The 57,671-nt window shown below is 71.2% G+C and carries 46 protein-coding genes and 1 pseudogene (2 of these 47 only partly in view); 20 read left to right on the forward strand and 27 right to left on the reverse strand.

All coding sequences use genetic code 11. The features are described from left to right. Together MTES_RS00580 and MTES_RS00585 are read right to left on the reverse strand one after the other, a co-directional pair. Positions 1 to 616, reverse strand: the 5' portion of a protein-coding gene (locus MTES_RS00580; RefSeq protein ID WP_013583209.1) for a lysophospholipid acyltransferase family protein. Its footprint begins 98 nt before the window's first position; only the first 616 of its 714 coding nucleotides appear in the window; it begins with the start codon at positions 614 to 616; its stop codon lies beyond the left edge, outside the window. A 2-nt stretch (positions 617 to 618) separates the two neighbouring features. Then, positions 619 to 1,554 (reverse strand): ROK family glucokinase, encoded by a 936-nt coding sequence (locus MTES_RS00585; RefSeq protein ID WP_013583210.1) that lies wholly within the window; start codon positions 1,552 to 1,554, stop codon positions 619 to 621. A 155-nt stretch (positions 1,555 to 1,709) separates the two neighbouring features. Between MTES_RS00585 and MTES_RS00590 the strand changes: the two genes are divergently transcribed. Next, the gene (locus MTES_RS00590) at positions 1,710 to 3,536 is read left to right on the forward strand and encodes an AMP-dependent synthetase/ligase (RefSeq protein ID WP_013583211.1); all 1,827 of its coding nucleotides are present in this window, start codon (positions 1,710 to 1,712) and stop codon (positions 3,534 to 3,536) included. A gap of 145 nt (positions 3,537 to 3,681) precedes the next feature. Here the strand turns inward: MTES_RS00590 and MTES_RS00595 are convergent, their stop codons facing one another. The 3 genes from MTES_RS00595 to MTES_RS00605 are packed head-to-tail and all read right to left on the reverse strand — an operon-like array spanning position 3,682 to position 10,287. Continuing rightward, positions 3,682 to 4,173, reverse strand: a complete 492-nt coding sequence (locus tag MTES_RS00595) for a peptide deformylase (protein WP_013583212.1) — start codon at positions 4,171 to 4,173, stop codon at positions 3,682 to 3,684. Next, positions 4,170 to 6,833 carry a MinD/ParA family ATP-binding protein gene (locus MTES_RS19765; RefSeq protein WP_013583213.1) on the reverse strand — a complete coding sequence of 888 codons (2,664 nt, stop codon included), beginning with the start codon at positions 6,831 to 6,833 and terminating at the stop codon, positions 4,170 to 4,172. Before MTES_RS19765 ends, MTES_RS00595 begins: the two co-directional genes overlap by 4 nt. A 46-nt stretch (positions 6,834 to 6,879) precedes the next feature. Then, complete coding sequence (locus MTES_RS00605; RefSeq protein ID WP_013583214.1) at positions 6,880 to 10,287, reverse strand: pyruvate carboxylase; 3,408 nt, start codon at positions 10,285 to 10,287, stop codon at positions 6,880 to 6,882. 68 nt (positions 10,288 to 10,355) lie between these two features. On the opposite strand from MTES_RS00605, the gene MTES_RS00610 reads away from it, so the two are divergent. Beyond that, a complete protein-coding gene (locus MTES_RS00610) occupies positions 10,356 to 11,168 on the forward strand; it encodes a ParA family protein (RefSeq protein WP_013583215.1) in 813 nt (270 codons plus the stop codon). A 319-nt stretch (positions 11,169 to 11,487) separates the two neighbouring features. Here MTES_RS00610 and MTES_RS00615 read toward each other — a convergent pair whose 3' ends face one another. The 3 genes from MTES_RS00615 to MTES_RS00625 form a co-directional block, all read right to left on the reverse strand. Then, entirely contained in the window at positions 11,488 to 12,033 is a 546-nt protein-coding gene (locus MTES_RS00615) for a MerR family transcriptional regulator (RefSeq protein ID WP_013583216.1), read from the reverse strand. Positions 12,034 to 12,129: 96 nt separating this feature from the next. Next, positions 12,130 to 12,816 (reverse strand): MerR family transcriptional regulator, encoded by a 687-nt coding sequence (locus MTES_RS00620; RefSeq protein ID WP_013583217.1) that lies wholly within the window; start codon positions 12,814 to 12,816, stop codon positions 12,130 to 12,132. Continuing rightward, positions 12,816 to 13,310: an FHA domain-containing protein gene (locus MTES_RS00625; RefSeq protein WP_013583218.1), complete on the reverse strand. Its 495-nt coding sequence runs from the start codon at positions 13,308 to 13,310 to the stop codon at positions 12,816 to 12,818. The genes MTES_RS00620 and MTES_RS00625 overlap by 1 nt, the downstream gene beginning before the upstream one ends. Before the next feature lie 381 nt (positions 13,311 to 13,691). Between MTES_RS00625 and MTES_RS00630 the strand changes: the two genes are divergently transcribed. Both MTES_RS00630 and lpdA read left to right on the forward strand, forming a co-directional pair. Further along, a complete protein-coding gene (locus MTES_RS00630; protein ID WP_013583219.1) occupies positions 13,692 to 14,339 on the forward strand; it encodes a copper resistance CopC family protein in 648 nt (215 codons plus the stop codon). 9 nt (positions 14,340 to 14,348) lie between these two features. Continuing rightward, the gene (lpdA, locus tag MTES_RS00635; protein WP_013583220.1) at positions 14,349 to 15,746 is read left to right on the forward strand and encodes a dihydrolipoyl dehydrogenase; all 1,398 of its coding nucleotides are present in this window, start codon (positions 14,349 to 14,351) and stop codon (positions 15,744 to 15,746) included. A gap of 73 nt (positions 15,747 to 15,819) precedes the next feature. On the opposite strand, the gene MTES_RS00640 is transcribed toward lpdA, so the two are convergent. Together MTES_RS00640 and MTES_RS00645 are read right to left on the reverse strand one after the other, a co-directional pair. Further along, positions 15,820 to 16,464, reverse strand: a complete 645-nt coding sequence (locus MTES_RS00640) for a CYTH domain-containing protein (protein ID WP_013583221.1) — start codon at positions 16,462 to 16,464, stop codon at positions 15,820 to 15,822. Next, the gene (locus MTES_RS00645) at positions 16,461 to 16,688 is read right to left on the reverse strand and encodes a hypothetical protein (protein WP_043360824.1); all 228 of its coding nucleotides are present in this window, start codon (positions 16,686 to 16,688) and stop codon (positions 16,461 to 16,463) included. Before MTES_RS00645 ends, MTES_RS00640 begins: the two co-directional genes overlap by 4 nt. A gap of 68 nt (positions 16,689 to 16,756) precedes the next feature. Between MTES_RS00645 and MTES_RS00650 the strand changes: the two genes are divergently transcribed. Continuing rightward, on the forward strand, positions 16,757 to 17,512 hold the full coding sequence (locus MTES_RS00650; protein ID WP_013583223.1) for a glutamine amidotransferase: 756 nt from the start codon (positions 16,757 to 16,759) through the stop codon (positions 17,510 to 17,512). On the opposite strand, the gene MTES_RS00655 is transcribed toward MTES_RS00650, so the two are convergent. The 6 genes from MTES_RS00655 to MTES_RS00680 form a co-directional block, all read right to left on the reverse strand. Then, positions 17,500 to 18,270, reverse strand: a complete 771-nt coding sequence (locus tag MTES_RS00655; RefSeq protein WP_013583224.1) for an NAD(P)H-hydrate epimerase — start codon at positions 18,268 to 18,270, stop codon at positions 17,500 to 17,502. The genes MTES_RS00650 and MTES_RS00655 overlap by 13 nt on opposite strands. Further along, entirely contained in the window at positions 18,263 to 19,327 is a 1,065-nt protein-coding gene (locus tag MTES_RS00660) for a YihY/virulence factor BrkB family protein (RefSeq protein ID WP_013583225.1), read from the reverse strand. Before MTES_RS00660 ends, MTES_RS00655 begins: the two co-directional genes overlap by 8 nt. 63 nt (positions 19,328 to 19,390) lie before the next feature. Continuing rightward, the gene (locus MTES_RS00665) at positions 19,391 to 19,849 is read right to left on the reverse strand and encodes a prepilin peptidase (protein WP_013583226.1); all 459 of its coding nucleotides are present in this window, start codon (positions 19,847 to 19,849) and stop codon (positions 19,391 to 19,393) included. A gap of 8 nt (positions 19,850 to 19,857) precedes the next feature. Further along, complete coding sequence (locus tag MTES_RS00670; RefSeq protein WP_013583227.1) at positions 19,858 to 20,154, reverse strand: DUF1905 domain-containing protein; 297 nt, start codon at positions 20,152 to 20,154, stop codon at positions 19,858 to 19,860. 27 nt (positions 20,155 to 20,181) lie between these two features. Beyond that, positions 20,182 to 20,604, reverse strand: coding sequence for a DUF2809 domain-containing protein (locus MTES_RS00675; protein ID WP_013583228.1), 423 nt, complete (start codon positions 20,602 to 20,604; stop codon positions 20,182 to 20,184). Further along, on the reverse strand, positions 20,601 to 21,167 hold the full coding sequence (locus MTES_RS00680; RefSeq protein ID WP_013583229.1) for a mismatch-specific DNA-glycosylase: 567 nt from the start codon (positions 21,165 to 21,167) through the stop codon (positions 20,601 to 20,603). Before MTES_RS00680 ends, MTES_RS00675 begins: the two co-directional genes overlap by 4 nt. 57 nt (positions 21,168 to 21,224) lie before the next feature. Between MTES_RS00680 and MTES_RS00685 the strand changes: the two genes are divergently transcribed. Further along, on the forward strand, positions 21,225 to 22,022 hold the full coding sequence (locus tag MTES_RS00685; protein WP_013583230.1) for an alpha/beta fold hydrolase: 798 nt from the start codon (positions 21,225 to 21,227) through the stop codon (positions 22,020 to 22,022). A 121-nt stretch (positions 22,023 to 22,143) separates the two neighbouring features. On the opposite strand, the gene MTES_RS00690 is transcribed toward MTES_RS00685, so the two are convergent. The 3 genes from MTES_RS00690 to MTES_RS00700 form a co-directional block, all read right to left on the reverse strand. Next, positions 22,144 to 24,198: a glycosyltransferase family 39 protein gene (locus MTES_RS00690; RefSeq protein ID WP_013583231.1), complete on the reverse strand. Its 2,055-nt coding sequence runs from the start codon at positions 24,196 to 24,198 to the stop codon at positions 22,144 to 22,146. Positions 24,199 to 24,343: 145 nt separating this feature from the next. Next, positions 24,344 to 26,038, reverse strand: a complete 1,695-nt coding sequence (locus MTES_RS00695; RefSeq protein ID WP_013583232.1) for a cellulase family glycosylhydrolase — start codon at positions 26,036 to 26,038, stop codon at positions 24,344 to 24,346. Between the two features lie 42 nt (positions 26,039 to 26,080). Then, complete coding sequence (locus tag MTES_RS00700) at positions 26,081 to 27,742, reverse strand: PucR family transcriptional regulator (protein ID WP_231848115.1); 1,662 nt, start codon at positions 27,740 to 27,742, stop codon at positions 26,081 to 26,083. A gap of 97 nt (positions 27,743 to 27,839) precedes the next feature. Between MTES_RS00700 and MTES_RS00705 the strand changes: the two genes are divergently transcribed. The 6 genes and pseudogenes from MTES_RS00705 to MTES_RS00730 all read left to right on the forward strand — a co-directional run. Then, entirely contained in the window at positions 27,840 to 29,327 is a 1,488-nt protein-coding gene (locus tag MTES_RS00705) for a CoA-acylating methylmalonate-semialdehyde dehydrogenase (protein WP_013583234.1), read from the forward strand. A 26-nt stretch (positions 29,328 to 29,353) separates the two neighbouring features. Beyond that, on the forward strand, positions 29,354 to 30,706 hold the full coding sequence (locus tag MTES_RS00710; RefSeq protein ID WP_013583235.1) for an aspartate aminotransferase family protein: 1,353 nt from the start codon (positions 29,354 to 29,356) through the stop codon (positions 30,704 to 30,706). Beyond that, a complete protein-coding gene (locus tag MTES_RS00715) occupies positions 30,703 to 32,127 on the forward strand; it encodes an aminobutyraldehyde dehydrogenase (RefSeq protein ID WP_013583236.1) in 1,425 nt (474 codons plus the stop codon). Before MTES_RS00710 ends, MTES_RS00715 begins: the two co-directional genes overlap by 4 nt. Positions 32,128 to 32,277: 150 nt before the next feature. Beyond that, entirely contained in the window at positions 32,278 to 32,748 is a 471-nt protein-coding gene (locus tag MTES_RS00720; RefSeq protein WP_013583237.1) for an Lrp/AsnC family transcriptional regulator, read from the forward strand. Beyond that, on the forward strand, positions 32,745 to 34,139 hold the full coding sequence (locus MTES_RS00725; RefSeq protein WP_013583238.1) for an aspartate aminotransferase family protein: 1,395 nt from the start codon (positions 32,745 to 32,747) through the stop codon (positions 34,137 to 34,139). The genes MTES_RS00720 and MTES_RS00725 overlap by 4 nt, the downstream gene beginning before the upstream one ends. A gap of 280 nt (positions 34,140 to 34,419) precedes the next feature. Then, a pseudogene (locus tag MTES_RS00730) lies at positions 34,420 to 35,775 on the forward strand (APC family permease); the annotation flags it as partial. Positions 35,776 to 36,152: 377 nt separating this feature from the next. Here the strand turns inward: MTES_RS00730 and MTES_RS00735 are convergent. The 5 genes from MTES_RS00735 to MTES_RS00755 form a co-directional block, all read right to left on the reverse strand. Continuing rightward, the gene (locus MTES_RS00735) at positions 36,153 to 36,746 is read right to left on the reverse strand and encodes a helix-turn-helix domain-containing protein (RefSeq protein WP_013583241.1); all 594 of its coding nucleotides are present in this window, start codon (positions 36,744 to 36,746) and stop codon (positions 36,153 to 36,155) included. A gap of 61 nt (positions 36,747 to 36,807) precedes the next feature. Next, positions 36,808 to 38,433, reverse strand: a complete 1,626-nt coding sequence (locus tag MTES_RS00740; RefSeq protein ID WP_013583242.1) for a dipeptide ABC transporter ATP-binding protein — start codon at positions 38,431 to 38,433, stop codon at positions 36,808 to 36,810. Positions 38,434 to 38,500: 67 nt separating this feature from the next. Beyond that, a complete protein-coding gene (locus MTES_RS00745) occupies positions 38,501 to 39,499 on the reverse strand; it encodes an ABC transporter permease (protein ID WP_013583243.1) in 999 nt (332 codons plus the stop codon). After that, positions 39,496 to 40,461 carry an ABC transporter permease gene (locus tag MTES_RS00750; RefSeq protein ID WP_013583244.1) on the reverse strand — a complete coding sequence of 322 codons (966 nt, stop codon included), beginning with the start codon at positions 40,459 to 40,461 and terminating at the stop codon, positions 39,496 to 39,498. The genes MTES_RS00745 and MTES_RS00750 overlap by 4 nt, the downstream gene beginning before the upstream one ends. 88 nt (positions 40,462 to 40,549) lie before the next feature. Beyond that, positions 40,550 to 42,079 (reverse strand): ABC transporter substrate-binding protein, encoded by a 1,530-nt coding sequence (locus tag MTES_RS00755; protein ID WP_013583245.1) that lies wholly within the window; start codon positions 42,077 to 42,079, stop codon positions 40,550 to 40,552. 161 nt (positions 42,080 to 42,240) lie between these two features. On the opposite strand from MTES_RS00755, the gene MTES_RS00760 reads away from it, so the two are divergent. The 5 genes from MTES_RS00760 (at position 42,241) to MTES_RS00780 (ending at position 50,688) form a co-directional block, all read left to right on the forward strand. Next, complete coding sequence (locus MTES_RS00760; RefSeq protein ID WP_013583246.1) at positions 42,241 to 42,864, forward strand: DUF1028 domain-containing protein; 624 nt, start codon at positions 42,241 to 42,243, stop codon at positions 42,862 to 42,864. A gap of 263 nt (positions 42,865 to 43,127) precedes the next feature. Then, positions 43,128 to 45,089: a glycosyltransferase family 39 protein gene (locus MTES_RS00765; protein WP_013583247.1), complete on the forward strand. Its 1,962-nt coding sequence runs from the start codon at positions 43,128 to 43,130 to the stop codon at positions 45,087 to 45,089. Positions 45,090 to 45,171: 82 nt separating this feature from the next. Beyond that, positions 45,172 to 46,647: a DUF3375 domain-containing protein gene (locus MTES_RS00770; protein WP_013583248.1), complete on the forward strand. Its 1,476-nt coding sequence runs from the start codon at positions 45,172 to 45,174 to the stop codon at positions 46,645 to 46,647. Continuing rightward, positions 46,640 to 47,338, forward strand: coding sequence for a DUF4194 domain-containing protein (locus MTES_RS00775; RefSeq protein WP_013583249.1), 699 nt, complete (start codon positions 46,640 to 46,642; stop codon positions 47,336 to 47,338). The genes MTES_RS00770 and MTES_RS00775 overlap by 8 nt, the downstream gene beginning before the upstream one ends. Beyond that, positions 47,335 to 50,688, forward strand: a complete 3,354-nt coding sequence (locus tag MTES_RS00780) for an ATP-binding protein (protein WP_013583250.1) — start codon at positions 47,335 to 47,337, stop codon at positions 50,686 to 50,688. The genes MTES_RS00775 and MTES_RS00780 overlap by 4 nt, the downstream gene beginning before the upstream one ends. 93 nt (positions 50,689 to 50,781) lie before the next feature. On the opposite strand, the gene MTES_RS19015 is transcribed toward MTES_RS00780, so the two are convergent. Beyond that, entirely contained in the window at positions 50,782 to 51,111 is a 330-nt protein-coding gene (locus tag MTES_RS19015) for a hypothetical protein (protein ID WP_013583251.1), read from the reverse strand. 1,010 nt (positions 51,112 to 52,121) lie between these two features. After that, positions 52,122 to 54,077 carry an HNH endonuclease signature motif containing protein gene (locus tag MTES_RS18265; protein WP_013583252.1) on the reverse strand — a complete coding sequence of 652 codons (1,956 nt, stop codon included), beginning with the start codon at positions 54,075 to 54,077 and terminating at the stop codon, positions 52,122 to 52,124. A 271-nt stretch (positions 54,078 to 54,348) separates the two neighbouring features. On the opposite strand from MTES_RS18265, the gene MTES_RS00800 reads away from it, so the two are divergent. Further along, positions 54,349 to 54,741: a DUF3021 domain-containing protein gene (locus MTES_RS00800; protein ID WP_013583254.1), complete on the forward strand. Its 393-nt coding sequence runs from the start codon at positions 54,349 to 54,351 to the stop codon at positions 54,739 to 54,741. Between the two features lie 30 nt (positions 54,742 to 54,771). Here MTES_RS00800 and MTES_RS00805 read toward each other — a convergent pair whose 3' ends face one another. Next, a complete protein-coding gene (locus MTES_RS00805; protein WP_013583255.1) occupies positions 54,772 to 55,095 on the reverse strand; it encodes a hypothetical protein in 324 nt (107 codons plus the stop codon). Positions 55,096 to 55,114: 19 nt separating this feature from the next. Here MTES_RS00805 and MTES_RS00810 point away from each other — a divergent pair, with 19 nt between their 5' ends. Continuing rightward, on the forward strand, positions 55,115 to 56,563 hold the full coding sequence (locus tag MTES_RS00810; RefSeq protein ID WP_013583256.1) for a PLP-dependent aminotransferase family protein: 1,449 nt from the start codon (positions 55,115 to 55,117) through the stop codon (positions 56,561 to 56,563). A gap of 132 nt (positions 56,564 to 56,695) precedes the next feature. Next, a protein-coding gene (locus MTES_RS19680) for a S8 family serine peptidase (RefSeq protein ID WP_013583257.1) crosses the window boundary here: on the forward strand, positions 56,696 to 57,671 show its start. It continues 1,268 nt past the right edge of the window; the window shows 976 of its 2,244 coding nt (coding positions 1-976); it begins with the start codon at positions 56,696 to 56,698; its stop codon lies off the right edge, out of view.

Raw genomic sequence — 57,671 nt, forward strand, 5'->3', positions numbered from 1 at the left:
GCTGCAGGGCGACCATGATCTCGTCGGTGACCGATCGGAGGATGTACCGATCGCCCTCCATCCCCTCGAAGCGCGAGAAGTCGAGCGGTTCGCCGACGACGATTCCCACGCGCCCCACGCGCGGCAGCCGCTGGCCGATCGGCATGACGGCGCCGGTGTCGACCATGACCACGGGGATCACGGGGACACGGGCCTCGATCGCCATGCGCGCGATGCCGGTGCGGCCGCGGTACAGCGTGCCGTCGGGGCTGCGGGTGCCCTCGGGATAGATGCCGAGCAACTCGCCGCGCCCGAGCACGCCGAGTCCCGTGTTGAGCGAGGCCTCGGAGGCCTTGCCCCCGGAGCGGTCGATGGGAAGCTGTCCGGTCGCGGTGAAGAACAGGCGCGTGGCCCAGCCCTTCAGGCCCTTGCCGGTGAAGTAGTCGCTCTTGGCCAGGAACGCCATCCGGCGGTCGATCATGAGCGGGAGGAAGATCGAGTCGGAGAACGACAGGTGGTTGCTGGCGAGGATGGCGGCGCCCTCGCGCGGGATGTTGCGCCGGCCCACGAGCCACGGACGGAACACGGCCTTGATGACCGGGCCGATCACGACGTACTTCATGAGCCAGTAGAACATCGTCAGCGCTCCTTGCCCGCCAGATCCGCGACGCCGATGAGACCGGCGTCGTTGCCCAGTCGCGCGATCGTGAACTCGGCCACCGGACGTTCACCGTACCCCGGGAGCGAGGTCTCGTAGGCGAGTTTCACCGGGACCAGCAGATCCGCGCCCAGCTGGGCCACACCGCCGCCGATCACGAAGAGTTCCGGGTCGAGCACGGCCTGGAATCCGCCGCACGCCTCGCCGAGCGCCGTGGCCACGCGGCGAAGCGCCTCCACCGCACCCGGGTCGCCGGCGAGCACGAGGCGCGAGACGGCGGGGCCGGGGATCGCGCCCTTCTCGTCGCGCACCGCGGCCAGGGCGGCCCCGATACCGCCCTCGTCGGCGATGGCGTTGGCCTCGCGCTGCAGCGCGCGTCCGGACGCGTACTGCTCGAGGCATCCGTTCTGTCCGCATCCGCAGGGGTGACCGCCGCGCACGAAGCGCATGTGGCCCAGCTCGGCGCCGATGCCGTGGCCGCCGCGGAAGAGCTCTCCGTCGGTCACCACGGCGCCGCCGACGCCGGTGCCCATGGTCAGCATCACCATGTCGCGAACGCCCTGTCCCGCACCGAAGCGGTACTCGCCCCAGCCGGCGGCGTTGGCGTCGTTCTCGATCGTCACGGGGGCGTGCAGGCGGTCCTCGAGGCGCGCGCGCAGAGGCTCGTTGCGCCAGTCGATGTTCGGGGCGTAGATGACCGTGCTGCGATCCGAGCTGATGAACCCGGCGGCGGCGACGCCGATCGCGTGGATCTCGTGGGTCCGGCGCAGGTGATCGGCCATGTCGACGACGGCATCCACCAGGGCGGACGGATCGATCGGGGTGTCCACGCGGAGCTTCTCGACGATGGTGCCGTCCTCGGCGACCACGCCTCCCGCGATCTTCGTGCCTCCGATATCGATGCCGACGTTCTGCACCGTGCTCCCCTCCGGCACGCCACCCGGCGCGGCCCGGAGCAGTCTAGCCACCCTCCGCGACCCGTGCGGGACGGGGTGCCTGCCGCGGACGCGGGGAGCCGTCCGGATAGACTCGACGGACCGATCGACATTTTTCCGGTACCGAAGGAGTTGCCGTGATCCAGTTCGACCTCCCCCCCATCGTCGAAGCCGACCCGGACGCCAACACGTCCGACCTGTTGGCCGACCGTGTCCGGGCGACCCCCGACCGACCGCTGTTCGCCGTCCCCGATGCCGACGGATGGCGCGACATCACGGCCGCGGAATTCGAGCGGCAGGTGATCGCGCTGGCCAAGGGCTTCGTCGCGGCGGGTGTCCAACCCGGCGAGAAGGTGGCCTTCATCGCCCGCACGACATACGACTGGACGCTCGTCGACTTCGCGCTGTTCTACGCGGGGGCGATCATGGTCCCCGTCTACGAGACCAGCTCGCCCTCGCAGATCTCGTGGATCCTCTCGGACTCGGGTGCCATCGCGGTCGTCCTCGAATCACCGGAGCACGCGGATCGTCTCGACGAGGTGCGCAGCGACCTCCCGCTCGTGCGCGAGGTGTGGCCGATGCATTCGGGCGCGTTGGACGCGCTCGTCGCGAACGGTACCCACATCACCGACGAAGAGATCGAGCGTCGCCGTCATCTCGCGAAGGCGTCCGACGTGGCCACCCTCATCTACACCTCGGGCTCGACCGGCCGCCCCAAGGGGTGCGTGCTGGTGCACAGCAACTTCGTCGAGCTGGCGCGCAACTCTGCCAAAGCGCTCCACGAGGTCGTCGAGACGCCCGGCGCCTCGACCCTGCTGTTCATCACGACCGCGCACGTGTTCGCGCGCTTCATCTCGCTGCTGAACGTGCACGCGGGCGTCAAGACCGGACATCAGCCCGACACCAAGCAGCTGCTCCCCGCGCTCGGGTCGTTCAAGCCGACGTTCCTCCTCGCCGTGCCGCGCGTGTTCGAGAAGGTCTACAACTCCGCCGAGCAGAAGGCCGAGGCCGGCGGCAAGGGCAAGATCTTCCGCGCCGCCGCCGAGGCGGCGATCGAGCACTCGCAGCGCCTGCAGGACGGGAAGTCGATCCCGCTGCTGCTCAAGATCAAGTTCGCGCTGTTCGACAAGCTGGTCTATTCCAAGCTTCGGGATGCCATGGGCGGACGCGTCGTGTACGCCGTCTCGGGGTCCGCTCCCCTGGGTCCGCGCCTCGGTCACTTCTTCCGGAGCCTCGGGGTCGTGATCCTCGAGGGCTACGGGCTCACCGAGACGACGGCACCGGCGACCGTGAACCTCGCCACGAAGTCGAAGATCGGCACCGTCGGTCCCGTGCTCCCCGGGGTCGGCATCCGTCTCGCCGAGGACGGTGAGATCCAGGTGCGCGGCGTCAACGTGTTCCGCGAGTACTGGCAGAACCCCGAGGCCACGGCCGAGGCGTTCGACGGCGAGTGGTTCAAGACGGGCGACATCGGAGCGTTCGACAGCGACGGGTTCCTCGCGATCACCGGGCGCAAGAAGGAGATCATCGTCACGGCCGGAGGCAAGAACGTCGCCCCCGCCGCTCTCGAGGACCCGATCCGCGCCAACCCGATCGTCGGTCAGGTGGTCGTCGTCGGCGACCACAAGCCGTTCATCTCGGCCCTGGTGACGCTCGACCCCGAGATGCTGCCGACCTGGCTCGCCAACAACGGCCTGCCCGCCGACATGTCCCTGGCGGACGCGGCGACGAACGAGAAGGTGCGCGCCGAGGTGCAGGGCGCGATCGACCGCGCCAACACGCGCGTGTCGCGCGCGGAGTCGATCCGCAAGTTCACGATCCTGCCGACCGAGTGGACCGAGGCCAGCGGCCACCTGACGCCGAAGATGAGCATCAAGCGCAACGTCATCGTGAAGGACTATGCCGACGCGATCGAGGACATCTACGCGGTGCCGATCAACACCACGAACGTCTCGCTGCCCTGACGTGGGATGACGAACGGCCCGGTCCCTCGCGGGGCCGGGCCGTTTCGCTGCGCCGAGAACAGGGGATGCGAGGAGCGCAGGGGAATCTGCGCCGAATCGGCCTGTTCTCACCGCGGCCCCTGTCCTCACGGCGGGGCCGAGCCGGTCAGAACCAGTCGCTCTCGCGGATCTGGCGCATGGCCTCCCGGCGGGTGTCGGCGGGAAGGCGCGAGAGGTAGAGCATGCCGTCGAGGTGATCGGTCTCGTGCTGGAGGGCCTGGGCCAGGAGCCCCTCCCCCTCGAGCACGACCTCGTTCCCGTCGAGGTCGATGCCGACGACCTTCGCCCAGGGGTACCGCGTCGCCTCGTGCCACAGGCCCGGGACGGAGAGGCATCCCTCCCCCACGAGCTGCGGCTCGCCGCGCGTCTCGACCAGGACCGGGTTCAGCACGTAGCCGATGTCACCGTCGATGTTGTAGCTGAAGGCGCGCAGGCCCACGCCGATCTGCGGAGCGGCGACACCGGCGCGTCCCGGGGGCTCGACCGTGTCGAGGAGGTCGCGGACGAGAGCATGGATGCCGTCGTCGATCGTCTCGATGGGCGCGCTGGGCGCGCGGAGAACCGGGTCGCCGAAGAGGCGGATGGGCCGAACGGTCATGCCGCCGCCACCGGAGCACGCAGGCCCTCGACGACCGCCGCCGCGAGCTGGCGCGCGGCGAGGCGGGTCTCGGGCTGGAGGTCGCGGAACGAGATGGCGCTTCCGGCCGCGATGCGCGGGTCGTACGGCATCCGGATCACCGTCTGCACGCGCGTGCGGAAGTGCGCCTCGAGCTCGCTCTCGCGCACGAGCGGCGTGCCCGGTCGAGCGGAGTTGATCACGACGACGGCGGAACGCACCCGGTCCGCGTAGCCGTTGGTCTCGAGCCACGTGAGCGTCTCGGACGCCAGCCGCGCCTCGTCGACCGAGAGCCCGGCGACGACGACGAGGGAGTCGGCGCGCTCGAGAGTCGCCTCCATCACCGAGTGCACGATGCCCGTCCCGGTGTCGGTCAGCACGATCGAGTAGTAGTGCGCGGCGACGTCGGCCACCTGCCGGTAGTCATCGTCGCTGAAAGCCTCGGACACCCGCGGATCGGAATCGGATGCCAGGACGTCGAGGCGTGTGGCATCGCGCGCCACGATGGACGAGACGTCGTGGTACCCGTCGACCTCGTCGTGCGCGCGCACGAGGTCGCGCACCGTGCGGCCGTTGGGGCGGCCCACGCGGTCGGCGAGCGTCCCGCGGTCGGGGTTGGCGTCGACGGCGATGACACGGTCATCGCGGGCATCCGCGAGGGCCATCCCCAGGAGCGAGGTGACCGTGGTCTTTCCGACGCCGCCCTTGCGAGACAGGACCGGGACGAAGCGCGCGCCTCCCGAGAGTGGAGCCGCGATACGACGGTCGAGCTCCTTGCGCTGGCGCGCGCGTCGACCGTCGCCGAGGTTGATCCGGTGGCCCGACATCGAGTACACGAGCTGCTGCCACAGCCCCTCGGGCTCGGGCCGCGCGACCTGCCGAGGATCGAGCAGGCGGTCGGCGGTCAGCAGGTCGGGGCTCTCACGCGCATCGTCGATCGCGCTCGACCGCTTGGACGTGAGGGTGAGGTCGGGACCGGGGGTGCGAACACGCTCGGTCGCGTGCGCGCGGCCCACGCGTGCCGCCTCGTCGGCCTGGTGGACCTCGCGGCGGGTGAGGGGAACGGTGCCGATCGCGCCGGTCGCCGCACGCTCCGCGCGGGTCCGCGGAATCGAACCGGTGGTGGTTGCGACGGCACCGGTGGCGGTCGGGACGGCACCGGTGGTCGTCGGGACGGTGCCGGTGGTCGTCGGGACGGCACCGGTGGGGGCGGCATCGGTGGGCGCGGCATCGGTGGGGACCGCGCCGGTCGTGGCGGCGGCGGGCGCCGTGGCCGCTCCCGTGTCCGCGGGAGCCGCTTCGGGAGCGGGCGCGTCCTCCTCGGGCTCGTCGTCGACGGGTTCTGCCCCCGTGGCTTCCGTCTCGGCTCCCTGGAGCTCGCTCACCGGCGTGGTCTCGTCGACCGCGCCCGGCTCTCCGCCGCTCGGCTCGAGCTCGTGCGATGCGGCGTCGCTCATGTCGGCCCCGTCCTGTTCCCGTTCCTCGGTCTCGACCTCGGCGGCTGCATCCTCGGCGACCGGCGGCTCGGGGCTCTCCGGCACGACGTCGTCGTGACCGCGGGGTTCATGCGCCGCGGTCTCATCCTCGGCGAACTCCTGTCCGACCGACTCGTGTCCGGCGGGCTGTTCCTCAGCGAGATCGTCCTCCGCGCGCTGCGGCTCGTCGACGTCACGCTCCGCGAACTCCTCGTCGGCGGACTCGGCTTCCGCGACCTCGACATCAGCGGGCGCGGTGTCAGCGGGCTCGACCTCAGCGGGCTCAGCGTCAGCAGGCTCAGCGTCAGCAGGCTCAACTTCGGCGGGCTCAACGTCAGCAGGCTCAGCGTCCTGCGCCTCCGCCACACGCTCGTCGTGCGCAGGCACGTCCTCGGCGTGATCGTCGTGCGCCCGCTCAGCAGCGGCGCGCTCGCTCTCGAGACGCTCGTCGTCCTCAGGCGCGTCCTCGACCTGTTCGTCATCCCCGTCTTCGGGTTCGAACACGTCGGTCGACAGCACGAACTGCGGGATGGGCTCCGGGTCGAACCCGTCGGTGGACAGCACGATCTGGGGTTCGATGCGGTCTTCTCCGAAGCCGGCGACGATGAGCTCCTCGCGCGACGACACCTCGACGGCATCCTCCCGCTCCCGCTCGTCCCCGCCCTCGTCCCCGAGCTCCTGCACGTCCCCGAGCTCGTGCACGGGCTCGGACCCGTGCTCGTGCTCGTGCTCGCCGACGATCTCCGCGTCGTGCACCTCGAGCTCGTCGTGCGGCTCCGCGTCGGACTCGACGTCGTCGTGCGGCTCGAGGATGATGTCGCCGGTCGGCAGGTGCTCCACGTGCACGTCGTCGTGCACCGTCGGCTGCGGATCCGTCTGCGGCTCGGGCACGTAGGTGAGGGAGGGCGCGCCGTTCCCGCCGTCGAGCGTGAACGGCTGGCCGATGGTCTCGAACGAGCGGATCTCGGCCTCGTCGACGGGCACCTCGTCTTCGACCACATCGTCGTCGATGTCGTCGTCGTGCGAGGTCACGGGCAGGTCGACACTGACCTGCGCGATGTGTCCGCCGAGGATGGTGATGCTGGCTGTGTCGAGATTCCCGCTCTCGTCGAGCACGCCGTGCTCGGCGTTCTCGTCGGGGTTCGCGTCGATGCGGTCGGGGGTCACTGCAGTCTCCAAACGGGAAGAGGGCGCGAAAGCGCCCCCTCCCAGGTTACTGCGCGGGGCGGATTACCAGCAAAAGGTCTCCCGCTTCCACCTGCTGTGTGGTAACGATTGCGACACGCTCGACGACGCCGTCGATCTGCGACGCGATCCCCGCCTCCATCTTCATCGCCTCGATGGATGCCACCGCCTGACCGGCCGTGACCCGGTCGCCCGGGGCGACCTTGAGCGTCACGACCCCCGAGAACGGCGCGGCGACCTGACCGGGCTTGGAGGTGTCCGCCTTCTCCGCCTGGCGGGCCTCGACGTCGATCGAGCGATCGCGCACGAACACCGGGCGCAACTGACCGTTGAGGGTGGTCATGACCGTCCTCATGCCCTTGTCGTCGGCCTCGCCGACGGCCTCGAGCCCGACGAAGAGCTGCACGCCACGCTCGATCTCGACCGTGTGCTCCCCACCCGCACGAAGCCCGTAGAGGTAGTCGGCCGTGTCGAGGACGCTGAGATCGCCGTAGGCCTCCCTCGTCTCCTCGAACGTCCGGGTCGGCCCCGGGAAGAGCAGGCGGTTCAGACGCGCACGACGCTCGGCGGACTCCCCCGCCAGCGCCGTGGTGTCGTCGTCGCTGAGCGGGGTCACACCGATCTTCGCGTCGCGTCCGGCCAGCACCTTCGAGCGGAACGGCTCCGGCCAACCGCCCGGCAGATCGCCGAGCTCGCCCGCCATGAACGACACGACCGAGTCGGGCACGTCGTACTTCTCGGGGTTCTGCTCGAAGTCGGCCGGGTCGGCCTTGACCGCCGCGAGGTGCAGGGCGAGATCGCCGACGACCTTGGACGACGGCGTCACCTTCGGCACGCGACCGAGGATGCGGTCCGCCGCAGCGTACATGTCCTCGATGAGCTCGAAATCGTCGGCGAGCCCCAGCGCGATGGCCTGCTGCCGCAGGTTCGACAGCTGGCCACCCGGGATCTCGTGACGGTACACGCGACCTGTCGGGCCCGCGAGCCCGGACTCGAACGGACGGTAGAGGTGGCGCACGGCCTCCCAGTACGGCTCCAGGTCGCTGACGGCGGCCAGGTCGAGACCGGTGTCGCGCTCGGTGTGCGCGAGGGCGGCGACGAGGGCCGACAGCGACGGCTGGCTCGTGGTGCCCGCCATGGGCGCGGCGGCCGCGTCAACGGCATCCGCCCCCGCCGCCGAGGCGGCCAGGAGCGTCGCGAGCTGCCCTCCCGCGGTGTCGTGCGTGTGCACGTGCACCGGCAGGTCGAAGCGATCGCGCAGCGCCGTGACGAGCTTCGCGGCAGCCGCCGGGCGCAGCAGACCCGCCATGTCCTTGATCGCGAGCACGTGCGCGCCCGCGTCGACGATCTGCTCGGCGAGACCGAGGTAGTAGTCGAGCGTGTAGAGGTTCTCCGCCGGGTCGAGGAGGTCGCCGGTGTAGCAGAGCGCAACCTCCGCGACAGCGGTACCGGAGCTCAACACGGCGTCGATCGCGGGCCGCATCTGCGCGACGTCGTTGAGGGCGTCGAAGATGCGGAAGATGTCGACCCCGGATGCCGCAGCCTCGGCGACGAAGGCATCCGTCACCTCCGTGGGGTACGGGGTGTAACCCACGGTGTTGCGCCCGCGGAGAAGCATCTGGATCGCGACGTTCGGCAGGGCCTCGCGCAGCGCGTCGAGTCGCTCCCACGGGTCCTCGCCGAGGAAGCGCAGGGCGACGTCGTACGTCGCCCCACCCCATGCCTCGACCGAGAGCAGGCCGGGGGTCATGCGGGCCACGTACGGTGCGACGCGGACGAGGTCGCGCGTGCGGACGCGCGTCGCGAGCAGCGACTGGTGGGCGTCGCGGAACGTGGTCTCGGTGACCGCGAGGGCGGTCTGCTCGCGGAGAGCCTTCACGAAGCCCGCGGGTCCGAGCTCTCGCAGGAGCTGACGCGATCCTGCGGGGGCCGGCGCGACGAGGTCGAGCGCGGGGAGCTTGGCGCCCGGGTCGACCGACAGCGGGTTCTCGCCGTTCGGACGGTTGACCGTGGTGTCGACGAGCCACGACAGGATCTTCGTACCGCGGTCCTTCGACTCGCGGCCCTTGAGCAGTTCGGGGCGCTCGTCGATGAACGACGTGCTGAGGTCGCCGGCGACGAAGGCCGGGTCATCGAGCACCGCCTGCAGGAACGGGATGTTCGTCGAGACGCCGCGGATGCGGAATTCCGCCAGCGCGCGCCGCGCGCGAGCGACCGCCGCGGGGAAGTCGCGCCCGCGACACGACAGCTTCGACAGCATCGAGTCGAAGTGAGGGCTGACCTGCGAACCGGCTGCCGTGGTGCCGCCGTCGAGACGGATGCCGGCTCCGCCCGGCGAGCGGTACGTGGTGATCTTCCCCGTGTCGGGGCGGAAACCCTGCGTCGGGTCCTCGGTGGTGATGCGGCATTGCAGGGCCGCTCCGCGCAGGTGGATGTCATCCTGCTGCAGGTGCAGGTCGGCGAGCGTCTGGCCCGCCGCGATGCGCATCTGCGACTGGACGAGGTCGACGTCGGTGACCTCCTCGGTCACGGTGTGCTCGACCTGGATGCGCGGGTTCATCTCGATGAAGACGACCTCGCCCGCGCGGGGGCCGGCCGTCTCGAGGAGGAACTCGACCGTTCCGGCGTTCTGGTAACCGATCGACCGGGCGAACGCGACGGCGTAGCGGTGGAGGTCCTGCCGCACGGCGTCGTCGAGGTTCGGCGCCGGGGCGATCTCGATGACCTTCTGGTGGCGCCGCTGCACCGAGCAGTCGCGCTCGAAGAGGTGCACCGTCTCGCCCGTGGCATCCGCGAGGATCTGCACCTCGACGTGACGGGGACGCTGCACCGCCTGCTCGAGGAACATGCGCGGGTCGCCGAAGGCGCTCTGCGCCTCGCGCATCGCCTCGGCCAGGGCCGGGGCGAGCTCGCCGAGGCTCTCGACGCGGCGCATCCCGCGTCCCCCGCCGCCGGCCACGGCCTTGGCGAAGAGCGGGAAGCCGATCTCCTCGGCCTGGGCCAGCAAGGCGTCGATGTCGTCGGACGCGGGGGTCGAGCGCAGGACCGGCACGCCCGCGGCGATCGCGTGCTCCTTGGCCGTGACCTTGTTGCCGGCCATCGACAGCACCTCGGCGGGCGGGCCGATGAAGGTGATGCCGTTCGCGGCGGCCTTCTCGGCGAGTTCCGGGTTCTCCGACAGGAAGCCGTAGCCGGGGTAGATGGCATCCGCCCCGCATTCCCGGGCGACGCGGATGATCTCGTCGACGTCGAGGTACGCGCGCACGGGGTGCCCGCGCTCGCCGATCTGGTACGCCTCGTCGGCTTTGAGCCGGTGCAGAGACGAACGATCTTCGTACGGGTAGACGGCGACGGTGCGCGCACCGACTTCGTAGGCGGCACGGAACGCCCGGATGGCGATCTCTCCGCGATTGGCGACCAGGATCTTCGAGAACATGCGCACCTCACGTCAAGCTGGCGGAGCTGAATGTGCTCACAGCCTAGGGGACGGTAACGTAGACCCTCGTGCACGTACTCTCCGTCAGCTCTTTGAAAGGCGGGGTCGGCAAGACGACCGTGACGCTCGGGCTGGCATCCGCCGCCTTCGCACGTGGCGTTCGCACTCTTGTCGTCGACCTCGACCCGCAGTCCGACGTGTCGACCGGCATGGACATCTCGGTGGCCGGCCGACTCAACATCGCCGACGTCTTGGCGAACCCGAAAGAGAAGGTGGTCCGCCAGGCCATCACGACCAGCGGCTGGGCCAAGGTCCACCCCGGCACGATCGATGTGCTCATCGGCAGCCCCTCGGCGATCAACTTCGACGGCCCGCACCCGAGCGTGCGCGACGTCTGGAAGCTCGAGGAGGCCCTGGCCACTATCGAGAGCGAGTACGACCTCGTGCTGATCGACTGCGCCCCGTCGCTGAACGCCCTCACGCGGACCGCGTGGGCGGCGAGCGACCGGGTCATCGTCGTCACCGAGCCGGGCCTGTTCTCCGTCGCGGCCGCCGACCGCGCCCTGCGCGCGATCGAGGAGATCCGCCGCGGCCTGTCCCCGCGTCTCCAGCCCCTCGGCGTCGTGGTGAACCGCGTGCGCCCGCAGTCGATCGAGCACCAGTTCCGCATCAAGGAACTGCGTGACATGTTCGGCCCGCTCGTGCTCAACCCGCAGCTGCCCGAGCGCACGTCGCTCCAGCAGGCCCAGGGTGCGGCCAAGCCGCTGCACGTGTGGCCCGGGGATTCGGCGCAAGAGCTCGCCGCCGACTTCGACGCGCTGCTCGACCGGATCGTCCGGACCGGCCGCATCCCGGTCGAGAACGACGCTCCCTCGGCCTGACCCCCGACCTCGAGACGCCGCTCCGCTGCCCTGCAGCCGGGCGGCGTCTTCCGTCGGCGTGCGAAGAGAGGACCCCGAGCCTGGCGACAGGTCCGCGTCTCGGCGGCACCGGCGGCTTCGACAGGCTCAGCGCCCTCGGACGGGCAGGATCAGAGCAACGCCGGAGCTTCGACTGGCTCAGCCCCTCGGAGGGGCAGGATTCGGGCGAAGCCGGGGGCGTCGACAGGCTCAGCCCCTCGGGGGCGAAGGCCGCGGGGCGGTCGGACTCCATGACAGAACCCCGGATGCCGTCGCATCCGGGGTTCGAGAAACTCAGGCGTCAGGCCGTGCGCGCGGCGCGGCGTGCGGCGAGCTCGTCGACCGTGTCGGCGGACGCGGCCTCGAAGTCGACGAGCGTCGACTCGACCTCGCGCAGCACCTTGCCGACGGCGATGCCGAAGACTCCCTGGCCGCGGCTCACGAGGTCGATGACCTCGTCGTTCGACGTGCAGAGGTAGACCGAAGCGCCGTCGCTCATCAGCGTCGTGCCGGCCAGGTCGCGGATGCCCGCGGCGCGCAGCTGGTCGACGGCGGTGCGGATCTGCTGGAGCGAGATGCCGGTGTCGAGCAGGCGCTTGACGAGCTTGAGCACGAGGATGTCGCGGAAGCCGTACAGGCGCTGCGATCCCGAGCCGCTCGCACCGCGGACGGTGGGGACGACCAGCTCGGTGCGGGCCCAGTAGTCGAGCTGCCGGTAGGTGATGCCGGCGGCACGGGCGGCAACCGCTCCGCGGTAACCGGTGTCGTCGTCCATCTCGGGCAGACCGTCGGTGAAGAGGAGTTCGGTGGCGAACCGGGGTTCACCGACTGTGTCGCCAGCGGTCATGCTCGCGTCCCTCCTCATCGGCTCGATATCCCCACGCTAGATCAGCCGTGCGCCCTCGGCAATGACATCCGGCCGGAGCGTTTCGGCGTGTCGCGCTCAGGACAGCATCCGGTCGATCGCGTCGCGTACGAACAGCGTGCGCACCTCGTCCAGACGCGCCGCGAGCTCGGGGGCGAGCTCGCTCGCGCGGGCACGGGATGCCGCGTCGGGACGCCGCAAGAGAGCGGAGAGCGCCGACTCGATCAGGGCCGCCTCTCGTTCGGCGCTCTGGCGAAGCGAGCGCACGTGGCGCGGCTCGATGCCGTGACGATCGAGGGCGACGAGGGTGCGGAGGAGAGACACCGTCTGCTCGGGATACGTCTCGGCCGGGGTGATGACTCCGGTGCTGATCGCGTCGTTGAGCAACTGCGGGCCGGCACCCGTCGTGGACAGGAGCTCGTCGCGGCGGTACCGCCGCGGGGTCGCCGTCATCGACGGCATCGACGTGGGCGGCGCCGGGTTGCGACCGGCGTCCACGTCGGCGAGGTACTCGCGGATCACCGCGAGAGGCAGGTAGTGGTCGCGCTGGAGCGTGAGCGCCATCCGCAGCCGCTCGAGGTCGGCCGCGGAGAACTTGCGGTACCCGGACTCGGTGCGCGTCGGCGACACGATGCCCTGCACCTCGAGGAAACGCAGCTTGCTCGAGGTGAGGGCGGGGAAATCCGGAGTCAGGCGCGCCAGCACCTGGCCGATGCTCAACAGCCCCGAGGCCGCCGGACGACCGCGAGCGGGGGCTGCCCCCATCAGTGCTCTGCCGGCGGCAGATCGACGGGCGAGACGAAGAAGTTGAGGCGGAACTTGCCGATGCGCACCTCGGCGCCGTTCGCGAGGACCGAGCGGTCGACGCGCTCACCGTTGACGTAGCTGCCGTTCAGGGACCGCTGGTCGACGATCTCGAACGACGTTCCCGAGCGGATGATCTCGGCGTGACGGCGCGAGACCGTGACGTCGTCGAAGAAGATGTCAGCCTCGGGGTGTCGACCGACCGTGGTGACGTCGGTGTCGAGCAGGTAGCGCGCGCCCGTGGTGGGACCGGAGCGCACGATGAGGAGCGCGACCCGCGACGGCAGGGCGTCGATCGCCTCCAGCTCGGCCTCGTTGAGGTCGGCGCCGAAAGGCACGAAGGACAGGTCGGCGTCGTGGCCGAACGTCTGCGTCGTGTCGTGCGACCGCTCCGACGCGGGAACGTCGGCTGCGCGATGGATATCGTCGCGCTCGAATCTGCGGGTCTCGTCCACGGGCTTCTCCTTCTTCTTCACCATCACCGACCGGTCCGACGTGAACGGTCGAACCGACCTCGCGCGGTCGTGGTGGGGCTTCGTCTGTGCTGTTGTCTCGACACCGAGCATCGCTGTCCGGGTAACGCCGATCGCCCGACGGGACACTCGAACCTACCGATCACAGGTCCGCCGTGTCGAGTCCGTTGCCGCGCCGGGTCCCGCCGACCGCCGAACGGTGCGGCGGAGCCGGAGCGCGAAAAAGTCGAACACCATCGATTCTTTCACCTCACCGGGCTTCCGTGTTCCCCCGCTCGCGGTTCGCAACCCGCTCAGAGCTCGGCCGAGCCCCGTCCGGATGGCGGCCAGCCGCGGTCCAGACACGTTCAATAGGGTCGGAGGGTGACTTCCTCCGCTCCCCGCCGATCACTGTCCACCGTTCTCGCGAGTCTGGTGCTCGCCGTCGTCGCCCTCTTCGTGCTGCCGGCGGCACCCGCGTTCGCCCACGATGAGCTGGTGTCGACCGATCCCGCCGCCGACGCCGTCCTCGACGCGCTGCCCGGCCAGATCACCTTCACCTACAGCGCCGACATCCTCACAGAGGAGGGCACGGCCGTCGTCGAGGTCACCGACGCCGACGGCGCCTCGCTCACGGAGGGGGCCCCGGTCGTCTCGGGCACCGACGTGACGCAGACGCTGGCGGGGGCGGCATCCGGTCCGGTGACGGTCGTCTGGCGCGTGGTCTCGAGCGACGGGCACCCCATCGACGGCACGTTCTCGTTCACGGTGAACGCCGCGAGTCCCACGCCCACCGCGACCACGGCGACGCCCACCGCGGCCCCGACCCCGTCGGAGACGGCGCTCCCGACGACGGCGACCCCGGATGCCACGGCGACGCCGTCGGAGACCGTGTCGACGGCGTCTCCCCTGCCGTGGATCCTGCTGGTCGTCGCGCTCGTGATCGTCGCCGGGGCGATCGTCTGGCTGTTCGTCGCACGCGGGCGCCGCGGCTCCTCCGGGGGCGGTTCCGCGGGCACCTCCGGACGATAGGATTTCCTCATGCCTCATTACGATCTGGTCATTCTTGGTGCGGGTCCCGGCGGGTACGTCGCTGCAGTGCGTGGAGCGCAGCTCGGACTGTCGGTCGCGATCGTCGAAGAGAAGTACTGGGGCGGTGTCTGCCTCAACGTGGGCTGCATCCCCTCGAAGGCGCTGCTGCGCAACGCCGATCTCGCGCACACCTTCCACGCGAAGGCCGACTTGTTCGGCATCTCGGGCGACGTGCACTTCGACTTCGGCAAGGCGTTCGACCGTTCGCGGTCGGTGGCGGCCGGCCACGTCAAGGGCATCCACTACCTGATGAAGAAGAACAAGGTCACCGAGTACGAGGGCCGCGGCTTCTTCGCCGACGACCACACGCTCGATGTGACGCTGACCGACGGCTCGAAAGAGAAGGTCACCTTCGACAACGTCATCATCGCCACGGGCTCGACCGTGCGTCTGCTGCCCGGGGTGACCCTCAGCGAGAACGTCGTGACCTACGAGGAGCAGATCCTCAACCGCGAACTCCCCGCCTCGATCGTCATCGTCGGCGCGGGCGCCATCGGCATGGAGTTCGCCTACGTCATGACCAACTACGGCGTGAAGGTCACGATCATCGAGTTCCTCGACCGCGCCCTCCCGAACGAGGACGCCGAGGTCTCGAAGGAGATCCAGAAGCAGTACAAGGGCTACGGCGTCGACATCCTCACCTCCACCAAGGTCGAGTCGGTCACCGACCACGGCGACAAGGTCACGGTCGCGTACACCGCGAAGGACGGCTCGCAGGGGTCGATCGACGCCGACCGCGTGCTGATGTCGATCGGTTTCGCTCCGAAGGTCGAGGGGTTCGGCCTCGAGAACACCGGTGTGAAGCTGACCGAGCGTGGCGCCATCGAGATCGACGACCACATGCGCACGAACGTGCCGCACATCTACTCGATCGGCGACGTCACCGCCAAGCTGCAGCTCGCCCACGTCGCCGAGGCGCAGGGCGTCGTGGCCGCGGAGACCATCGCGGGTGCCGAGACCCAGACACTGGGCGACTACCGCAACATGCCGCGCGCCACGTTCTGCAACCCGCAGGTCGCCTCCTTCGGCCTCACCGAGCAGCAGGCGCGCGACGCCGGTCACGACATCAAGGTCGCGAAGTTCCCCTTCTCGGCGAACGGCAAGGCCAACGGCCTCGGCGAGCCCGTCGGCTTCGTCAAGCTCGTCGCCGACGCCGAGACGCTCGAGCTCATCGGCGGCCACCTCATCGGCCCCGACGTGTCGGAGCTCCTGCCCGAGCTCACCCTCGCGCAGAAGTGGGACCTCACCGCTCTCGAGGCGGCCCGCAACGTGCACACCCACCCGACGCTGTCGGAAGGCCTGCAGGAGGCCTTCCACGGCCTGACGGGTCACATGATCAACCTCTGATCGCTGAGACAGAGAAAGCCCGCCCGGGTTTCCCGGGCGGGCTTTCTCGTTGCCCTTCAACAGGACTGCGTGCTCAGTGGCCGAGCGCGCGAGCCAGTTTGGATCCGGATGCCGCGGGCCGACCGCCCGCCGCGAACACCGCCGCGTCCACCGCGGCGAAGAACGCCGCGCGCCCCTCGTCGTCGGCGGGGCCGGCGGGGCCGAGTTCGACCTCCCACTCGCGCCACGAGGATTCCACGCCGCGACGCTCATCGCGGGCGCGGACGTGGTCGTCGACGAATTCGGCGACCTCTCGCCCATCGGCATCCAGGAGGGCGTACGCTGTGCGCTCGTTCCGCACCCGCGCGAGCGGCGTGAACGGCGGCTCGGCGATCGAGGCGACGGCATCCTGGACCGCCGGCGGCACGACGGGCTCGGCGTCGGGGTCGACGTCGGCCTCGAGGGGCCACTGCGTCTCGGTGCGACCGCCCGCTCGCGCGGGACCCTTCACGTGCCAGCCGGCATCGGGGCCGCCGAGCCGCCGACGCACCGCGACGCCGGCTCGGGCGAGGTCGGCCGCGGGGGTGTCGAGGTAGCGTGCGTCGAGGTCACGCGGCTCGGGCTCGCCGACGCGCACCACTCCGGGCAGCGCCGACCAGTCCGGCAGCGGCGTCGTCTCGTCGACGTCGTACTTGGACTCGACCTCGACGCTGTAGGCCCCGGAGGAGCCTGCGCTCAATCGTCGCGCCCATCGGCGTCGGGGTTGATGTCTTCGGTCTCTTCCACGAAGGTGAACACGGCCTGGGTGGGGCCGTCGGAATCGCCCGTGTGCTCGAGGCCGCCCTCGCGGCGGTAGACGAGCTGGCCCTCGCTGTAGGGCATGATCAGCGTGTCGTCGGACTCGTTCTCGAGCGGGAGCACCTGCCCGTCGAGCGGGCCTCCGGTCAGTCGTGCAATAGCCATGCCGCCAGCGTAGACCGCCCCTCCGACACCGCCGGGCACCTTGACAGGGCTGGCCTAGAATCGCTCGCGTGACGTCGACGGACCTGCCCGGGGAGCGCCCGTTCGTGCTGCTCGCCACCCGTGCCGAGGACCGCCCGGCCGACGAGGAGTACGCCCTCTTCCTGCGGTACACCGGCCTCCCGCCCGAGCGGCTGTTGCGCGTCCGCCTGGAACGCGACGCCCTGCCCGACCTGGACCTCGACGCGATCTCGGGGATCCTCGTGGGGGGAAGCCCGTTCAACGCCTCGGATCCGCCGGAGAAGAAGTCCGCGGTCCAGCACCGCGTCGAATCCGAGATGTCGGCCCTGCTCGAGGACGTCGTCGCACGCGACGTGCCGTTCCTCGGCGCCTGCTACGGCGTGGGGACGCTGGGGACGTACCTGGATGCCGAGATCGACGGCACGTACTCGGAGCCGATCAGCGTGGTCGATGTGACGTTGACGGCAGCCGGACGCGACGACCCGCTCGCCGCCGGGATGCCCGAGACCTTCACGGCCTTCGTCGGGCACAAGGAGGCGATCACGACGCTGCCCTCGCGAGCGACCCTGCTCGCGTCGTCGCCGACATGTCCCGTGCAGATGTTCCGGGTGGGCGAGAACGTCTACGCGACGCAGTTCCACCCCGAGCTCGACGTCGACGGGATCGTCACGCGCATCCACGCCTACGCCGCGTTCGGATACTTCGCGGCGGACGAGCTGGACCTCACGCTGGCCGCGGTGCGGCGCGCTCCGGTCGAGGCGCCGTCGCGGATGCTCCGAACGTTCGTCGAGCGCTACGCGCGCTGAGCACGGTCCGTCTCCGCCGCTCGCGGGGTCTCGCGCACGACGTCGATCGCGGCCGTCACCGCGGGATGCGCGCGGCGCAGGTAGGGCTCCAGCCCCAGGTCGACGAGGTGGACGCGACCCGAGAGCTCGGGACCGCGGCCCCGGACGAGCCCGGCCTTGAGGGCGCCGAACGTGACCGTGACATCGGCGGGGAGGATGACGGCATCCGCGGTCCCGTCGTCGGGGTCCAGGCCGCTCGGCACGTCCACGGCAAGGACCCGCGGGCGGTGCGCGAGGGCGAGCAGCCGCTCGACGAGAGCACGCGCGCTTCCGCGCAGGCGGCGGTCGGCGAGGCGTCCGATGCCCAGGATGCCGTCGAGCACGAGGGCGTAGTCGGCGACGCCCGCCGACGCGTCGGACACGGAGACGACGCGTGCGCCGGCGGCGACGGCCGCGTCGAGGGCCTCGCGATGGACCCTGTCGCGGACGAGCACCACGTCGACGCGTTCCGCGGAGGACGCGAGGTCGGCGGCGGCGAACAGCGCGTCTCCCCCGTTGTCCCCGGCCCCCGCGAGGACGAGCACGGCGCCGGGGGTCGTACGCACCTCGGCGGCCGCGATGTCGGCGAGAGCCCGGGCCGCGGTGCGCATGAGGGGGCGCCCCTCGGCGAGCAGAGGAGCCTCGGCGGCACGGACGGCGTCGGCGGTGTAGGCGGCGACGCGTTCCGTGCTCGGGCGGTCTTTCGATTCCGCGGCGGGGTCGCGCCGGGGATCAGCCACGAGACGCCGCCTCGTCGGCGTCCGCCTCGCGCGCCGCGGCGGCGGGATCGTTCTGAGCGAGCGTCTCGCGTTCCTTCGCCTCGGCCTCACGGGCGGCGTCGAGTTCGCTCGCCGCGGCCTGCACGGCCTTCTCGGCTCGGCGGACGCGGAACTGGATCAACGTGGTCGCGCCGTACTTCGCGCGCACCCGGTCGTGGTCTTCTTCGGTCGCGACCGTGATCCACGCCCCGGCGATGAGGATGACCTGGCTCGAGAGGTTGAGCCACAGCAGGAGCGCGATGAGAGAAGCGAACGTGGTCAGCAGGGGGTTGTTGCCCGCCCCGCCGACGAACAGGCCCGACAGCTGCTGCAGGACGACCAGGCCGACGCCTCCGAGCAGCGCACCGCGCCACAGCGTGCGGCGACGGGTCTTCACGCCCGACAGCGCGGCGAACGCGACCGCCACCGCGGCGGTGTCGAGGACCAGGACGACGATCGTGGAGAGCGCCCACGTCAGCACGGCGGTGACCCAGGAGTCCGCGGAGATGCCCAGCAGACCCCGGACGAAGGTGAGGCCGGCCGTGGCGAGGAACGTCACGAGGGCGGCCCCCACGAGGGCGACGCCGATGCCGACGGCGACCGCGAGATTGCGCACGATGACGAGGACGGGCAGCGTGTCGTCGGTGGTCACTCCCGCGATCTGGCGCAGGGCCGCCCGCAGGGAGCCGATCGCCCCGATCGCCGCGCCGAGCAGACCGATCGTTCCGATGACGCCCGCGATAGTGAACTCCGTCGGCGCTTTGATCGCGCTGACATCCAGCAGCCCGTCGGTGCCGACCAGGCCCGGCACGACGTTGTTCACCGACCGCTCGAGCGCAGCGAGACCCTCGGGGTTACCCGACAGCCAGACCGCCGCGGCGGAGAAGCCGATGAGCACCGCGGCGAACAGGCTGAAGAGGGTGCGATAGGTGACGCTGTCGGCGAGGATGGGGCCCCGCGCACCCGAGTAGACGAGGAAGGCGCGCACGAGGCGGAGCGACAGAGCCCACGCCGTGACGCGACGGATGAGGTCGGCCATGAGGTCAGCGTAACGAGGCGGAGGACCGCGCTCATCGGGGGTTGACCGCACCGGGCCTCGCCGTCACAGACCCGTGATCACCCGCCACCAGGCGCCGAACAGCAGGAAGGGTCCGAACGCGATCGACGCGCCCCGCCTTCCGGCGAGCAGCACGCCCGCGGCGCCGATCCCCGCCGCGAGGAACGCGAGCACGATCCCGGATGCCACGGCCCCGAGCCCTCCCCACCCGAGCACCGCCCCGCAGACGGCGGCCAGCTTCACGTCTCCCCCGCCGAACGCCCCCGGGCGCGCGAGGCGCACCGCCAGACACGCGGCGAACGCGCTGAGCGCTCCGGAGCCGACTCCCGCGAACCGCGCGGGCTCCCCGGCCGCGAGCGCGGCCGCGCCCAGCAGCAGCACCACCACGGCCCCGCCCGGGAGCACGATCGCGTCGGGGAGGCGCCGGGTGCGCGCATCGACCACCGCGAGAACCCCGCTGAGCACCGCGAACGCCGACAGGGCGGGGACCGGGGGCCATGGCATCCGGAGCGTCAGGCGTCGAGGACGAGGAGGTCGACCAGGACGACACCGTCGGGGGCGATCCCCTCGGCGTCGCGCACCGCGCGCTTGAGGGGAAGGACGTAGACCCCGCCTGACTGCGGGAAGATCGAGGTGCGCCAGGTGGACGAGCCGATCGTCGCGTCGACGCGGACACCCCCGAAGCCCCGGCGATACGTCTGGGTCTCGCGGATCTCCTCGCTCAGGTCGGGCGGCAGCGCGACGAAGTACCAGTCGCTGTCGGTGCGGGCCTCCCAGCGATAGACCTCGCCCTCGAAACGCACGATCACGCGGTGCTCCTCTCGTCGCGGGTCACCCTACTCGGGGCCTCCGACGCGGGCGGGGCGTTCTCCCCCGTGCAGGAGGAGTGCGCTCACGCCGGCATCGACGGCCGCCGCCGCGGCGACGGCGAGTACGTAAACGGCGAGGTCGCGCGGATCGAAGCCGCTGCCCAGCACGAGCGCGGCGGGAGGGAAGCGGTCCGCAAGCGCGAGCGGCATCCCGGTGAGCTGGAGGAACTCGACGCCGACGCACCATGCCGCCGCGACCATCCCGAGCACGGCTCGACGCGCTCGCGGCCACACCAGCACGAGTCCGGTGTACGCGGCCACGGCGTACAGCGCGTCTCCCGCGATGTCGGTCGCGTCCGAGGCGGGCAGTCCGCGCGCGACCGTCAGCCCCAGAATCACCACCCCGGCGAGGGCCACCGCCGCCGCGGGCCGCCTGTGTGCGCGTGTCATCCGAGCACCCCCGCGGCGCGCGCCGGCTCGGCGTAGGCGCGCGCGAGGGTCGCGACGGTGTCGTGCGCATTGAGGCCGCTCGGGTTGGGCAGGACCCAGGTCGGGAGCCCCGCGATCCCCTCGTCCTGCCGCCCGGCGACGGCTTTCGGGCGCTGGAACCCGTCGCGGTAGGCGGTGAGTCCGACCACGGCGATCGCGCGCGGCCGCCACGACGCCGCGCGTCCCGTCAGCGCCGCCGCCCCCGCGCGCAGTTCCTCGCGCGACAGCTCGTCGGCGCGCGCGGTGGCCCGCGAGACGAGATTCGACACTCCGATGCCGGCGTCGAGGATCATGCGCCGGTCCGCGTCGCTCAACGGCTCGGCGTAGACGGGGAGGCGAGGGAGGATCCCCGCCTGGACCAGCGCGGGCCAGAACCGGTTCCCGGGGCGGGAGAACGGGGTGCCGGTCGCCGCGGTCCACAGCCCGGGGTTGATGCCGACGAAGAGCAGCCGGACCCCGGGCTCCACGAGGTCGGGGATCGTGGCATCCCGGAACGACTCGAGCTCGGCGCGCGTATAACCCATGAGACCACTATGACCACTACCCCCGCCGGAATCGGTGCGTCTGCCAGGATCGGAGGAATGGATGCCGTGCCCGCGCTCACCGAGATCCCCGCGCCGCAGTTCGTCATCGTCGGCGACAACGTCCGCCTGGCGACGTACACCTGGGGCGATGCGGACGCGGAGGCCGTGCTGTGCGTGCACGGATTCGGGTCGAGCACGCGCGACAACTGGGTCAACACGGGGTGGGTGCGTGATCTCCTCCGCGCGGGATTCCGTGTCGTCGCGGTGGACCAGCGCGGCCACGGTGCGAGCGACAAGCCCCACGACGCGGCGTCGTACACGATGCCCACGTTGGTGAGCGACCTCGTCGCGGTCCTCGACACGTACTTGCTGGATTCCGTTCGCTATCTGGGATATTCGCTCGGCGGACGGGTGGGCTGGCAGCTCGCCGTCGACGCACCGGAGCACGTCGAGCGCGCCGTGCTCGGTGGCATCCCGGACGGTCGTCCGCTCGCCCGGCTGAAGGTCGATCAGGCGCGCGCGTTCCTGGACCACGGAATCCCCGTCGAGGATGCCACGACCCTGCGCTACGTCTCACTCGCCGAGCGCGTGCCCGGAAACGACCTGCGCGCGCTCGTCGCGATCGCGGAGGGCATGCGCCTCGGCGAGACCGATCCCGACCCCGCGTCTCCTCCGCAGCAGCCGGTGCTCATCGCCACGGGGACCGAGGACCCGATCCACGATCAGTCGCAGCACCTCGCGTCGCTCCTGCCGCGCGGGGAGTTCGCGGACATCCCGGGACGGCACCACGTGAACGCGCCCGGCGCGCGGGCCTTCCGCGAGGCCGGACGGGAGTTCCTGTCGCGCGAGGGCTGAACCGGGCCGCGGGGCCGCGAGGGCTCCGCGCATGGCTCCGGGCGCGGGACGGCTCGGCACCCGCGAGGGCTCCGCACTCGCGCGGGGCGCGTGCGCGGGGTGCGTGCGCGGGGTGCGCTCCTCACCCGCAGTCGTACACCGTGCCGGGAGCGGACGAGTCGATCGCGCAGTTCTGCTCGACCCACTGGCGGATCTGCGCGGAAGCCGTGTCGGTGGTCGTCGAGCGGCCGGATCCGGACCCGCCCGCGCCTCCCCCACCCGTGCCTCCGGCCGCGCCGAACCCGGTCGCGCCGGCTCCGGCCCCGCGATCCTCACCGCCGATGACGTAGCGGAGCTCGCCGGACTGGACCAGGGAGATGAACCTGTCGAGCGTGGGGACGTCGTCGCTGCCGTTGAACCCGCCGATCGGGAGGATCGACGCGCCGTCGGTGGCGAGGATGAGGGATGCCGCCTGCTGAGCGCCGAACGCGGCGGCGACGTAGGTCGAGCCCGTGTCGTGCGCCTCCAGCCACGCGACGAGCTCGGTGTCCGCACCCCGGGACATGCCCGCCTGGCCGCCGAAGCCCTGCGTCGCGCCGCTCCGCCCGGTTCCGGGAGCCGTCTGCGCGCCACCCGCGCCGGAGCCGGCGCGCGATCCGCCGCCCTGCGGGCCGTTCTGTCCCCCGCCCTGCGCGCCGCCCGGCATCGAGCCGCCGTCGAAACGGGCGCCGGCACCCTGTCCCCCCGGCCCTCGGCCCGCGCCGCCCATGCCTCCGGCCGACATCTCGGAGACTCCGCCGGCGACCGGGTTGATCGAGCTCGGGTGCGCGATCGTCACCGCCGACCACACGGTCGGGGTGAGCAGGAGACCGACCACCGTCACGATCGCGGTGACCCGCCGGGCGCGGTGACGCGAGAACAGCAGCACGATCGCCGCGGCGGCCGCGGCCGCCTGGACCAGCGACACGGGGATGCTGTAACCGCCGTACGAGAAGCCGATGACGACGGCGGTCAGGCCGGCCAGGCCGACGATCGCCGCGCGCGGCCAGACCTTCCCCGCGCGATGCGCGACGGACAGGGCCACGGCCACCACCAGGGCGAGAGGAACCGCCAGGGCCGCCGTGTAGAACTGATGCATCCCGGCGACGGTGGAGAACATGGCCGCGAACGTCACCGTCCACACCGTCAGCAGCACGGTGAGGGGCCGCGGGAAGCGGAGGAGCCACAGCACGACGATTCCGAGGATCGCGGCGGGGATCAACCAGGCGATCTGACCGGCCAGCTGCGCGTTGAACAGGCGCAGGATGCCGGGATCTCCGGAGAAGGGCGGGGTGAACGACTCGTAGGTCGAGCTGTCGGCCGTCGCGGTGAAGCGCCCCAGGCCGTTGTACCCGAAGACCATCTCCCAGGGGTCGTCGCCGATCGTGCTGCCGATGTACGGCCGGCTCCCGGACGGGATGAGCGACACGATCGCGACCCACCAGAGGGAGGCGGCCAGGCTCACCACCCCGGCCACCGCGAGGTGGAGGATCCGCCGCGCCCAGCTCTGACGCGTGCAGAGGTAGGCCGCGGCGAGCGCCGGCCAGACCGCCCAGGCCTCGAGCATGTAGAACTGGAACGACAGCCCCACGAACGCCCCCGCGACCACGAGCCACCCGACGCTGCGCGCCTGGACCGCCCGGACGGACGCCCACGCCGTCAGCGCCAGACCGAGCACGAAGAACGACTCGGGCTGATTGGAGCGCGAGACGGCGACGAGGATGGGGGTGACCGCGACGATCGCCCCGGCGAGGAGTCCGGCCCGCACGCCCGCGAGGCGACGACCCGCCACGGCGGTGATGACCGCGGCGGCGGTCGCCGCGAGGGCGTTGGGCAGGATCACGGTCCAGGCGGAGTAGCCGAACACCCGCACGAACAGGGCAGGGATCCAGAACGATCCGGGGATCTTGTCGAGGGTGACCGTGCCCGCCGGGTCCACGGCGCCGAAGAAGAAGTTCGACCAGGATCGGCTCATCGACAGGGCGATCGACGCGTAGTACTCGGACGGCGCCCCCGCCCAGACCTGCCAGCCGGTCAGGACCAGCGCGAGTGCGCCCACCGCGATCAGACCTCCCGTCCATGCGCGCGAACGGCGAGCGGTGGGCGGCACGGCCGCCTCGGGGAGCGGCGCGGCGATCGGGTCGAGCGTGGCGGTCATGCCGGGATGGTAGGCAGCCGTTCACTCACGGTTGCTTCACCGCACCTATGAGCGCGGCATGTATCCGAAGCCGAGACGGGCGTGGGTCCTGCTCACGGATCCGCCGGCGGCCACGCCGGAGCGACGGGACGAACCGGGGCCTGTGTCAGGACGCGCGGACCGTGAGCTTCGGCGACGACGGAGCGCGCGTCGCCGTCGCTTGCAGACCCACGCGGACGGTCTGTCCGGCGGTCAGCGCCGCGGCCCAGTCCGCGCCCCGACACGTCACCGTGCTGCCGGCGAGACTGCAGCTCATCCCCCACGCGTTCGAGACGTCGGTGGTGCCCGGCGCCTCGAACGACACCTGCCAGCGTGAGACCGTCCCCGTCGCTGTCACCTCGACCTCGGCGACGTACCCCTCGCCCCAGGAGCTCTGCGGGATCCACGACGCCGTGATGCCGGCGGGCTTCGGAGAAGCGGATGCCGGGGGCCGGGGCGTGGACGTCGGCTTGGGGCTCGAGGTGGGCTTGGGACTCGAGGTGGGCTTGGGACTCGACGAGGGCTTGGTCGTCGGCTGGGGGCTCGACGTCGGCTTGGGACTCGAGGTCGGCTTCGGACTCGACGAGGGCTTGGTCGTCGGCTTCGGACTCGACGTGGGCTTCGGACTCGACGTCGGCTTCGGCGTGGGCACCGCGCCCGGCGTGAGGATCGGCCGGAGCGCCGTCAGCTTGGCCGTCTGCCAGGTACGCCAGTCGTCGGCGACGAGGCCGCCCGTGTCCCCGCTGTTGGGGTTGAACGACCAGTACGCGTAGCTCATCTTCGTCTTCGCGAGGTACGCGACGAGGGTCTTCAGCCACGCCTGGTCGCTCGTGGTCTCGAGTTTCGTGCCGAACTCGCCCAGGAGCACGGGGGCGATGTTCTCGCGCACGAGGTATCCCCAGTTGGCATCCCAGATCCCCTCGAGGTTCGCGGGGTAGTTCGACGCCGAGAACCAGGGCTGCGCGTGCACCGTCGCCGGGTACTCGTGGGGCGAGTAGACCACGCGGTTCTTCACCGACAGGGTGACCGGTGCCGACCGGACGTCCTTGAGACCGCCGCCCCACCACGTGGCGGAGCCGTCGCGCTGGTTCTCGACGCCCTCGACGATGATCAGGAGCTTCGGATTGACCGACAGCACCGCGTTGCCGGCCCGGGTCGCGGCCGCGCGCCAGTCGCGCGACGCATCGCCGCAGTTCCAGCAGGCCGGTCCGTGGGGTTCGTTGTGCAGGTCGGCGCCGATCACGGCGGACTCGTTCTTGTAGCGGGCAGCGAGCATCTTCCAGTCGTCGATCCAGCGCTTCTCGCTGTACTGCGCGGTGTACCAGAGCTCGCTCTGCGCTCCGGAGTCGGGCCGATGCCGGTCGAGGATGACCGAGAGCCCGTGGGCCTTGGCCCGCGCGATGACGGCATCCATCAGCTTCAGCGGCGAGAGGGAGACGAGTCCCGGGTTGACCGACGCGTTGATCGAGTTCGAGCTCTTCGCGGCGAGGCACTCGTTCGAGAAGGGCAGCCGGATGGCGTTAAAGCCCATCGCCGCGATGGCATCCATTCCCTCGTCGAGCGAGATCGACCAGAGTCCGTGCGGGGCGCAGTTCGAGGTCTCCATCCCGAACCACGCCGTCGCCTTGATCGTGTAGGCGGAGCCCGCGGCCGTGACGATCGTCGACCCCTTCGTCGACAGCCAGCCGGGCACCGTCGCGGCGCTCGCCGCGGGGACGACCGCTCCCGCGATCAGGAGGACCGCCGTCGCGGCGACGGCCGCCGCGCGCACGGCCGCCGCACGCACGCCCGCCGCCCGCACGCCCGCACGCCACACGCGCATCGATCTCTTCCCCACCGCTCGCCCCCGCCTTTCCGGCACATCCTATGTCGACGGGAGGGGTGTCGGGCTCGCGCGCCTCGCCGCCCCCGCGTGCGCGCGATGCACCGCGAGCGCGAGGTGCAGGGCGGCGAGCACCTCCCCGTCGTCGAGGCGGACCCCCAGCACCTCTTCGAGCGCGTCCAGGCGCTGGTAGAACACCGAGCGCGAGACATGGGCCGCGGTGGCCGCGGCCGTGCGGTTCCCGGGGTGGGCGACGACCGCCGCAAGGGCGTCGAGCAGATCGTCGCGCCGTGCCGGAGGGAGGTCGAGGACGGGAGCGAGCATCGACTCGGCGTGGGCGAGCAGGCGATGATCCCCGCGGAGTGCGGCCACGAACCGGAGGAGAGGATGCCGCCGCACCCACATCACACCCGCCTCGCCGACCTCTCCCGACTCGGCGAGGTCGAGCGCCTCGCGCGCCGAGTCCAGAGTGCGCGTGAGCACGGCCTCCGGCGCCCCCGGGTCGACCCGCGGTCCCACCACCAGACGCACCCGGGCATCGCCGATACGCAAGCCCGCGAGGAAACGATCGACCGTGGCCCCCGCGAAGCTCATCGTGGACGGGGTCGCGAGGAGGATCGGCATCCATCCCTCGGCCGGTTCGTCGGCGCGACGAGGGGTTCCGCAGAGCGCGCGGCCCCCCACCTCGTTTGCGGCGGTCTCGATCTCGGCGGCGCCCGCACCGCTCACGGCGAGACCGCGCAGGGTCACCCCCTCGGCCAGCAGCCCCGCGGCCGTAAGACGCACCGCGGCCTCGGGGAGGGAGCCGTACCGACCCGCGAGCAACGCATCGACGAGCCGGCGACGGCCGAGGTGCTCCCAGTCCTCTCCGTCGGTGTCGGCCAACCGCCCGAGGGCGAGGGCCGTCGCGCCCTGTTCGAGCACGCCGAGGCGACCGGCCGGGTGCGCGGGACCGGCGAGCGCGACGAGCGCCCCCCAGCGGGTGCCGCGGGCTTGGACGGGCACCACCGTGCGATCGGCGGCGGGGTCGCGCCCGGAGAGACGCGAGCGTTCCTGCCAGTCGTCCAGGACCGTGTGCTCGGCATCGGCGAGGTCCGCGACGATCACCTCGTGGGCGAGCGACTCGAGGATGACGGGAGCGCGGAGCGTCCGCGCGAGGCGTTGCACGACGTAGTCGGCCGGGGCACCCCGCAGCGCGAGCTCGGTGAAAAGAGTCCGCACCTCGTCGCGCGCGCGCAGCGCGGTGGTCTGCTCGTCGATGATGCGTCGGTGCACCTGTTCGGTGACGGCGACGAACTTCACCTCGCGGTGCAGGGCGATGAGGACCAGACCGGTCGCCCGGGCGGCGTCGAGGACGACGGCCGGCACGTACCGGTAGTGCGCTCCCAGTTCGATGACGATCCCGACGAGGCCCGCCGCGGCGAAGGCGGCGACGAGGGCGCGGAGATCCTCGGGGTGCTCAGGCCACGCGGACGCGGTGGTGAGCAGCAGTTCGCCGCCATCGAGCAGGCGGGCGACGCCGGGGCTGTCGGAGACGTGCACCCAGCGCACGCGCGCGTCGAGGGCGGCCCGTCCCACGAGGACCTCGGGCATCCCCTGGACGAGCGCGGGCATCTCGAGAGCCTCGGCGAGCGTGGGCAGACCGGCATCCGGTGCGGCCGGACGATCTGTCCGGACCGCTCCGGATTCACGACGATCAGACACGTGCATTCCCCTCAGAACACCCGAAGAATCGATGTCACACACCCTAGTGCGCGCCCGGTCGGAGTGTCCGGGTTTCGCTCAGCCGAGGAGGACCCGCATGACCCTGATCCGCCACCACATCGCCGGCGCCGCGCACGGCACGGACGCGCGCACCGGGGACGTCTTCAACCCCGCGACCGGTGAGGTGCAGGCCCAGGTCGCCTTCGCCACCGCGGCCGAGGTCGACGAAGCGATCGCGGCAGCTGCCGCTGCCCTCCCCGCGTGGCGGGCGACGAGCCTCATCAAGCGCGCCGACGTCTTCTTCCGCCTCCGCCACCTCCTCGTCGAGCGCACGGACGAGCTCGCCGCCATCATCACCGCCGAGCACGGCAAGGTGCTCTCGGATGCCAAGGGCGAGATCAGCCGCGGCATCGAGAACGTCGAGTTCGCCGCGGGCCTCGTGCACCTGCTCAAGGGCGAGCACTCGGAGCAGGTGAGCCGCGGGGTGGACGTGCACTCCGTCAAGCAGCCCGTGGGTGTGGTCGCCGCCATCACCCCCTTCAACTTCCCCGTCATGGTCCCGCTGTGGATGACGGCATCCGCGATCGCCTGCGGGAACACCGTCGTGCTCAAGCCCAGCGAGAAGGACCCCTCGGCCGCGCTCTTCCTCGCGAAGCTCTTCGAGGAGGCGGGCCTGCCCGCCGGCGTGCTCAACGTGGTGCACGGTGACAAGGTCGCCGTCGACGCCCTGCTCGACTCCCCCACGGTCCGCGCGGTGAGCTTCGTCGGCTCGACGCCCATCGCGAAGACGATCTACTCGCGCGCGGCCGAGAACGGCAAGCGCGTCCAGGCCCTGGGCGGCGCGAAGAACCACATGGTGGTCCTCCCCGACGCCGATCTCGACTCGGCCGCCGACGCCGCCGTCTCGGCCGCCTACGGTTCGGCCGGTGAGCGCTGCATGGCCGTGTCGGTGCTCGTCGCGGTCGGCGACGACGTGGCCGATGCGCTCGTCGAGAAGGTCTCGGCGCGCATCTCGGGGCTCTCGATCGGACCCGGAACGGATGCCGCGAGCGAGATGGGTCCGCTCATCACCCGCGAGCACCGCGACAAGGTCGCCTCGTACGTGACCGGCGCGGCCGCCGAGGGCGCCGAGGTCGTCGTCGACGGCACGACCCAGGAGTTCGAGGGCGACGGCTTCTTCGTCGGCGTCTCGCTCGTGGACCGCGTGGCCCCGGGAATGAAGGTCTACGACGACGAGATCTTCGGCCCCGTGCTCTCGGTTGTCCGCGTGCAGAACTACGACGAGGCCGTCGCGCTCATCAACTCCAGCCCGTACGCCAACGGCACCGCGGTGTTCACGCGCGACGGCGGTACCGCCCGTCAGTTCGAGTTCGACATCGAGGTCGGCATGGTCGGCGTGAACGTGCCGATCCCGGTGCCGGTCGGCGCCTTCTCGTTCGGCGGGTGGCGCAACTCGCTCTTCGGCGACTCGCACATCTACGGGCCCGAGTCGATCCACTTCTACACGCGCAGCAAGGTCGTCACGACCCGCTGGCCCGACCCCAGCGAGAGCCAGATCAGCCTCGGTTTCCCGAGTAACCACTGAGCCATCGGCATCCGGAGGAGAACAGCATGAGCATCACCGACCTCGACGCCGACGCCCGCGTCCGCGCGAACGACCGCGGTCACGTCTTCCACTCCTGGAGCGCCCAGGCGCTGATCGACCCGCTGCCGGTCGCGGGAGGGGAGGGCGCGACGTTCTGGGACTACGCCGGCAACCGCTACCTCGACTTCTCGTCGCAGCTGGTCAACCTCAACCTGGGGCACCAGCATCCCGACCTCGTCGCCGCGATCCAGCGGCAGGCGGGCGAGCTCGCCACCATCCAGCCCGCGATGGCCAACGACGTGCGCGGCGAGCTCGCCCGGCGCATCGTGGAGGTCGCGCCCGCGGGCATGTCGAAGGTCTTCTTCACCAACGGCGGGGCGGATGCCAACGAGAACGCGGTCCGCATGGCGCGCCTGGTCACGGGCAAGCGCAAGGTGCTCGCGATGTACCGCAGCTACCACGGCAACACCTCCACCGCGATCACCCTGACCGGCGACCCGCGCCGCTGGGCGAACGAGCCCGCCGACGCCTCGGTGGTGCACTTCTTCGGCCCGTACGCCTACCGCTCGGCATTCCACTCGTCGTCCGAGGAGGAGGAGACCGCTCGCGCCCTGGAGCACCTCGAGCAGACGATCATCCTCGAGGGGGCGTCGACCATCGGGGCGATCATCCTCGAGACCGTCGTCGGCACCAACGGGGTGCTCGTGCCGCCGCCGGGCTACCTCCCGGGCGTCCGCGCTCTGTGCGACAAGTACGGGATCGTCTACATCGCCGACGAGGTCATGGTCGGCTTCGGACGTATCGGCGAGTGGTTCGCCGTCGAAGCCTTCGACGTCACCCCCGACCTCATCACCTTCGCGAAGGGCGTGAACTCCGGGTACGTGCCGCTCGGCGGTGTCGTGATCTCCGACGCCATCGCGGCGCACTTCGACACCGTGGCCTTCCCCGGGGGTCTCACCTACTCGGGCCACCCGCTCGCGTGCGCGCCCGGCGTGGCGACCTTCGAGGTGTTCGAGCGCGACGGGATCCTCGAGCGGGTGCGCGACCTCGGCGCGCGCGTGGTCGAGCCGCGCCTGCGGGCGATGGCCGAGAGGCATCCGTCCGTCGGCGAGGTGCGCGGACGGGGGCTCTTCTGGGCGATCGAGCTGGTCCGCGACCGCGAGACGCGCGAGCCGCTCGTGCCGTTCAACGCCACGGGTCCCGCGGCCGCCCCCATGACGGCGTTCGCGGCGGCGTGCAAGAAGGCCGGGCTGTGGCCGTTCACGCACTTCAACCGCGTGCACGTCGCCCCTCCCCTCGTCATCGGCGAAGAGGACCTCGTGCGCGGCCTCGACATCATCGATGAGGCGCTCACGGTCGCCGACGAGGCGATGTCGTGAGGATCCTGCACAACATCGTCGACGGCGCTGCCGTGGCATCCACGGGACCCCTGCTCGATCTCGTGAGCCCGGTGACCGGCGAGGTGTACGCGCAGGCACCGGTCTCGACGGCGGAAGAGGTGGATGCCGCCGTCGCCGCGGCCGCGGCCGCGTTCCCCGCGTGGAAGCGCGCCACCCCCGCCCAGCGCCAGCTCGCGCTGTTCCGCCTCGCGGACGCCCTCGAGGCACGGGCGGAGGAGTTCGCCGACCTCGAGTCGGAGGACACCGGGAAGCCGCGTGCGACCCTCGTCGCCGATGAGATCGCGCAGTCGGTCGACCAGCTGCGGTTCTTCGCCGGAGCCGCGCGCGAGCTGAACGGTCGGGCTGCGGCGGAGTACGCGGAAGGCTACACGTCATACGTGCGCCGCGAGCCCATCGGCGTCGTGGCGCAGGTGACGCCGTGGAACTATCCGCTGAACATGGCCGTGTGGAAGATCGGTCCCGCGATCGCCGCGGGGAACACCGTGGTGCTCAAGCCCAGCGAGACGACGCCGCAGTCGACGGTGCTGCTCGCCGAGATCGCGGCGGAGATCCTGCCGCCGGGCGTGCTGAACGTCATCCTCGGCGACCGCGACACCGGCCGGGCGCTCGTGGAGCATCCGACACCGCAGCTCGTCGCGATCACGGGGTCCGTCCGCGCCGGGATGCAGGTCGCGGCTTCGGCGGCGCAGAGCCTGAAACGCGTGCACCTCGAGCTCGGCGGCAAGGCACCCGCGATCGTCTTCCCCGACGCCGACCTCGAGGCCGCGGCATCCGGGATCGCCGAGGCCGCGTTCTTCAACGCCGGTCAGGACTGCACGGCCGCGACGCGGCTGCTCGTGCATGCGTCGCTGCACGACGCGTTCGTGGAACGTCTGGTGGCCTACGTCGAGCAGAGCGTGCGCGTGGGAGCGCCGGACGATCCGGATGCCTTCTTCGGGCCGGTGAACAACCCCGATCAGCTCGCGCGGGTGGAGGGGTTCATCCAGAGGCTCCCCGCACACGCGCGGATCGCCACGGGTGGGGCGCGCGTGGGCGACACCGGCTGCTTCTTCGCGCCGACCGTCGTCACGGGACTCCGCCAGGACGATGAGCTCGTCCAGCAGGAGGTCTTCGGGCCGGTGCTCGCGGTGCAGTCCTTCGAAACCGAGGAGGAGGCGCTCGAGCTCGCGAACGACGTGCCGTACGCCCTGGCCGCGTCGGTCTGGACGCGCGACAACTCGCGCGCGCTGCGGTTCGGCCGCGATCTCGACTTCGGGTGCGTGTGGATCAACGCGCACATCCCGTTCGTCTCGGACATGCCGCACGGCGGGTTCAAGCACTCGGGATACGGCAAGGACCTATCGATCTACGGCTTCGAGGACTACACGCGGCTGAAGCATGTGATGGCGAGCCTGGCGTAAGCGCCGGAGGGGTCGGGCGGAAATGCCCGGCCCCCTTTTGCGTGCCCGCGCGCATTCCGTCGATCGCGACGGTTTCCGCCGTGTTTCGCCGCTTTAAATTCCGAATTCATCATTGATATCCCCATTGTTCCGCTGATACCGTCGCCCATCATGAGTTCCGCGACTGATCGCAGCGTCACCCTCGACCGCGTGTCGAAGGCGATCGTCGAGCAGTTGCAGGAAGACGGGCGGCGTTCCTACGCCGAGATCGGCAAAGCCGTCGGTCTCAGCGAGACCGCCACGCGCCAGCGCGTGCAGAAGCTTCAGGATGCCGGCATCCTGCAGATCGTCGCCGTCACCGATCCGCTGCAACTCGGCTTCGCCCGCCAGGCGATGATCGGCGTGCGCGTGTCGGGAGACACCCGCGTCGTCGCGGCCGAGATGGCGGAACTCCCGGGCGTGACCTACGTGGTCTCGACCGCGGGGTCGTTCGATCTTCTCGTCGAGGTCGTCTGCGAGAGCGACGACGACCTCATCGACCTGCTGAACGATCGCGTGCGCGCCCTGCCCGACGTCGTCTCGACCGAGACGTTCGTCTATCTCAAGCTCCACCGACAGCTCTACAACTGGGGAACACGATGACCCTTCTCGACACCGACCACGACGCCGCCCTCCAGGCGAAGGCGCGCGACCACCTCTGGATGCACTTCTCCCGTCAGTCGGTGATGACCGACGGGCCCGGTGTGCCGATCATCGTCAAGGGCGAGGGCCACCACATCTTCGATTCCAGGGGCAAGCGGTACATCGACGGCCTCGCGGGGCTCTTCGTCGTCAACGCCGGCCACGGTCGCCGTCGCATCGCCCAGGCCGCGGCGAAGCAGGCCGAAGAGCTCGCGTTCTTCCCGCTGTGGTCCTACGCGCACCCCGCGGCGATCGAGCTCGCCGAGCGCCTGGCGAACCTCGCCCCGGGCGACCTCAATCACGTCTTCTTCTCCACCGGCGGTGGAGAGGCGGTCGAGACCGCGTTCAAGCTCGCGAAGCAGTACTGGAAGACACAGGGCAAGCCCACCAAGCACAAGGTCATCTCCCGCGCGATCGCCTACCACGGCACCACGCAGGGTGCCCTGGCGATCACCGGTCTGCCGGTGATGAAGCACATGTTCGAGCCCGTCACCCCCGGCGGCTTCCGCGTACCCAACACGAACTACTACCGCGCCGAGGAGTCGGGCTTCGGGGGTGGGACGCCCGAGGAGTTCGGCCTGTGGGCCGCCGACCGCATCGAGCAGATGATCCAGTTCGAGGGGCCCGAGACCGTCGCCGCGGTGTTCCTGGAGCCCGTGCAGAACGCCGGTGGCTGCTTCCCCGCCCCGGCCGGCTACTTCCAGCGCGTGCGCGAGATCTGCGACAAGTACGACGTGCTGCTCGTCTCCGACGAGGTCATCTGCGCGTTCGGCCGCCTGGGCCACTACTTCGGCGCCTCGGCGTACGACTACCAGCCGGACATGATCACGTTCGCCAAGGCCGTCACCAGCGGGTACTCCCCTCTCGGCGGCACGATCATCAGCGACCGGATCTACGAGCCCTTCGCCCACGGCGACGCTTCGTTCCCCCACGGGTACACCTTCGGCGGGCACCCCGTGTCCGCGGCGGTCGCGCTGGAGAACCTCGACGTGTTCGAAGAGGAGGGCCTGCTCGAGAACGTCCGCACCAACTCCCCGGTGTTCCGGTCGACGTTGGAGAGGCTCCTCGACCTGCCGATCGTCGGCGATGTGCGCGGCGACGGCTACTTCTTCGGCATCGAGCTCGTGAAGGACAAGGCGACGAAGGAGACCTTCGACGACGACGAGTCCGAGCGGCTGCTGCGCGGCTTCCTCTCGAAAGCGCTGTTCGACGCGGGACTCTACTGCCGCGCCGACGACCGGGGCGACCCCGTCATCCAGCTCGCCCCGCCCCTGACCCTCGGCCCGGCCGAGTTCACCGAGATCGAGCAGATCCTCCGCTCGGTCCTGACGGAGGCGTCCAACCGCCTCTGACCCGGACGGGATGCCGACGCCACCCCTGTCGGCATCCCACCCGCTCCGCCGGCCGAATCCCGCCGCGCGCCGCCGAACGACACACGCCCCACGCTCTCCCGGCACACCCCGCCGACACTCCCGCTCCCACCCCGAGCGGTGCTCTCGATGCTGTACCCGACACCATCTCCGGTCACGACCGCGTCGTGACCCGCACCCTCTTGGAGGAGCCACGAACGATCATCTCGGTGCCGCCACGGCACCCGCGAACTCGGGCGCGAAGCTCGCCCGCACCCTCGGACTCTGGTCGATCGTCGGCCTCGGTCTGGGATACATGACCCCGACGGTCGTCTTCGACACCTTCGGTCTCGTCGCCGAGAAGACGAACAACGTCGTCCCCGCGGCCTACGCGGTCGCCCTCATCGTGCTCGTGTTCACCGCGATCAGCTACGGCAAGATGGTCCGCGTCATCCCGAGCGCCGGTTCCGCCTACACCTACGCGCGCGAGTCGATCCACCCGGGCGTCGGCTTCGTCGTCGGCTGGACCGCGTTGATCGACTACATGCTCCTGCCGATGGTGAACGCGCTGATCCTGCGCAGCTACATGGAGGCGCTGTTCCCCGACGTGCCCGGGTGGATCTGGGTCGTCGTCTTCACGGCCGGTGTCACCGGCGTGATCTACCTCACGATGCGCGGCACCTCGAACGTCAACATGATCCTGCTCGTGTTCTCGATCCTCGTGATGACCGTGTTCGTCGTCATGGTCGTCGTGCAGCTCGTCGGCGGCGCGGGAGCGGGCACACCGGTGTCGATCGCGCCCTTCGCCCACAGCGAGGTGCAGTTCGGCGCGGTGCTGGCCGGGGCCACCGTCGTGTGCTTCTCCTTCATCGGCTTCGACGCGGTGTCGATGTACTCCGAGGAGGCGAAGACGCCCAAGATCATGCCCCGGGCCATCGTCTTGACGCTCATCGTGGGCGGCATCATCTTCCTTATCGCCTCGTACGTCACGCAGCTGCGCTTCCCCGATTCGACCGCGTTCCCGCAGGAAGCGATCGAGGACAGCACGCTCCCCGAGATCGGCGTGCAGGTCGGCGGCCCCGTGCTGCAGGCCGTGCTCACCGCCGCAGGCTTCGCGGCGACGCTCGCCTCGTGGCTCGCCTCGCACGCCTCGGTGTCGCGCATGCTCATGGTGATGGGCCGCAACAACGTCCTGCCCCGTCGCATCTTCGGCTTCATCAACCCGAAGACGCACACGCCGACGTTCTCGATCGTCATCGTCGGCGTGATCAGCCTGCTCGCGATCTCGTTCACGCTCGAGCAGATCTCCGCGTACATCAACTACGGGGCGCTGGTCGCCTTCTCGTTCGTGAACATCTCGGTGATCGCGTGGTTCGCGATCCGCAAGGGGCTGCACAAGACGCCGGGCGACATCGTCAAGTACATCGTCATGCCCGGCATCGGTCTGCTGCTGACGGCTCTGCTGTGGGTGAACCTCGACGCGCACGCGCTCATCGGCGGCCTCATCTGGACCGGTCTCGGTGTCGTGTACCTCGTGATCCTCACGCGCGGTTTCCGTCGCCCGATCGCGTCCTTCGACGAGAACCAGCCGGTCACCGGGGTGAACAAGACGTTCCCGGGGCCGCGTTCGGAAATCTGATCCGGCATCCGCCCGCCTGAATGCGTCGGCCGCGGCATCACTCCCTGGGGTGTCGCGGCCGACGCGTGTCCCGCGCTCCGGAACTCAGCCGCGTTCGGTGCCCGAAGCGCGCCGCAAGATCGTCCGGGAGGGCATCGGGTCCGGAGCGCGGGACGGGGCGGGGCGGGGCAGGCGGGGCGGGGGCCGGTACAGCTGCGACGACGAGTACGTGCTGTCGCCGCGCGATCGCCTCGCGTTCCGGGTTCTCGCGGGCGGGCCGAACTCCTGAATTCCGGGGTCGACTCGCGCGGTGGGGCGACGACGCGGCTTTCCCCTCGCGGTTTCTCAGGAGTTTCGCACGCCCGGCTCCGGGTGCGAGCCGCAGCCCGAACCCGCTCTCACCGCTCGAACGGCGTGACCGCCCCGAGCACCACGGTCTCGGCGTCGTGGCCGTTGGCCCACCAGTGCGGCTCCGAGCAGCCGTACGTGACCGTGTCGCCCGCGCGGAGCTCGACGCGCCGGTCGGCCTGACAGACCACGAGCACGCCGGATTCGACCGTGACCGTCTCGGTGCCGATGTGGCGGAACGGGCTCGCCTCGTTCGAGAACCCCGCCGGCAGGGTCGAGCGGATGAGTTGGAGCATCGACTCGCCGCGCGGGGTGAGCAACTCGCGGACGGCGCGCTGCGAGGCCGGAGCGTCGACGGCGACCGGCATGATGTGGCGCTTCGCGCGGGTGACCACGGCCAGCGGCACGGCCGGTTCGTCGAGCAACTGGGCGACCGGGATGCCGAGGGCCCCGGCGAGACGTTGCAGGGACTGCAGCGAGGGGTTGCCGAGTCCGCGCTCGAGCTGGCTGACCAACCCGAAGCTCACGCCGGCTTTCTCGGACAGCGCCTGGACGCTCAGGCCGAGGCGTTTGCGGGCATCGCGCACCGCGGCACCGAGGGTCTCGACGGCGCGCTGCTCATCGGCATCCGTGGCTCTGGTCATGACCGTGTCAGCGTATCGAGGTCCGCGCGCACGAGCGGGGAGGCGTCGGGGCGTCCGCGCGTCACGCGCGCACCCGCGGCCCCTCGGGCGGCACGGCCGCGAGCAGCGCCCGCGTGTACTCCTCCCGCGGGTTCGCGAACAGCTCGGCCGCGGGCGCCGCTTCGACGACCCGGCCCCCGCGAAGCACGACGACGTCGTGGCTCATCTGCTGCACGATCGCGAGATCGTGGGCGATGAAGAGGTACGTCAGGCCCTGTTCGACCTGCAGACGCCGCAGCAGGGCGAGCACGCGCGCCTGCACCGAGACGTCGAGCGACGCCGTGGCCTCGTCGAGGATCACCAGCTCGGGCTCGAGAGCGAGGGCGCGGGCGATCGACACGCGCTGGCGCTGTCCGCCGGACAGCTCGTGCGGGTAGCGCTTCGCGAAGGCGGGGTCGAGGTCGACGAGGTCGAGCAGCTCCTCCACGCGCGCGGTGCGGGAGGCCGCGGTCCGCCCGCCGAGGCGGTGCACGCGCAGGGGCTCGGCGATCGCGTCGGCGACCGTGCGTCGAGGATCGATCGAGGCGAACGGGTCCTGGAACACCATCGCGATGCGTCGACGGTCTCGGCGCGGGGCGCGCAGCGCGTCGCGCACGCCCCCGCCGGTGGCATTCGCCAGGGTCGCCGTCCCCGCGTGGGGCGCGACGAGCCCGGTCAGGGCGTTCGCGATGGTGGACTTGCCCGAGCCCGACTCCCCCACCAGCGCGAGCGTCGTGCCGCGGCGCACGGTGAACGACACGTCGTCGACCGCGTGCACGGTTCGGCGCCCCGCGGGGGTCTGCACCGCGAAGCGCACATCGAGATCGGCGACCTCGAGCAGGGGCGCAGCCTCCGGCTCGGGCGCGGGGCCCGCTCCCCCGACGACCCGCGGGCGCGCCGCGAGCAGCTCGCGCGTGTAGGCGTGGTGCGGATCGGCGTACAGCTCCGCCAGGGGCCGCTGCTCCACCGCCTCGCCGTGGCGCAGCACGATCACGTCGTCGGCGACCTGCCCGATGACGCCGAGGTCGTGGCTGATCCACACCACCGCCGTGCCGCGGTCGCGCTGCAGTTGCTGGACGAGGTCGATGATCTGGGCCTGCGTGGTCACGTCCAGCGCCGTGGTCGGTTCGTCGGCGACGAGGAGGGCGGGGTCGCACGCGAGAGCGATCGCGATCATCACGCGCTGACGCTGCCCGCCCGAGAACTGGTGCGGGTACGCCTCGACCCGCGATGAGGGATCCGGGATGCCGACGGCCTCGAGCAACGAGATCGCCCGGGTCTGCGCAGCCCGCCGGGTCAGTCCCCGGTGCGCCTCGAGCGACTCCGCGATCTGGCGGCCCGCGGTGAGGAACGGGTTGAGGGAGGTCGACGGATCCTGGAAGACGAAGCCCACGGCGTCGCCGTGCACCGAGCGGAGCGTGCGGTCGGTCGCGCCCACGAGCTCGATGCCGGCGGCATCCGGACTCGTCTTCAGCACGCTCGAGCCGGCCACGCGGCGGCCGGGGGCGTCGATCAGACCGGTCGCGGCGAGGACCGTCATCGACTTGCCCGAGCCCGACTCCCCCACGATGCCGAGGGTCTGCTCGCGCTCGACCGAGAAGTCGAGGCCCCGCACGATGGGGGTTTCGCCGATGGCGACGCGGAGATCGCGGACGTCCAGAACAGTCATCGCGGGCTCTCCTCGGTGGTGGCGGTCTCGCCGATCGCGACGCGAAGATCGCGGACTTTCAGAACAGTCATCGTGAGATCTCCTGACTCGTGTCCGGCCGCTCGAGCGTCGTTCTCCGGCGCCGTCGCTCCCCCTGTCGCGCCTCGATGAGGGTCCGCTGACGAGGGTCGAGGCCGTCGCGCAGCCCGTCGCCGAGGAGGTTGAAGGCGAGGGCCGTCACGAAGATCGCCGCTCCCGGGAACACGCTCATCCACCACGCCTGCGAGAGGAAGCCCTGGGCGGTGAACAGCATCCCTCCCCACGACGGGGCCGGGGGCTGGATGCCGAGGCCGAGGAACGACAGCGCGGCCTCGGACAGGATCGCGAACGCGAGCGAGAGGGAGGTCTGCACGACGATCGGTCCGCCGATGTTGGGCAGGACGTGGCGCACGAGGATGACCGGCGCCGGGGTGCCCATCGTGCGCGACACCTGCACGAACGGCGACGTCCGCAGCGACAGAGTGCTCGCGCGGGCGACGCGCGCGAAGATCGGCGTGTAGACGACGCCGATCGCGATCGTGGTGGTGAGCATCCCCGGCTGGAAGATCGCGATGATCGCGAGGGCGAGGAGCAGCACGGGGAAGGCGAACATCACGTCGACCACGCGCATGAGGGTCGCGTCGACCCACCCGCCGGCGTACCCGGCCACGACGCCGAGGACGAGGCCCAGGACGAGCGCGATCGTGACGGCGACCACGGCGATCGTGAGGGAGGTGCCCCCGGCGAGGAGGACGCGCGAGAGCACATCGCGGCCGAGTTCGTCGGTGCCGAACCAGTGGGCGGCGCTCGGCGGGGTGAGGGCGTTCGCGACGTCGATCTGGTTGACGCCGTACGGGGCGATCCACGGCGCGAGCGCGGAGGCCAGCACCACGACGGTCAGGACGATCGCGGCGGCCACCGTGAGGGGGTTGGCGGCCAGCAGCCGCCAGGACCGGACGCGCGTGCGCGTGTTCGCGACTCCGGGACCATCGACGGTGTCGGGCCCGGACCCGGCGGCGGGGCGGGGAGCGGGGGTGAGACTACTCATGCGGCTCGGATCCTCGGGTCGACGACGGCGTAGAGCACGTCCACGATCAGGTTGACGACGATGAACATGACGGCCACCAGGAGCACCGCCCCCTGGATGAGCGGATAGTCGCGCGCGGCGACGGCGTCGTAGACGAGGCGGCCGAGGCCGGGCCACGCGAAGACGACCTCGACCACGATGACGCCGCCGAGGATGGTCGCGAGCTGGATGCCGGCGATGGTGAGCACCGGCACGAGCGCACCGCGCACGATGTGGCGCGAGACGACGATGCGGCGCGGGAGGCCCTTCGACACGGCGGTGCGGATGTAGCCCGAGGAGGCGACGTCGATGACCGCGGCGCGGATGTAGCGCGTCATGATGGCGCCGGCGACGAGGCCGACGGTGATGCCGGGGAGGGTGACCTGCCGCAGCCACCCGGCGGGGTCGTCGGTGAGGGCGACGTATCCGCTGGCCGGGAGCAGCCCCAGGGTGACGGAGAAGAACGAGATGAGCAGCATCCCGAGCCAGAAGTCGGGGATCGAGACGCCGAACTGGCTGCTCAGCCGCACGATGACATCGCTCACGCGGCCTTCCCGGAGCGCGGAGTAGACGCCGGCGGGGATCGAGATGACCAGGGCGATCACGAGTCCGACGAGGGCGAGCGAGATCGTGGCCGGCAGGCGCTGCAGGAGCGTCGTGGTGACCGGCTGACCGTTGCGGAAGCTCACGCCCAGGTCGCCGGTCACGGCGTGGGCGAGGTACGAGAAGAACTGCTCCGGCAGGGAGCGATCCAGTCCCGACGCCGCGCGGAGGGCCTCGTAGGCCTCGGGCGTGTAGCGGGTGCCGAGGGCGAGCCGCACGGGGTCACCGGGCACGAGGTGCACCAGGGCGAACACGACGATCAGCACGCCCAGCAGCACGATGGCCGATGAGAGCAGGCGCGCGCCGAGGAAGCGCGCCAGCCGTGCGGGGGCGACCCTCATGAAAACCTCCTTGCTCGACGCCGGGCGGCGACGGCGGTCTAGGGCGCGACCGCGGGGGCACCGACATCCGGCACCCCCGCGGCGAGCGTCACTTGTCGACGCTGGTGCCTTCGAAGCGGATCGCGCGATCCGCGCGGGTCTCGTAGCCCGACACCTTCGGCGACCACAGCTGCGTCACGGACGGGTTGTAGAGGTAGATGTAGCTGGCCTTGTCGGCGATGATCGTCGCGGCCTGCGCGTAGAGGTCTTTGCGCGCGTCGGTGTCGGTCTCGACCCGACCGGCGTCCAGCAGCTTGTCGACCTCGGGGTCCGAGAACTTCTGCGCGTTGCTGGCACCACCGGTGTGGTGCTGCGAGTAGTAGAAGTCGTCGGGGTCGATGTTGCCGAGCCAGCCCATCATCAGCATGTCGAAGTTGCCGGAGTTCTGCTCGTCGAGCCACGTGGAGAAGTCGGGCTGGCGGATGGAGACCTGGATGCCGAGCGGCTCGAGGTTCGCGGCGATGATCTGCGCGGCCGTGACCGTCTCGGGGTAGTCGCTCGTGGCGAGCAGGTCGAGGGTCCCGCCGGTGAAGCCGGCCTCGGCCAGGAGACTCTTCGCCTTGTCGACGTCGGTGGAGTACGTGTTGTACTCCGTGTACCAGACGCTCTGCTTCGGGATCGCGAGCTGGTTCTTCTCGGCGGTGCCGTAGCTGACGGCCTGGACGATGGCATCCCGATCGATCGCGTAGGCGATCGCCTGACGCACGCGCACGTCGTTCCACGGCGCCTTGGCCTCGTTGAGGGCGAGGTACCAGTAATCGCTCGACGGGGTGAGCCCGAGCTGGACGGAACTGTCGCTCTTCAGCTGCTCGACCTGCTGCGGCGGGACGACGTCGGTCCAGTCGATGTCGCCGGCCTTCAGCGAGGCGAGGGCGGTGGCGGGCTCCGAGATGAAGCGGTACTCCACTCCCCCGAGCTTCGGGGCGCCGCCCCAGTAGTCGGGGTTGGCCTTCAGGGTGATGTGATCGCCCGCGACGTAGTCGCTGACCGAGAACGGGCCCGTCCCGACGGGGGCGGTGGTGATGTCACCGGACTCGACGTTGGCCTTCTCGACGATGGCCATGCCCTTGAAACCACCGAGGTTCGACAGCAGGTTGGGTGTGGGCTGCGACACCGTGATCACGACGGTCTTGTCGTCGGGGGCGCTGACGTCGCTGACGGTGGCGAACTTCCAGGCGTTGGCGAGCTTCTCGTCGATGATGCGGCGGTAGGAGTAGACGACGTCTTCGCTGGTGAAGTCGGAGCCGTCCTGGAATTTCACGCCGTCGCGCAGCGTGAAGGTCCAGGTGAGCTGGTCGTCGCTCGTCGTCCAGCTCTCGGCGAGCGCGGGCTGCATCTCGAGATTGGCATCGGGCTGGACGAGAGTGTCGTACACGTTCTCGAGCACCTCGAACGCGAAGTACGACGTCGTCTTCTGCGGATCGAGCTGGTCGGGCTCGCCACCGATCGCGGCGACGAGGGTCTGGGCGGACGCGGAGCCGGAGTCGCCGAGATCGACGCTCTGGCCCGCCGAGCAACCGGCGAGGGCGAGGACCGCGGCGAGCGCGCCGGCGATGCCGAGTGTGGTGCGCGATGTCATGTGAATGCCAATCGGGTGGGCGGGTCATCATTTAGATGATGTTTCGATCAGTATGTGCAAGCATGGGGGCGGGCACAAGCCCGGGGCGGCCTCGAAACACGATCTTCACAAAGCCGCTCCGCACCGACCGCCCGTCTCTCGTCGACCCCTGGGGAGCGCCCATGACCTTCACCGTCCTCGCCCGTGACACCCGTCACGGCCTGATCGGTGCCGCGACCGCGAGTCGCTCCCTCGCCGTCGGTGCGTCGGTGATCGCCGTGGATCCCGCCGTGGGTGTCGCGGCCAGCCAGGCGTGGACGAACCGTGCCCTCCGTGGACGTCTGCTCGCCGCGATGCGCGAGGGGCGGACGGCGGCCGAGGCCGTGGCATCCGTCCCCTCCTGGGACGAGGGGTACGCACTCCGCCAGGTCGCGGCGCTCGCGTGGACGTCGCCGGGGGCGGCCCGATCGGGCGAGGCGATCACCGCGTGGGCGGGTCATTCGACGACGACGGATGCCGTGTTCGCGGGCAATCTGTTGACCGGCCCCGAGGTGCTCGAAGCGATGAGCGCGGCCTGGGTGCGCAGCAGCGGTGACCTGGCGGGGCGGCTGATCGAGGTGCTCCGGGCCGGGGACCTGGCCGGCGGGGATGCGCGCGGCCGGCAGAGCGCGGCTGTCCTGGTGGCCTCCCCCGCGGACACCCTCCTCGACCTCCGTGTCGACGACCACGACGAGCCGCTCGCAGAGCTGGGGCGTCTGCACCGACTGTCTGCGGCCCCCCAAGAGGTCCCCGGCACCGTCCGGTAACTCCCCGCAGTCCGGCAGCCCAGCGCCGTTCGGTAACTCCCCGCGGTCCGGTAGCCCGGCGCCGTCCGGTAGCTCCACGCAGTCCGGCAGCCCGGCGCCGTTCGGTAACTCCCCGCGGTCCGGTAGCCCGGCGCCGTCCCGTAACTCCGCGCCCGCGGCGCGGGGGGAATCACTCCCGCTCGGCGCGGGGCGGAGTCACCCCCTCGGCGCGCTCATATCCCGCTCATATCCGCTTGCGGATCGTGGGGTCGAGGCTGTGCATCGTGACCGAGACCCTCCCCCTCGCGCGCTGGTGGCGCGAACCCCTCTGGGCGAAGGGCGTGCTCGCCGCGATCCTCGCCGGCAGCGCCCTGCTGATGAGCTGGAACCTCGCCCGCGGGGGCGACTTCGCGTTCTACGAGGCGGCGGCGCGGTCGATGTCGGAGTCGTGGCGCGCCCTGTTCTTCGGCGCCTTCGACCCGGCCGGCACCGTCACGCTGGACAAGCTCGCCGGTTTCGCCGTGCCGCAGGCCATCGCCATCCATCTCCTCGGCATGTCGACCTCCGCCGTGGCGCTGCCCCAGGTGATCGAGGGGCTCGTGACCGTGATGGCCTGCGCCGTCGTCGGACTCCGCTGGGGAGGGACCGGGGCGGGTCTGGTCGCGGCGCTGGCGGCGGCATCCACCCCCATCTTCGTGTCGATGTTCGGCCATCCGATGGAGGACGGCCTGCTCACCATGGCGCTCGCGGTCGCCCTGGTGTGGTGGCAGCGCGCGATGCTGACCGCGCGGTGGTGGCCGCTCCTGATGGCCGCGGTGTTCGTCGGGGTGGGCTTCCAGGCCAAGATGATGTCGGCGTGGTTCGTGCTCCCCGCCCTCTTCGTGGGGACCGTGATCGCGGCCCCGAGCCTTCGCCGCGGGTTGGCGCGTGCATCCGCCCTCGTGGGCGCGAGTGTCGCCGCCTCGATCGTGTGGATCACGGCGATCGCCCTCACCCCGGCGAGCATGCGCCCCTTCATCGACGGGTCGACCGACGACGATGTCTTCGCAATGGTGTTCGGCTACAACGGCCTCGACCGGTTCGCTCCCGGATCGGTTCCCGGCTCGGTGGGCGCACCGAGCGGGGGCGGAGTCGCCGAGGGACTGACGACCCTGGGCCGCGCGTTCGGCTCGCACGCGGGCGCGGCGGCGGGCGCGGGGTCCTCGCCGACGAAACTCCTCGAGATGCCGCTCGTGACGCAGATCGGCTGGCTGTACCCCGCGGCCCTCGTCGGGCTGGCTCTCGCGCTCTGGCGATACTGGCCGCGGCGCGGGCGCCCGCGGGATCGGGCGCAGTGGGCCCTGGGAGTCGTCGCGGGGCTGTGGCTGGCCACCTCCGCGGCGGTCCTGTCGGCCACCCGGGTTCCGCACACCGCGTACGTCGCGGCCCTGGGGGTCCCGCTCGTGCTGCTGACGGCGATGGCGTGGAGCGAGGGATGCCGGCTGCTGCGCTCACCCCGCCGCGGGGGGCGACTGGTGCTGCCCGCCCTGCTCGTCGTGCACGGCGTCTGGTGGAGCGTGCTGGTGCGTGAGGGGCAGCTGCCCGCGGTGCTCGCGGCGGGGGCCGGCGTCGTGCTCGTCGCCGGGGTCGTGCTCGGCGTGATGGGCGCGTGGCCGCGTCGCCCCCGCCCCGCGTTCGCTCGGGCTCTGCCCGCTGCCCTCGCCCTGGCTCTGCTGTGCGCACCGGTGGCGGCGAGTCTCCAGGTATTGGACGCGAATCGTGACGGGAGCGGCGGCGACGCCTACGTGGGGATCCCCACCCGCTCGGACCGCCCCGACGAGAGCTTCGCGATCTCAGCGCCCGCGCTGTGGGGCGGAACGCCCGCGATCTCGTCGGCCGTCGCCCAGCTCGTCGCGACGGCCCGCGCCGACGGGGGCGGGACCGACGGCGCTCCCCTCCTGGTGAGCGACACGTGGGCGATCTCCGCTCAGATCATCGACGCCACCGGCGCGAGCGTGTTGACGGACGGCGGCTACTCCGGTCACGTGCCGGTGTTCACGGCATCCGCCCTCCGCACCATGGAGCAGTCGGGGCGCGTGCACCTGTTCGCCGTGTCCTCCGGTGCGGGCAAGGACGATCCCGTCCGCGAGGTCGCCACGGGCCCCGGATGCCACGAGGTCCAGGAGTGGAGACTCGACGGCCACGGCGAAGGCGGCGAGGTGAACAAGGTGTCGCAGGTCGCGCTGTACTCGTGCGAGAGCGCGTGAGGATCGGTCGGCGCGACCGCCTTCGGCGAAGCACCTCTCACCCCGCTCAGGCCCGTCCCCGCGCGCCGGTAGACTCCCCTCAGTGACCACCACCCGCACCGAAGCCGCGTACCTGCGCTCGGTGACGGCGTTCAAGAATCCGACGCTCGACCTTCTGCACGGGCGGTTCGCCCCCTTCGTCGTCGCCGTGCTGTCCATCGTCTTCACTCCCGACCGTCCCGCCGTGGCCGTCGCGGACGCGCACGTCGAGGTCGCCGAGGCGATCGACGAGCTGCGCGCGGCGGGCTACGACACCGACGACGATCGCCGGATCCCCGCGGGCTCGGCGCGCGACATCTGCCGCGGCTGGGTACGCGTGGGCTGGTTGGGGCTGCAGATCGAGGACGACGTCGAGGTCTACCGCCTCTCGGCACACGCCGTCGGCGCCCTGGAGATCGCGGGTCGCGCGGGCGGCGGGCGCGCCCGTGTCTCCCGGTCGCGCGTGCGCACGCTGCTCGACGCCGTCGATCGTCTGGCCCGGGACGCGGAGAGCGACCCCGTCCGCCGGCGCGAGGCCCTGCTCGAGGAGCGCGCGGCCCTGGATGCCGAGATCGCGGCCCTCGACGACGGCATCGTCGAACCCCTCGACGACGATCACCTGCTCGAGGAGGCCGAGAACGTCATCCACCTCGCCCGCGAGCTCCCCGCGGACTTCTCGCGGGTGGCGGAGTCGATCGCCGCGATGCAGCGCGACGTGGTCGCCGAGCTCCGCCGCGACGTGCGCCCCACGGGCGAAGTCCTGCGCGAGTACCTCGAGCGGGGCCGCCAGGTGATGCAGGCGACCCCCGAGGGGCGCGCGTTCCAGGGGGCGCTTCGCCTGATCGGCGATCCCGAGAACATCGACGACCTCACCGACCAGCTCCACGCCGTGCTCGCCCAGCCCTTCTCGCGGCTGATGACCCCCGAGCAACGCGGAGAACTGGATGCCATCGCCCGCCGCGTCGAAGCGGGTGTGCAGGAGGTGCTCACCGCCCAACGGCGCGCGTCGCACGTCATCACCGCGCAGGTGCGCACGCACGACCCGATCCGCGACCGCCAGGTCGACGACCTGCTGCGCGGGGTCATGGCCGGACTCCACCGCTGGAGTCAGACCCGCGCGCCGGGGCGCGTCGAACCGGTGCGGACGCTGCCGCTCGCCGACGTCGGGCACCTGCGCCAGTCGATCAGCGACATCAGACCTGCCGGAGCCCCCGAGCCCCTGGCATCCGGAACCGACGACGTCGAGTTCGTCGACGCCGACACGCGCGCGTGGGGCGGGCCGCACTACGCCGAGCTCGAGGCGTACGTGGCGCGTCTGGGTGAGGGGTTCGACCTCGCCGAGGCGTTCTCGGGAGCGGATGCCGAGACCCGCCGCCCCGTCGATCTCGTGGGTCTGCTCGAGATCGTGCACCGGAGCGGTCTGACCGAGACGGACGAGGTGTCCGTCGTCGAGGCCGTGCGCCCCGACGGGACGACGCGGCGGTTCGCGTTCGGGGCGGTCCGAGCAGGAAACGAGAGAGAAAGTACTTCCGATGACTGACGTGGACACGACCGGACCCGAAACCTCCGCGTTCATCTCCCCCGTCGCGATGGAGAACGACCCCGACGCGCTGTTCGCCGGCGATCGCGGCACGCTCGACGCCGACGTGCGGCGGGTGCTCGTGCGGATCCTCCAGCGCCGGTTCCTGCTCGCCGAGAACTCCCCCGCCGAGTGGAAGCTCCTGCTCGAGCACCAGCAGATGATCGAGTCGCGCCTGAACGACCTGTTCGTGCGGCTCGTCGTCGATCACGCCCGTGGGGTGGCGTACAAGGAGCAGGTGCGCAGCGACGAGGTCGACGTGCCGATCCTGTTGAAGGACGAGGCGTACTCCCGCGCCGAGACGCTCGTGCTCGTCTACCTGCGCACGGTCTTCCAGCGCGAGACGACCGCGGGCACGGCATCCGCGCGCGTCGATGTCGAAGAAGTCGAGCAGACCGTGCTGACGTACTTCGCCGAGACCGACGGCACGCGCGCGAGCCAGCAGCGCGCCGTGCGCACCGCGATCGCGCGGCTGGATCGCGAGGGCATCATCGAGGAGGAGTCCGAGGGGCGCTACCGCATCGGACCGCTCATCGAGATCGTGTTGAGCGCCGAGACGCTCCGAGAGCTGCAGGCCTGGCTCGACGAGCAGACCGCGGGTTCCTCGGCATCCTCCTCCCCCGAGACACCCCAGGGAGACCTGCTCTCATGACCATGCTCGAGACCCTGTTCGGACTCATCCCCGCCGCCTCGCGCGGACAGCAGTGGGTCGCGGAAGACCTGCAGCTGATCAACTGGGGCGGGTACGACGGCACGCACCGCGTGCGCTTCGCGCCGACCGCGACCCTCCTGTGCGGCGGGTCGGGCTCGGGCAAGTCCACGCTCATGGACGCGTACGTGGCGCTGATGATGCCGCACACGACCCCCTTCAACGGGGCGTCGAACGGGGCGGTCGTGGGGCGTCCGCGCGGGCAGGAGCAGCGCAACATCCTCTCCTACGGGCGCGGCAAACTCGACGAATCGCGCACCGACGAAGGCACGAAGGTGCGCGTGCTCCGCGGCGACGGCGTCGACACGTGGACGGCGATCGCGATGACGTGGGCCGACCACGACGGCGCCCGGTTCACGGCGGTGCGCGCGTGGTACATCCCCGCGGCGGCCCGCACGCTCGATGACGCCGTCAAGGTGCGCGCGACCGTGCACGGGGCGTTCGATCTGCGCTCGCTGGAGTCGGCGGCGCAGAATCACCTGTCGGATGCCGCGGTGCGGGCGACGGGCCTCGATACCCTCGCGACCGACCGGGAGTTCTCGGCGCGGCTGCACGCGGTGCTCGGCATCGGCGCGGCGGGGGCCGGGACCAAGGCGATGAGCCTGCTCGCGCGCATCCAGGCCGGACAGCAGATCACCACGGTCGACGACCTGTACAAGCGCATGGTGCTCGAGGAGCCCGAGACGCTCGCGGTGGCCGATGCGGTCGTGTCGCACTTCGACGGGCTCGAGTCCACGCGCACGCGCATGATCGAGGCGCGGCAGCAGGTGCGGGCGCTGCAGCCGATCCGCGCGATGAAGACGCGGATCGACGAGGCTGCCGAGCGGCTGCGGCTCATCGACGCGCTCGGGCGCTTCGGCGATCCGGAATCGCGCGCCTCGCTCTGGCGCGCGCAGCGGCGGGTCGACCTGCTCGGCGCCGTGGAGGACGAGCTGCGCGAGCGCACGCACGCCACCGATGCGCTCGTGCGCGAACGGCAGGCTCTCGCGGATGCCGCCGAGGCCGAGCGCGAGGGACTCGGCGACGTGCTGCGCGCGGCCGGCGGCGACCGGTTGGATGCCGCTCAGCGCGAACTCCGGGGACTCGAGCGGCGCCTCGCGGGGATGCAGCGCGACCGCGAGCGGTTCGAGGCGGCTCTCGCGGTGCTGTCGGTCGAGGTCTCCTCGGCGAAACAGTTCGACGCCCTGGTCGCCGACGCTCGTCGGACGCTCGCCGACACGGATGCCAAGAGCGCGGTGCGCGACGCGTTCGTCGCCGCGAGCAGTCGGCACACCGACCTGCGCCAGCAGCTCGCCGCTCTCGAGGCCGAGCATCGGCGCACTCAGACCCGCGACGACAACATCCCGCCGCGTCTGCATGAAGCGCGCGAAGCGCTGGCCGAGGCCGCGGGGCTGACCGCTGCCGAGCTGCCCTTCGTCGCGGAGCTCGTCGACGTCCGCACCGAGTTCGAGCCGTGGCGCGGGGCATTCACCCTCGCCCTGGGCGGATTCGCGACGACGTTGCTCGTCGATGCCGCACACCTTTCGGCGTTCCGCTCCGCGATCGACGGCGTGCGGCTCAGCGAGCGCCTTCGGTTCGAGGGCGTGTCGACGGGGCTGCCGGAGCGGACGGGTCTCGACCCCGCGACGTTGCCGGGGCGCCTGGAGTACCGCCGCTCCCCCTTCACCGGTTGGCTGCAGGACCGGCTCGAGCAGCAGTTCGCGTTCGTGTGCGTGGACAGCGCCCCCGAGCTGACGGGGCATCGACTCGCCCTGACGATCTCGGGCCAGACGAGCCAGGGCGCGCGCGGGGCGCACGGCGGGTCGACGCGCCAGAGCATCCTCGGGTTCTCCAGTCGCGTCCGCCTGACCGAGCTCGGCGAGCAGATCGTCACCGCGCGGCGCGACCTCGCCACGGCGAAGGCGGCGGTCGACGAGGCCGCGGCGGCCCTCGACGCGTTCGACGAACGGCGCAGCGCGTACGAGAAGATCGCGGATCTGTCGTGGGACCAGGTGGACACGGCATCCGTCCAGCGCGAGCTCGATCGCTGGAACGAGACGATCGTCGAGATCACCGCGGGGAACCCGCGTATCGCGGAGCTGCAGGAGCAGATCGACGGGACGCGGGCGCGTGCCGCGCGGCTGCGCGAAGAGATCGGCGGGGCGAAGACCGAGCAGCAGGCGTTGGCGGCGCGATGGGCCGAGATCACCGACGATGTGGACAGCGCGAACGAGCGCCTGGAGCGGGCCGAGGACGCCGAGATGGTGTTGTCGGCGGACGAAGCCGCGTACCTCGACGGGCTTTTCGTCGCGCCTTCCGGGGAGGATTCTTCGCCGTCTCAGCGTCTCGCCCGATTCGACGCGGCTCTCGAGAGCGCGTCCCGCCTCCTGCTCGAGGAGCAGCGCTCCGCGCAGGAGACCTGGGGCGATCAGCGCGACAGCCTGCGGCGCACGCTCACGGCGTTCACGGACCGGTGGCCGAGCCCGAACCTGCTGGCCGACCCGGACGAGTCGCTCGGCGATTTCGAGCGGATCCTTGCCGATCTCGAAGCCAGCGGTCTGCACGAGCTCGAGGCGGAGTGGCGTGATTCGCTGCTGCGGCTGTCGGGGAACGATCTCACGAGCCTCGACTCGGCGCTCACGCGGGCGCTTCGCGAGATTCGCGAGCGCATCGCGCCGATCAACGACATCATGCAGGATCTGCCGTTCTACGACGACGAGCACCGCCTGCAGATCGTGCCGCGCGAGAACCAGTCGGAGGTGCGTCGGCGGTTCCGGCGCGAGCTCCGGGACGTGCGGGCGGCGATCGACGCGGCCGGGTCGGACGAGGAGCGCGAGGCCGTCTACGGGCGGATGGCGCGGCTGATCAATCGCATCCGGCCCACGGCTCCCGACTTCGCCGACCTCGTCGACGTGCGCAATCACGTGCGGGTGAGCGCCGAGCGTTTCCGCGCCGACACCGGCGAGCACGTCGCCCTGTACGACCACATCGGCGAGAAGTCGGGCGGCGAATCCCAGGAACTGATCGCCTTCATCGTCGGCGCGGCCCTGCGGTATCAGCTCGGGGATGCCGGAGCCGAACGGCCCCGGTACGCCCCGGTGTTCCTCGACGAGGCGCTCATCAAGGCCGACGCGCACTTCACCAAGCGCGCGATCGGTGCGTGGCGGGGGCTCGGTTTCCAGCTCGTCATCGGCGCGCCGAACGACAAGTACAGCGCGATCGAGCCGCACGTCGACGTCGAGTACGACATCCTCAAGGACACGCGCGGGCGGTCGTGGGCGAAGGCGAAGGTGGGGGTGACGCCGGAGGCGTGAGTGCGGCGCGGGAAGCCTGTCCGCGAGAGCTGAGCATCCGTCTCGACGCTCGCCGTGGCGGTGCCTCTCGGCATCCCTCGTCTCGGCTCATCCTCACATCGTGATGAGCGCTGCCAGTGAGAGCAGGTAGCCCACGAGCAGGGAGACCACCCACGCGGTGGCGGCCGCGAACCACCAGTTCTGTCGTTCTTCCCAGCCGCGACGGCGGGGGTCGTCGACGGGCATGCGGCGAAGGGCGCGCTGGGTGACGATGAGCGCGGGCGCCGCGAGGAGAAAGATGACGATCGTGGCGGCGAGCTGCAACAGCAGGCCGTTCTCACGCGGACCGATCGCCACCGTCGCGCCGGCCGACGCCACCGCGTCGACGATATCGAGGGGGCCGCTCAGCGCGATGATGCCGACGGCGCCGAGGACGACGATCACGACGCGGACGATCGCTTCGGTGGGGGGTGGCGCGGGGGCCGGGCCAGCTGCGCCGGGGGTCAGGGCGGGAGTTATGCCCGCTTCGCCGGGGGTTGGCGCGGGGGTTGGCGCGGGGGCCGGGCCCGCTGCGCCGGGGGTCAGGGCGGGAGCTGTGCCCGCTTCGCCGGGGGTTGCGCGGGAGCCGTGCCCGCGGGCCGGGCCACGGCGCGGGGGCCGAGCCCGCGGGGCCGGGCCACGCCCGGGGCGCCGCACCGGCGCCCTCGCCCCTCGGCCTCGGGTCCGCGCCGGCGTGCTGACGGCTCCACAGCTCGCGCCGGAGGCGTCGGAGGGCGAGGGGCCACACGACGACGCCGGTGATCGCGGCGAGAATCCACGCGAGGACCTGGGTCGATGACATCCGGAATCCCCACGCCTCGGCGAGGAAGACGCCTCCGATCCACGCGAACAGCACCAACGGGATGCCGACGAAGACGGTGAGCAGAACGATGAGCAGCCGGGTACGGCCGGTCAGCCGTCGGGGGCGAGTCGCGCCGTCGGTGTCGGGGCGCGAGCTCATAGGGAGATCGTAACCAGGGGCGTGCGGGGGTCTCGCCCGGGCAGCCAGCGTCGCACGGGAATCCGCCGCGCAGAGCGGGATCGCGGTGGTGCCGGAGCCCCGGTCGGTCCTCGACCTCGGTTGGGCCTGGACGGCGGTTGGGTCCGGGCCCGACCTCGGTAGGGGCCCGGACGGTGGTTGGGTCCGGACCTCGGTTGGGCCCGGCCTCGGTTGGACCCGGACGGCGGTTAGAGCCAGACCGCGGTTAGACCCGGACCTTGCTTGGACCCGGACCGCGGTTAGACCCAGCCCTTGGTTGGACCCGGACCTTGCTTGGACCCAGACCTCAGTCGGTCCCGAGCCTCATTCCGTCCTGAGCTTGAGTCCGTCCCGAGCCTGCGTCATCCCGAGCCCGATTCCGTTCCGAGCCCCATTCCGTCTCGAATCTCCCCCCTCCCGAGCCTCCGTCCCGGAGCTAGAAGGGCGGCGGGCCCTCGGGGATCTCGGCTCCGAGCGGAGACGTCCACCGCATCTCGCCCGTGCCGGGGTCGCGGGATGGCTCCCACTGCGACTCGTGACGCAGACGGTGGTGATGTCGGCATTCGGGCGCGAGGTTGTCGTCATCGGTCGCGCCTCCGTCGCGCCAGGCGGTGAGGTGATCGAGATCGCAATCGCGGGCGGCGCGTCCGCAGCCGGGGAAGACACACGTCGGGGACGTCACACCCAGCCATCGACGCAACGCCGTCGGCACGCGGTACGTCGAACGGTCGAGGGCGAGGGGCACCCCCGTAAGCGGATGCGTGAGGACACGAACCCACGACCTCGCTTCGCCGGCGAGACGCCGGGCGGTGTCGAGGTCGATCGGGCCGTACCCATCCAGCGTCGCGGGCTCGGTTCCGGCACCGAGGAGAGTCAGCGCGGGAACGGTGACGACGACGGTCGGCCGACGATCGGGACGCGCGGCGAACGAGGTCGACGGCGGTGTCTCGCGGGCGGGGCCGCCACGGGCGTCTCCGGGCGCGTCGGCATCATCGACTGAGAGAGGATCGGCGGCGGGCGGACCGCTCGCGGCGGGTGCGGCACCCGCGGCGGGTGGAGCACCACCGGTGGGCGGAGCGCCCGCGGCAGGCCGAGCACCCGTGCCGGGCGGAGCGCCCGCGGCAGACCGAGCACCCTCGGCAGTCGCGACACCCTCCGCAGGCCGAGGGTGAGCAGCAGGCCGAGCGTGAGCAGCAGGCCGAGTGCCGGCGACGGCAGGAGCTCCCGCGGAGGTCGGCGCACGCGGCGTGATGAGAGCATCTCCGGCGGACAGCCCCGCGGATGTGGGCGCACCCGACGTGAGCAGATCCGCGACGGCGTCGGCGCGCAACTGTGCGAGTGTCCGCTCCTCGTCGGGCGCGACGCGCAGGTGGCGGGCGATCCGGTCCACGCACGTGAGAGCGGCGTGCGCGCGGTCGGCGGGAAGAAGAGCGGTCAGCGTCGCCATGCCATCGAGTTCGGGGGTGACCCATACTCCGCGGTCACGGGCCGCGCGGCGATGCCGGGCCTCGAGTGATTCGCTGTGCACACGCTCTCGAAGCGCACGGGCCGCGACCGAGAAGCGGGCGGGCGGAAGGCGAAGAGCGCGGTCGAGAGCGCCCTCGTCGAAAGCACGCCACGACTCATGCGCCTCTGGGGCCGATGGCGCCTCGTCGGAGGAGTTCGCGGACGGATCCGGAACGGACGTGACCCCCGCCAGGAGCCCCTCGGCGAGAACCTCGGACTGTTCGGCATCCGGAACCGGGTCATCGCACCCGAGCGTCGATTCGGCGGGGGCCTCGTCGGGGAGCGACGTCGCCAACCGCGCCGCTTCGACCGCGTGACGCTCGGAGAGCAGCCCGTCCGAGAAGGCGGTCCAGACCTCGGGGCACCGGCTCTGCAGCATCTCGGCGTGCGCCGCCCGGGTGCGCACGGTCTGCTCCGACAGTCGAAGCCGCGTCGCGATCTCGGCGACGACGGCACGCTCCGCCATGTCGCGGCGGTCGCGACGCACGGCGGCGACCGAGCGTCGCCGCGAGTCGCTCCACTCGACGTCGAGCGTCGGGTCGGGACCGACCCACGGAACCGGATCAGCCGCTGCCGCGCGCAGGAGCAGGGCGATCAGGCGGTATTCCGCGGCCGTGGCACGGTGGCGATCGCGCACCTGGTGGGTGAGCTGCTCGAGAAGCCCGGCAGGGCTGAGCTCTCCCTCGAAGCCCACCTCACCCGCGAGATCGACACTCCCGTTCTCGCCCGAGATCGGGTCGGAGAAAGGGCCGGGATCGGCGAGACCGTGTTCGATCGCCCACACCGAATCCGCCTCGGCGAGCAGGTCATCGTCGCTCGGCCACGGGACGCCCCACGACGACACGACCGAGGTCGGTCGGCCGTTCGCAGGTGCCGTGATGTCCATGATCCAACGCTAGCGAGGGGGTCCGACATCGGCCTGGGCTCGCTGATTCAGGCTGATGGGTGACGGAAACGGATGCCGTGGCAAACGGACACGCTCACCGGCACCCCGCGCACGACGCGGCTCCCCCGGCCAACGGATGCCACGACAAGCCGACGCACCCACCCTCCCGGCTACCGACCCCGCCGCAGCTTCCCCGACGCAGGCAACGCCGATCACCCTCACCAGCGCGGCATCCCTCCCGCGACCAAGGACCCCTCCCTATGCTGACCCTATGAAGCTCCTCCCCGCCGTCCTCCTCCGAGCGGGGATCCCCCTCGTGATCATGACCGCGATCGGCGTCGCGCTTCTGGTCCAGGGCAAGACCGCCGACGGCCGCGCCACGCTCGCCGTCGGCGTGATCGCGGCCGCCGTCTCGGGAGCTTCGGTGATCTACGGAATCGATGCGTGGGGCATGCGGAAGCAGACCCTCGTGCACTTCGCGATCATGACCGTCACGGTGCTGCCCGCCCTCCTGCTGAGCGGGTGGTTCACGCTCGACAGCGTCTGGGGCTACGCGGGCGTGATCACGACGTTCCTGGGGGTCGGCATCCTGCTCTGGGCGTTCTTCTTCGTGCTGTTCACGAAGGTGCTGGCGCGCCGCAAAACGCCGCGCTCCTCCCTCTAGCGGCGACGACGGCCCCGCCGCGGCCGCGCCTCACACCGGGACGAGAACATCGACTCCGGCAGGAGCAGAATCCTCCGGCTCGCTCGCACCGACGAACTCCCCCAGGGTCCGCTCCCCCACGCCCGGCTCAGCCGCCACACGCATCGCGAGCGACCGCACGAGCGTGACGACGCCGGCCATGACGACGGCGGAAGACGGGGAGAGCGCCCGGTCGATGGCATCCAGAATCCCGAGCAGGCGGACGTCGTGGCACCGCACGTCGTCGGCGCCGATCCACTCGAGCAACTGGACGATGGTCCAATCGGCACCCAGTGGACTGAGAAAGGCGGATTCGGGAGATTCGAAACGGGTCATTGGCCCACAATCGGGGGTTATGACCCTCGTCGACAGAGCCACTTCCGCCCTGGTGGACCAGCGCACGGCCATCGTCTCGGCCGAGCGCCTCGCAGCGCGACTCGGCCGCTGGGCGAGCACCGACGCGACCCTCGCGGCGAGTCTGGCCGAGGCCATCGCCCGGCTGGTCCGCGACGGGGAGCTCCGCGGCGGCGATCGCCTCCCCTCGGAACGGACGCTCGCGGCCACCGTGGCGGTCTCGCGCGGCACGGTGGTCAGCGCGTACTCGCGGCTGTATGACGACGGCATCCTGGATCGCCGCCAGGGAAGCGGGACGCGCATTGCGGGGACCGTGCCCGCGGCCACGCGACAAGCCGCCGGTCGCGGCGAAGCGCTGTACGCCACCCTGCCCTCGAGCATCGATCTGCTGCGCGCGGTGCCGTCGATCTCGCCGCTCGCGGTCGACATCGTGCAGCGCCACCGTCCCGTGCTCGACGCCACCACCGTCGAGGCCGACCCCGCGGGACTCCCCGGACTGCGCGCCCTGATCGCCCAGACGATGACGGCCGACGGCACCCCGACGACCCCCGCGCAGGTCCTGGTCACCCACGGCGCGCAACAGGCGCTCAGCCTGCTCGTCGACGAGATCGTGTCCCCCGGCGACACCGTCCTCACCGAGGAAGTGGCCTGGCCCGGACTCACGGATGCCGTGCGCCGCCGCGGCGGCCAGGTCCACGGCATCCGTCTCACTTCCGACGGGATCGACGTCGAGGCGCTCGAGAGGGCCATCGTCGTGCGTCGCCCCGTGCTCATCGCCCTGAACCCGCACAACCACAACCCGACCGGGATGCAGACGAGTCCGGCGATCCGGCAACGGGTCGCGGACCTCGCCGCCGAGCACGGCGTGACGGTGGTCGAGGATCGCGTCCTCGCCCACGTCTCGTTCGACGGGATCACCCCGCCGTCGCTCGCGGCGCTGCGTCCCGACGCGCCGATAGTCGTCGTCGAGTCGCTGTCGAAGTGGGCGTGGGAGGGGCTGCGCGTCGGGTGGCTCCGGGCGGACCCGGTGCTCGTGCGACGCCTGCGGGGGCTCCGCCAGAGCACCGACCTGTCCACCAGCGTTCCCGCGCAGCTGCTCGCGCTCGACCTGCTCGCCGAAGCCCCCGCCCTGCGTCGCGACGTCGCCACGGTGCACCGCGAGGCCGCCATCGCCGCGGGTCGATTGCTGACGGTCCATCTCCCCGGCTGGCGCTGGCAGCCCCCGCGCGGGGGCCTCTGCATCTGGGCGCAGCTGCCCGCCGGCTCGGCGACCGCGTTCGCCCGCCACGCCGCGGGGTTCGGGGTGTCGGTGGCCGGGTCCGCGCAGTTCGCCTCGGACGTGGATGCCGATGACCACATCCGGATCCCGGTGACCGCGGTCGGCCAGGTGCTCGAGGCGGGGGTCGAACGCCTCGGGGAGGCGTGGCGGGAGTATGCCGGGAGCCGGTGACCCGGCCAGTGCGATGGGAAGGACAGCGCGCGCGAGCTCGGCGTCACAAACCGTTTGCCTGGGCGTTCCCTGAGAGGCTCTAATGTGATCGCTGAGGGCGACTTTTCGAGGCCCCGGGGGAGAACACATTTCATGACGAGTTGGAAACGCTTCGCGGTGCGCGGGATCGCTCTCGGTTCCGCGGCGGCCCTCTTTCTGGCCCTGCCCGCGACAGCCGCGACCCCGGCCGAGCCCGCGCCCCCGCAAGCCATCCCTGCGTGGGGTTCCACGCAGGTCCTGGCCGCTCCGCTGCGGGACCTCGCGGCATCCGGGGTCGACCTCGACGCGTCCGAGGCGGTGCGCGCCGTCGCGGGCGTCGGCGTGAATGTCAGCGGCGGTCTCGAGGTCACCGACGGCAAGGTCACTGTGTCGGTGCGTTTCGCCGACGCCGCGGCTCAGAACGCCGCCGTCGACGCCGTCGCCACCCTCGGGACGGTCGTCGCGGTGACGCAGTCGCTCCCGACCATCGTCGTTCAGGCCTCACCGGCATCCTTCGCACCGCTGGCGGCCCTGCCCGGCGTGGTCTCGGTCACCCCGGCCCTGCGTCCCGCGACCTCCGCCCCGACGAACGCGGCGACGTCCACACGCACCGCCTCGACGACGGCCGACGCGGCGGCGTCCTGTCGCGAGATCCCCGCCGAGGCCGACCCGGTTCTGCGTTCCGACGCCGCACGGAAAGCCTTCGGTGTGGACGGGACGGGCATCACGGTCGGGGTCATCTCCGACTCCTTCGACACGGCAGCCGATGCCTCCACCACCCCGCAGGACGATGTGAACATCGGTTCTCTGCCCGGACCGGGCAACCCCTGCGGGTACACGACTCCCGTGCGCGTGCTCGCCGACGCCGCCGCCCCGTCGACCGACGAGGGCCGCGCGATGCTGCAGAACGTGCACGCCATCGCCCCCGGGGCCACCCTGCTCTTCCATGCCGACGGCCCCACTCCCGCCGCGATGGCGGACGCGGTCCGCGCGCTCAAAGACGCGGGGGCCGACGTGATCGTCGACGACGTGCTCTTCGGATACGAGCCGATGTACCAGCGCGGCGTGCTCGCCTCCGCCGTGGCGGAGG

Source organism: Microbacterium testaceum StLB037 (genome assembly GCF_000202635.1).
GTDB classification, from domain to species: domain Bacteria; phylum Actinomycetota; class Actinomycetes; order Actinomycetales; family Microbacteriaceae; genus Microbacterium; species Microbacterium testaceum_F.

Coding starts and splice junctions, on each gene's coding strand:
- MTES_RS00710 (WP_013583235.1), top strand. CDS start 29,354: ATGAGCATCACCGACCTCGACGCCGACGCCCGCGTCCGCGCGAACGAC.
- MTES_RS00595 (WP_013583212.1), bottom strand. CDS start 4,173: ATGACCGTTCGGCCCATCCGCCTCTTCGGCGACCCGGTTCTCCGCGCG.
- MTES_RS00605 (WP_013583214.1), bottom strand. CDS start 10,287: ATGTTCTCGAAGATCCTGGTCGCCAATCGCGGAGAGATCGCCATCCGG.
- MTES_RS00705 (WP_013583234.1), top strand. CDS start 27,840: ATGACCCTGATCCGCCACCACATCGCCGGCGCCGCGCACGGCACGGAC.
- MTES_RS00680 (WP_013583229.1), bottom strand. CDS start 21,167: ATGGGTTATACGCGCGCCGAGCTCGAGTCGTTCCGGGATGCCACGATC.
- MTES_RS00745 (WP_013583243.1), bottom strand. CDS start 39,499: ATGAGTAGTCTCACCCCCGCTCCCCGCCCCGCCGCCGGGTCCGGGCCC.
- MTES_RS00720 (WP_013583237.1), top strand. CDS start 32,278: ATGAGTTCCGCGACTGATCGCAGCGTCACCCTCGACCGCGTGTCGAAG.
- MTES_RS00620 (WP_013583217.1), bottom strand. CDS start 12,816: ATGGGGGCAGCCCCCGCTCGCGGTCGTCCGGCGGCCTCGGGGCTGTTG.
- MTES_RS00775 (WP_013583249.1), top strand. CDS start 46,640: ATGACTGACGTGGACACGACCGGACCCGAAACCTCCGCGTTCATCTCC.
- MTES_RS00800 (WP_013583254.1), top strand. CDS start 54,349: ATGAAGCTCCTCCCCGCCGTCCTCCTCCGAGCGGGGATCCCCCTCGTG.
- MTES_RS00665 (WP_013583226.1), bottom strand. CDS start 19,849: ATGCCATGGCCCCCGGTCCCCGCCCTGTCGGCGTTCGCGGTGCTCAGC.
- MTES_RS00675 (WP_013583228.1), bottom strand. CDS start 20,604: ATGACACGCGCACACAGGCGGCCCGCGGCGGCGGTGGCCCTCGCCGGG.
- lpdA (WP_013583220.1), top strand. CDS start 14,349: ATGCCTCATTACGATCTGGTCATTCTTGGTGCGGGTCCCGGCGGGTAC.
- MTES_RS00805 (WP_013583255.1), bottom strand. CDS start 55,095: ATGACCCGTTTCGAATCTCCCGAATCCGCCTTTCTCAGTCCACTGGGT.
- MTES_RS00685 (WP_013583230.1), top strand. CDS start 21,225: ATGGATGCCGTGCCCGCGCTCACCGAGATCCCCGCGCCGCAGTTCGTC.
- MTES_RS00615 (WP_013583216.1), bottom strand. CDS start 12,033: ATGACCGCTGGCGACACAGTCGGTGAACCCCGGTTCGCCACCGAACTC.
- MTES_RS18265 (WP_013583252.1), bottom strand. CDS start 54,077: ATGGACATCACGGCACCTGCGAACGGCCGACCGACCTCGGTCGTGTCG.
- MTES_RS00660 (WP_013583225.1), bottom strand. CDS start 19,327: ATGGCCGACCTCATCCGTCGCGTCACGGCGTGGGCTCTGTCGCTCCGC.
- MTES_RS00740 (WP_013583242.1), bottom strand. CDS start 38,433: ATGACTGTTCTGGACGTCCGCGATCTCCGCGTCGCCATCGGCGAAACC.
- MTES_RS00760 (WP_013583246.1), top strand. CDS start 42,241: ATGACCTTCACCGTCCTCGCCCGTGACACCCGTCACGGCCTGATCGGT.
- MTES_RS00695 (WP_013583232.1), bottom strand. CDS start 26,038: ATGCGCGTGTGGCGTGCGGGCGTGCGGGCGGCGGGCGTGCGTGCGGCG.
- MTES_RS00690 (WP_013583231.1), bottom strand. CDS start 24,198: ATGACCGCCACGCTCGACCCGATCGCCGCGCCGCTCCCCGAGGCGGCC.
- MTES_RS00780 (WP_013583250.1), top strand. CDS start 47,335: ATGACCATGCTCGAGACCCTGTTCGGACTCATCCCCGCCGCCTCGCGC.
- MTES_RS00755 (WP_013583245.1), bottom strand. CDS start 42,079: ATGACATCGCGCACCACACTCGGCATCGCCGGCGCGCTCGCCGCGGTC.
- MTES_RS00735 (WP_013583241.1), bottom strand. CDS start 36,746: ATGACCAGAGCCACGGATGCCGATGAGCAGCGCGCCGTCGAGACCCTC.
- MTES_RS00725 (WP_013583238.1), top strand. CDS start 32,745: ATGACCCTTCTCGACACCGACCACGACGCCGCCCTCCAGGCGAAGGCG.
- MTES_RS00810 (WP_013583256.1), top strand. CDS start 55,115: ATGACCCTCGTCGACAGAGCCACTTCCGCCCTGGTGGACCAGCGCACG.
- MTES_RS00645 (WP_043360824.1), bottom strand. CDS start 16,688: ATGGCTATTGCACGACTGACCGGAGGCCCGCTCGACGGGCAGGTGCTC.
- MTES_RS00750 (WP_013583244.1), bottom strand. CDS start 40,461: ATGAGGGTCGCCCCCGCACGGCTGGCGCGCTTCCTCGGCGCGCGCCTG.